Origin of the sequence: Holdemanella porci, from assembly GCF_019052655.1 — a bacterium.
In the GTDB taxonomy this organism is placed as follows: Bacteria; Bacillota_I; Bacilli_A; order Erysipelotrichales; family Erysipelotrichaceae; genus Holdemanella; species Holdemanella hominis.
Map to the genome: position 1 here is coordinate 57,672 of NZ_JAHQVB010000001.1, position 42,725 is coordinate 100,396.

The 42,725-nt window shown below is 35.4% G+C and carries 47 protein-coding genes and 2 other annotated features (1 of these 49 only partly in view); of the genes, 6 read left to right on the plus strand and 41 right to left on the minus strand.

Annotation, left to right across the window (positions count from 1 at the left end; genetic code table 11):
- From KTQ83_RS00300 to hpf, 3 genes are all read right to left on the minus strand, one after another.
- Positions 1–460, minus strand: the 5' portion of a protein-coding gene (locus KTQ83_RS00300; RefSeq protein ID WP_217255770.1) for a YlmH family RNA-binding protein. It extends 281 nt beyond the left edge of the window; the window shows 460 of its 741 coding nt (coding positions 1–460); its start codon is at positions 458–460; its stop codon lies beyond the left edge, outside the window.
- Between the two features lie 12 nt (positions 461–472).
- Entirely contained in the window at positions 473–904 is a 432-nt protein-coding gene (locus KTQ83_RS00305) for a cell division protein SepF (protein WP_117571610.1), read from the minus strand.
- Positions 905–1,020: 116 nt separating this feature from the next.
- Complete coding sequence (hpf, locus tag KTQ83_RS00310) at positions 1,021–1,554, minus strand: ribosome hibernation-promoting factor, HPF/YfiA family (RefSeq protein WP_186998423.1); 534 nt, start codon at positions 1,552–1,554, stop codon at positions 1,021–1,023.
- Between the two features lie 343 nt (positions 1,555–1,897).
- Here hpf and aroF point away from each other — a divergent pair, with 343 nt between their 5' ends.
- Together aroF and mnmL are read left to right on the plus strand one after the other, a co-directional pair.
- Positions 1,898–2,911: a 3-deoxy-7-phosphoheptulonate synthase gene (gene aroF / locus KTQ83_RS00315; RefSeq protein WP_186998424.1), complete on the plus strand. Its 1,014-nt coding sequence runs from the start codon at positions 1,898–1,900 to the stop codon at positions 2,909–2,911.
- 50 nt (positions 2,912–2,961) lie between these two features.
- On the plus strand, positions 2,962–3,891 hold the full coding sequence (gene mnmL, locus KTQ83_RS00320) for a tRNA modification radical SAM protein MnmL/YtqA (protein ID WP_117923851.1): 930 nt from the start codon (positions 2,962–2,964) through the stop codon (positions 3,889–3,891).
- Positions 3,892–3,905: 14 nt separating this feature from the next.
- Here the strand turns inward: mnmL and tyrS are convergent, their stop codons facing one another.
- The 13 genes from tyrS to KTQ83_RS00385 all read right to left on the minus strand — a co-directional run bounded on the left by tyrS (position 3,906) and on the right by KTQ83_RS00385 (position 15,772).
- Positions 3,906–5,138, minus strand: a complete 1,233-nt coding sequence (gene tyrS / locus KTQ83_RS00325; RefSeq protein WP_117923849.1) for a tyrosine--tRNA ligase — start codon at positions 5,136–5,138, stop codon at positions 3,906–3,908.
- 31 nt (positions 5,139–5,169) lie between these two features.
- Positions 5,170–5,366: a binding site (T-box leader), on the minus strand.
- 25 nt (positions 5,367–5,391) lie between these two features.
- On the minus strand, positions 5,392–6,645 hold the full coding sequence (locus KTQ83_RS00330; RefSeq protein WP_217255771.1) for a peptidoglycan bridge formation glycyltransferase FemA/FemB family protein: 1,254 nt from the start codon (positions 6,643–6,645) through the stop codon (positions 5,392–5,394).
- Between the two features lie 12 nt (positions 6,646–6,657).
- Positions 6,658–9,072, minus strand: coding sequence for a leucine--tRNA ligase (leuS, locus tag KTQ83_RS00335; protein ID WP_217255772.1), 2,415 nt, complete (start codon positions 9,070–9,072; stop codon positions 6,658–6,660).
- A gap of 37 nt (positions 9,073–9,109) precedes the next feature.
- Positions 9,110–9,306, minus strand: a binding site (T-box leader).
- Between the two features lie 18 nt (positions 9,307–9,324).
- Positions 9,325–9,687, minus strand: coding sequence for a hypothetical protein (locus KTQ83_RS00340; RefSeq protein ID WP_217255773.1), 363 nt, complete (start codon positions 9,685–9,687; stop codon positions 9,325–9,327).
- Positions 9,674–10,066 carry a prepilin-type N-terminal cleavage/methylation domain-containing protein gene (locus KTQ83_RS00345; RefSeq protein WP_158567575.1) on the minus strand — a complete coding sequence of 131 codons (393 nt, stop codon included), beginning with the start codon at positions 10,064–10,066 and terminating at the stop codon, positions 9,674–9,676. The genes KTQ83_RS00340 and KTQ83_RS00345 overlap by 14 nt, the downstream gene beginning before the upstream one ends.
- Positions 10,029–10,190, minus strand: a complete 162-nt coding sequence (locus tag KTQ83_RS00350; protein ID WP_158567574.1) for a hypothetical protein — start codon at positions 10,188–10,190, stop codon at positions 10,029–10,031. The genes KTQ83_RS00345 and KTQ83_RS00350 overlap by 38 nt, the downstream gene beginning before the upstream one ends.
- The gene (locus tag KTQ83_RS00355; protein ID WP_186998429.1) at positions 10,177–10,569 is read right to left on the minus strand and encodes a prepilin-type N-terminal cleavage/methylation domain-containing protein; all 393 of its coding nucleotides are present in this window, start codon (positions 10,567–10,569) and stop codon (positions 10,177–10,179) included. The genes KTQ83_RS00350 and KTQ83_RS00355 overlap by 14 nt, the downstream gene beginning before the upstream one ends.
- Positions 10,547–10,846 (minus strand): competence type IV pilus major pilin ComGC, encoded by a 300-nt coding sequence (gene comGC, locus KTQ83_RS00360; protein WP_117571621.1) that lies wholly within the window; start codon positions 10,844–10,846, stop codon positions 10,547–10,549. Before comGC ends, KTQ83_RS00355 begins: the two co-directional genes overlap by 23 nt.
- Positions 10,847–10,860: 14 nt before the next feature.
- Positions 10,861–11,808: a type II secretion system F family protein gene (locus KTQ83_RS00365; RefSeq protein WP_217255774.1), complete on the minus strand. Its 948-nt coding sequence runs from the start codon at positions 11,806–11,808 to the stop codon at positions 10,861–10,863.
- Complete coding sequence (locus KTQ83_RS00370; protein ID WP_117923834.1) at positions 11,768–12,760, minus strand: ATPase, T2SS/T4P/T4SS family; 993 nt, start codon at positions 12,758–12,760, stop codon at positions 11,768–11,770. The genes KTQ83_RS00365 and KTQ83_RS00370 overlap by 41 nt, the downstream gene beginning before the upstream one ends.
- Before the next feature lie 44 nt (positions 12,761–12,804).
- On the minus strand, positions 12,805–13,428 hold the full coding sequence (locus KTQ83_RS00375; RefSeq protein WP_217255775.1) for an MBL fold metallo-hydrolase: 624 nt from the start codon (positions 13,426–13,428) through the stop codon (positions 12,805–12,807).
- Positions 13,429–13,467: 39 nt separating this feature from the next.
- Positions 13,468–13,617 (minus strand): 50S ribosomal protein L33, encoded by a 150-nt coding sequence (gene rpmG / locus KTQ83_RS00380; RefSeq protein WP_003864966.1) that lies wholly within the window; start codon positions 13,615–13,617, stop codon positions 13,468–13,470.
- Positions 13,618–13,696: 79 nt separating this feature from the next.
- Complete coding sequence (locus tag KTQ83_RS00385; RefSeq protein WP_244975705.1) at positions 13,697–15,772, minus strand: peptidoglycan D,D-transpeptidase FtsI family protein; 2,076 nt, start codon at positions 15,770–15,772, stop codon at positions 13,697–13,699.
- A 102-nt stretch (positions 15,773–15,874) separates the two neighbouring features.
- Between KTQ83_RS00385 and ispG the strand changes: the two genes are divergently transcribed.
- Positions 15,875–16,924 (plus strand): flavodoxin-dependent (E)-4-hydroxy-3-methylbut-2-enyl-diphosphate synthase, encoded by a 1,050-nt coding sequence (gene ispG / locus KTQ83_RS00390; RefSeq protein ID WP_217255776.1) that lies wholly within the window; start codon positions 15,875–15,877, stop codon positions 16,922–16,924.
- A gap of 6 nt (positions 16,925–16,930) precedes the next feature.
- Here the strand turns inward: ispG and KTQ83_RS00395 are convergent, their stop codons facing one another.
- The gene (locus tag KTQ83_RS00395) at positions 16,931–17,770 is read right to left on the minus strand and encodes a deoxyribonuclease IV (protein ID WP_117923828.1); all 840 of its coding nucleotides are present in this window, start codon (positions 17,768–17,770) and stop codon (positions 16,931–16,933) included.
- Positions 17,767–19,089: a DEAD/DEAH box helicase gene (locus tag KTQ83_RS00400; protein WP_186998433.1), complete on the minus strand. Its 1,323-nt coding sequence runs from the start codon at positions 19,087–19,089 to the stop codon at positions 17,767–17,769. The genes KTQ83_RS00395 and KTQ83_RS00400 overlap by 4 nt, the downstream gene beginning before the upstream one ends.
- Positions 19,090–19,170: 81 nt before the next feature.
- On the opposite strand from KTQ83_RS00400, the gene ispH reads away from it, so the two are divergent.
- Entirely contained in the window at positions 19,171–20,070 is a 900-nt protein-coding gene (ispH, locus tag KTQ83_RS00405; RefSeq protein ID WP_117923824.1) for a 4-hydroxy-3-methylbut-2-enyl diphosphate reductase, read from the plus strand.
- Here the strand turns inward: ispH and KTQ83_RS00410 are convergent.
- The 23 genes from KTQ83_RS00410 to fmt form a co-directional block, all read right to left on the minus strand.
- Positions 20,055–20,708 (minus strand): tRNA (adenine(22)-N(1))-methyltransferase, encoded by a 654-nt coding sequence (locus tag KTQ83_RS00410; RefSeq protein ID WP_186998434.1) that lies wholly within the window; start codon positions 20,706–20,708, stop codon positions 20,055–20,057. The two genes, ispH and KTQ83_RS00410, sit on opposite strands and share 16 nt — an antisense overlap.
- Positions 20,708–21,931 carry an RNA polymerase sigma factor RpoD gene (rpoD, locus tag KTQ83_RS00415; RefSeq protein WP_186998435.1) on the minus strand — a complete coding sequence of 408 codons (1,224 nt, stop codon included), beginning with the start codon at positions 21,929–21,931 and terminating at the stop codon, positions 20,708–20,710. The genes KTQ83_RS00410 and rpoD overlap by 1 nt, the downstream gene beginning before the upstream one ends.
- Positions 21,932–21,935: 4 nt before the next feature.
- Positions 21,936–23,705, minus strand: a complete 1,770-nt coding sequence (dnaG, locus tag KTQ83_RS00420) for a DNA primase (RefSeq protein ID WP_117923818.1) — start codon at positions 23,703–23,705, stop codon at positions 21,936–21,938.
- Positions 23,705–25,084: a glycine--tRNA ligase gene (locus tag KTQ83_RS00425; RefSeq protein WP_118114510.1), complete on the minus strand. Its 1,380-nt coding sequence runs from the start codon at positions 25,082–25,084 to the stop codon at positions 23,705–23,707. The genes dnaG and KTQ83_RS00425 overlap by 1 nt, the downstream gene beginning before the upstream one ends.
- A 191-nt stretch (positions 25,085–25,275) precedes the next feature.
- Positions 25,276–25,692 (minus strand): HD domain-containing protein, encoded by a 417-nt coding sequence (locus KTQ83_RS00430; protein WP_117923816.1) that lies wholly within the window; start codon positions 25,690–25,692, stop codon positions 25,276–25,278.
- The gene (gene recO / locus KTQ83_RS00435; RefSeq protein WP_217255777.1) at positions 25,692–26,414 is read right to left on the minus strand and encodes a DNA repair protein RecO; all 723 of its coding nucleotides are present in this window, start codon (positions 26,412–26,414) and stop codon (positions 25,692–25,694) included. The genes KTQ83_RS00430 and recO overlap by 1 nt, the downstream gene beginning before the upstream one ends.
- The gene (era, locus tag KTQ83_RS00440; RefSeq protein ID WP_186998437.1) at positions 26,404–27,312 is read right to left on the minus strand and encodes a GTPase Era; all 909 of its coding nucleotides are present in this window, start codon (positions 27,310–27,312) and stop codon (positions 26,404–26,406) included. The genes recO and era overlap by 11 nt, the downstream gene beginning before the upstream one ends.
- A gap of 12 nt (positions 27,313–27,324) precedes the next feature.
- Positions 27,325–27,672: a diacylglycerol kinase family protein gene (locus tag KTQ83_RS00445; RefSeq protein ID WP_186998438.1), complete on the minus strand. Its 348-nt coding sequence runs from the start codon at positions 27,670–27,672 to the stop codon at positions 27,325–27,327.
- The gene (gene ybeY, locus KTQ83_RS00450) at positions 27,653–28,108 is read right to left on the minus strand and encodes an rRNA maturation RNase YbeY (protein ID WP_117923899.1); all 456 of its coding nucleotides are present in this window, start codon (positions 28,106–28,108) and stop codon (positions 27,653–27,655) included. Before ybeY ends, KTQ83_RS00445 begins: the two co-directional genes overlap by 20 nt.
- Positions 28,109–28,412: 304 nt before the next feature.
- Entirely contained in the window at positions 28,413–29,420 is a 1,008-nt protein-coding gene (locus tag KTQ83_RS00455) for a LacI family DNA-binding transcriptional regulator (protein ID WP_117923807.1), read from the minus strand.
- A 2-nt stretch (positions 29,421–29,422) separates the two neighbouring features.
- Complete coding sequence (locus KTQ83_RS00460) at positions 29,423–29,956, minus strand: hypothetical protein (RefSeq protein ID WP_217255778.1); 534 nt, start codon at positions 29,954–29,956, stop codon at positions 29,423–29,425.
- Position 29,957: 1 nt separating this feature from the next.
- The gene (locus tag KTQ83_RS00465) at positions 29,958–30,308 is read right to left on the minus strand and encodes a hypothetical protein (protein ID WP_117923803.1); all 351 of its coding nucleotides are present in this window, start codon (positions 30,306–30,308) and stop codon (positions 29,958–29,960) included.
- A gap of 263 nt (positions 30,309–30,571) precedes the next feature.
- Complete coding sequence (locus KTQ83_RS00470; protein WP_217255779.1) at positions 30,572–30,994, minus strand: arsenate reductase ArsC; 423 nt, start codon at positions 30,992–30,994, stop codon at positions 30,572–30,574.
- Between the two features lie 143 nt (positions 30,995–31,137).
- Positions 31,138–32,445: a UDP-N-acetylmuramate--L-alanine ligase gene (locus KTQ83_RS00475; protein WP_217255780.1), complete on the minus strand. Its 1,308-nt coding sequence runs from the start codon at positions 32,443–32,445 to the stop codon at positions 31,138–31,140.
- A gap of 1 nt (position 32,446) precedes the next feature.
- Positions 32,447–33,115, minus strand: a complete 669-nt coding sequence (locus tag KTQ83_RS00480; protein WP_117923797.1) for a hypothetical protein — start codon at positions 33,113–33,115, stop codon at positions 32,447–32,449.
- Positions 33,109–33,447 carry a thioredoxin family protein gene (locus KTQ83_RS00485; RefSeq protein WP_117923795.1) on the minus strand — a complete coding sequence of 113 codons (339 nt, stop codon included), beginning with the start codon at positions 33,445–33,447 and terminating at the stop codon, positions 33,109–33,111. The genes KTQ83_RS00480 and KTQ83_RS00485 overlap by 7 nt, the downstream gene beginning before the upstream one ends.
- Positions 33,440–34,075, minus strand: coding sequence for a tRNA (guanosine(46)-N7)-methyltransferase TrmB (trmB, locus tag KTQ83_RS00490; protein ID WP_286162663.1), 636 nt, complete (start codon positions 34,073–34,075; stop codon positions 33,440–33,442). Before trmB ends, KTQ83_RS00485 begins: the two co-directional genes overlap by 8 nt.
- A 7-nt stretch (positions 34,076–34,082) precedes the next feature.
- The gene (gene pepV / locus KTQ83_RS00495; RefSeq protein ID WP_117923791.1) at positions 34,083–35,471 is read right to left on the minus strand and encodes a dipeptidase PepV; all 1,389 of its coding nucleotides are present in this window, start codon (positions 35,469–35,471) and stop codon (positions 34,083–34,085) included.
- A gap of 74 nt (positions 35,472–35,545) precedes the next feature.
- The gene (gene pnp / locus KTQ83_RS00500; RefSeq protein ID WP_217255781.1) at positions 35,546–37,687 is read right to left on the minus strand and encodes a polyribonucleotide nucleotidyltransferase; all 2,142 of its coding nucleotides are present in this window, start codon (positions 37,685–37,687) and stop codon (positions 35,546–35,548) included.
- 67 nt (positions 37,688–37,754) lie between these two features.
- Positions 37,755–38,021: a 30S ribosomal protein S15 gene (gene rpsO / locus KTQ83_RS00505; RefSeq protein ID WP_117923787.1), complete on the minus strand. Its 267-nt coding sequence runs from the start codon at positions 38,019–38,021 to the stop codon at positions 37,755–37,757.
- An 88-nt stretch (positions 38,022–38,109) separates the two neighbouring features.
- The gene (gene hemW / locus KTQ83_RS00510) at positions 38,110–39,189 is read right to left on the minus strand and encodes a radical SAM family heme chaperone HemW (protein ID WP_217255782.1); all 1,080 of its coding nucleotides are present in this window, start codon (positions 39,187–39,189) and stop codon (positions 38,110–38,112) included.
- A complete protein-coding gene (gene lepA, locus KTQ83_RS00515) occupies positions 39,189–40,991 on the minus strand; it encodes a translation elongation factor 4 (protein WP_217255783.1) in 1,803 nt (600 codons plus the stop codon). The genes hemW and lepA overlap by 1 nt, the downstream gene beginning before the upstream one ends.
- A 10-nt stretch (positions 40,992–41,001) precedes the next feature.
- Positions 41,002–41,931: a methionyl-tRNA formyltransferase gene (gene fmt, locus KTQ83_RS00520; RefSeq protein WP_186998446.1), complete on the minus strand. Its 930-nt coding sequence runs from the start codon at positions 41,929–41,931 to the stop codon at positions 41,002–41,004.
- Positions 41,932–42,041: 110 nt separating this feature from the next.
- On the opposite strand from fmt, the gene rpsT reads away from it, so the two are divergent.
- Both rpsT and KTQ83_RS00530 read left to right on the plus strand, forming a co-directional pair.
- Positions 42,042–42,305: a 30S ribosomal protein S20 gene (gene rpsT / locus KTQ83_RS00525; protein ID WP_003864936.1), complete on the plus strand. Its 264-nt coding sequence runs from the start codon at positions 42,042–42,044 to the stop codon at positions 42,303–42,305.
- 189 nt (positions 42,306–42,494) lie between these two features.
- The coding region (locus KTQ83_RS00530) for a transposase (protein WP_217255786.1) at positions 42,495–42,725 on the plus strand (231 nt) is incomplete at its 3' end.

Genomic DNA, 42,725 nt, shown 5'->3' on the forward strand with positions numbered 1-42,725 from the left:
AGTCTAAACACTCTTCAAAATGCACTGTACACTTACCAATCTGCGTACAATTGTCAATGATATATTTTGAAATCTTTTCTTTACAAAAGATATATAGATTCTCTTTTTGCACAATCAAATCCCCAATAACACTTCTTTCAATGCCAGAGTGCATTAAACATCCTAAAAGATCGGAGTGGGTTAATGTTTTAAATTTTGAATTGTATGTGGCATGTAGACAAACGCAATCACTAAAGCCCTCATACCCTTCAGGTATAAAACATGCGATCTTTCTTTCTGCATTCTCGTACCCACCATCAAAAACAAGACATATATTTTTGGGCACCATGCTTTGAAGAATGTTCTGTTCATAAATCGATAAAAAATAGGTCATGATCGGCCTATTTTGTTTTTGAAAGATACGAATTTGATCTTTCATCTGCGAAATAAACACCTCATGACCTACCATAAATGAGCTCATTAAAAGTAATTATTAGTCTTCATCTTCGAAGTCGTCTGGACTTCCTAATGAAATAGTTCCTTGTACACCAATTTCAGCTGGAGAACATAAAATTACGTTTTGACCGATTTTCTGAATTTTTCCATCAAGCGCATAAACAACACCTGTTAAGAAATCAATTGTACGTTGTGCATAATCACGATCTAGCTTGTGTAAGTTAACTACTACAGCACGACCTTCTTTTAAGCGTTGTCCTACTTCTTCAGCTTCTCCAAAGCTTCTTGGTTCAAACAATACCATTTTTGTATTTGAATTCAAAGAAGTTGCGTTCGTACGAGTTTTTGGTCTCTCATAACGACTTTGAGGTTCTACTTCTTCTACCTTTTCAGCTTGTGGTGCTTCTTGATAATCATCATCTTCTTCGATTGGAGCAACGAAGTCTTTTACTTTATCCATAAATCCCATGGGAAAAACCTCCTTAACAAACATAATTATAGCACAAAGAATAACTTATTCAAACTTATATTCTTTTTTTTCTTTCAGAACAAAAGACATGCCATTTTGACATGTCTTTCACGCGTTTATTCTGTTTCAATCAAGCCATAGCCACCATCATGACGTTTGTAGCAAACGGCAATCTTATTTGTTTCATCATCTGTATAAATGAAGAAATCGTGTCCTAATAATTCCATTTTCATGATGGCTTCATCTAAGCTCATTTCCTTTGGAACGATAGATTTAGTACGAACTACTTCGTCATCATCTACATCTTCATCATTAAATAATTCATGATCTAAGAAAGCTTCCGCAAGTGATTCTTTATTTTTACGTGTTAAACGTGTTTTTGTTCTACGAATTTGATCTTCCAATTTATCTACAGCACGATCAATAGCTGCATATAAATCGTCATCTACAACCTCGGCACGTAGAATCGCATAACGTGTTGGGATTGTAACTTCAATTTTTTGTTTTGTTGGATATGTACGAACCAAGACATTCGCTACATCATCCTCTCTGATAATGAAGTACTTTGTTAAAACATCCAATTTTTTATGGATCTTATCTGAGATTCCCTGAGTTACTGTGATGTTTTTTCCTACAATATTGACTTTCATATTATGTACCTCCTATATGATTTGTATTGCTACTTAGATTATAGCACGTTTATTTTGTTTTACATTTTTCGACAAGAAATGACAAAAATATAACCAGTTTTGCCAAGGAGGTTGACAAGACACAATGTAACTATTTTCAGAAAATAACTTGCATATTTTCGTTGAATGAGCTATAGTATAGCCAGGTGATTAACATGAACATTCAATCTACATATTTTTACTTTAGATAGCCCTAATTAAGCCAATCACAACTGAATGGTATTTTAATTAGGGCTTTTAAGCATTAACAATTTTACTGTTAATGCTTTTTTTGTTACTCACAAATGGAAAGAAGGATATTATTATGATTATTACTTTAAAGAAAAATGCACCCAAACACGATGTCGACAAATTGATTGACAAATTCGAAGGCATGAATCTTCAAGTCACAATGATTCAAGGAGATAACTATAACGTCTTTGGTTTAGTTGGAGATACAAGTATCGTAGATGAAAAAAGCGTTATGGCTAACCCTATCGTCTATAACGTGCAACGTGTTGCTCAACCTTATAAATTGGCCAACCGTATGTTTCATCCAGAAGATACCATTGTAGATGTGAATGGTATTCAAATCGGCGGCAAAAAAATTGCGATGATTGCAGGTCCATGTTCTGTTGAGGGTGAAAACCAAATCTGTCGTATTGCCAAAGAAGTAAAAGCTGCCGGTGCAGATATGTTAAGGGGTGGCGCTTATAAGCCTAGAACAAGTCCATACGCATTCCAAGGTATGGGTACTGCAGGAATCATGTCCATGGTAAAAGCTAGAGAAGAAACAGGACTTCCTATTGTATCTGAACTTATGAGTGCAGAACACTTAGATGAATTCGTAGAAAACGTAGATATCATTCAGATTGGTGCGCGTAATATGCAAAACTTTGATTTATTAAAAGCTGTAGGAAAAACGAAAAAACCAATTTTATTAAAGCGCGGTATGAGTGCTACGATTCAAGAATGGATCATGGCTGCTGAATACATTATGTCAGAAGGAAATCCAAACGTCATTTTCTGTGAACGTGGTATTCGTACATTTGAAACCTATACACGAAATACATTGGATTTAAGTGTTGTACCAATCATTAAAGAAAGAACACACTTACCGATCATCATTGATCCAAGTCATGCCGCTGGTGATTATAAATTAATTGAGTCCTTATCTCTTGCTGCTATTGCAGCTGGTGCTGATGGATTGATCATTGAAGTGCATGACGATCCAGAAAATGCTTGGAGTGATGGTGCTCAAAGCTTAAAACCAAAACGTTATGCCGAACTTATTGAAAAAGGAAAAGCCATCGCAAAAGTTATTGGAAGAGAGTTATAAGAAACTGCACACGCAGTTTCTTTTTATGTTAGAATGTTTTGGGTGATATAATGAACAATCCTTATCCTTATTCAAATGACAATAAAAGATATCAAACCATTAATTATTATTTTCGCAACAAATACCATCAAAAAGTAGCGAAGATTCCATTAAATGCTGGCTTTACCTGTCCAAACCGTGATGGATTTAAAGGAACAGGAGGATGCACTTTCTGTTCGAGTATGGGCTCAGGTGATAGTATTTTATGTTTTGATGATTCTTTACAAAAACAATATAAAGAAGGCTTAAAGCGCATGCAAAATAAGTGGCCTGATTGTATTGGGTTTGCGTATTTTCAAAGTTATTCCAATACATATGCTCCACTACCTATCTTGAAGAAAATATATGATCCTTTCTTTAAAGACCCAAACATTCCTGGCGTTGCGATCGCAACACGTGCCGATTGTATAAATGATGAAATTATAGACTACTTAAATAGTCAAAATAAAGAAGTCTGGCTAGAGTTAGGTCTTCAAAGCGTACATGAAAGCACCATGGAACGCTGTAACCGAAAACATTCAACACAAATCGTGTTTGATTGGTTAGACAAATTAAAGGACACAAACATCAAAACATGTGTACATATTATCAATGGACTTCCTGGTGAAGCCAAACAAGACATGTTAGAAACTGTCAAACAGATTTCTAAACATCCTGTCGATGCGATCAAGATTCATATGCTGCATTTGATTGAAGGGACACAAATGGCTAAAGAATATGAAAAAGAACCATTTCATATTTTAACTTTAGAAGAATATGTCGATATTGTAGTCGATCAATTGGAGTTATTACCCCAAGAAGTCATCATTGAACGTTTAACAGGTGATGGAATTGCGAAAGATCTAATTGTGCCAAAATGGACAATCAAGAAAACGATTGTGACAAATGAAATTGATAAGTTAATGGTAAAAAGAAATACGTGGCAAGGCAAACATGTCTAACCACGTATTTTTATTTATTTCAAATTTAAACAATAATATCTTTTCTTACCACGACGAATGATTACATAGTTAGATACATATGCTTGAGTAGAATCAATAACTAAAGCTTCATCATTGACTTTGACACCGTTTAAGCTAATGGAATTCCCTTTGATCCACTCTCTAGCTTCACGACGACTCGAAGCAATCTTAGCCTCTACTAAAACATCGATTAAAGTCTTTCCAGATTCTTGATCTACTTTATCCATGTTTTTAACCGCATCTAAACGTTGTTGTTCATCCAAATCATTGAGTTGACCTCTGAATAATGCGTTTGTGATTTTTAAAGCCGATTGTAAACCTTCTTCACCATGTAAATCACGTACAACTTCTTCAGCCAATTTCTTTTGTGCCTCACGTCTTCCAGCATCTTCCTTTAAAGATACTTCTAAAGCATCAATTTCTTCTTTTGTTAGGAATGTTAATTTCTTTAAATATTCAATGACCTTTGAATCATCCGTGTTGAATAAGAATTGATATAATTCGTAAGGTGAAGTCTTTTTAGGATCCAACCAAACCGTTCCCGTTTCACTCTTACCAAATTTAGTTCCATCCGCTTTCGTAATTAATGGCATAGTCAAACCATAACATTTCACGTCCGCGCCACATTTTTTACGAATTAACTCTAGACCTGAAGTGATATTTCCCCATTGGTCCTGTCCACCGATCTGCATTGTACAACCTCTGGTCTGGTATAGATTTAAGAAGTCCAAAGATTGAAGGATCATATAAGAAAATTCTGTATAACTGATTCCTGAATCTAAACGTTTTTTAACAGTTTCTTTATTCAACATATAGTTTACGTTGAATAATTTTCCATAGTCACGTAAAAAATCAATAATTGTGATATCTTTTGTCCAATCTAAGTTATTGACCATATCAAAGCCCCATAATTTAGAGATTTGTGCATGTAATGCATCATAATTTGATTTTAATACTTCTGGAGTCAACATACTTCTTTCTCCAGTTGCCTTTGGATCTCCAATAAATCCAGTGGCTCCACCCACCAACATGATTGGGTGATGTCCATGTTTTTCTAAACGTTTTGCCATTAATAAAGATGAATAATGCCCAATGTGCAAGCTATCTGCCGTTGGATCTGTACCAATATAGAATGTAACTTCCCCATTATTGATGACATCTTCTACTTCTTCACTTGTGACGTTGTCAACTAAACCACGCCATTTCAATTCTTCAAATAATTCCATTTTTTCCTCCTGATAATAAAAAAAATCGCCCAATAAGGACGATTGAATCGCGGTACCACCTTACTTCATACAAAATATTTTTTTGTATGCACTTAAACCTTTAACGCAGGTATACGTCAAAATTGAAGCTCCAAGGTGTATTCCACAGGTCTATTTGAAACTTTACACCAGCCAGTTTCTCTCTAAGAAATAGATAATCTGTGTACTCTTTCTTATCATAGCGCATTTATTATATCGAATCTAGAAACTAAACTCAATAAATATGTTTTAAATTGTTGTAAATTTTAAAAATAAATGGTTTACATGGAAGGATGAAGTTACCAATATATTCATGCACTACAGCATTAAAACCTCTTTTAAAATCAAAAACTCCATATCCCTCTTGTTCAGGTTCGAATAAACCACTAATACCATAGAAGTTATAGTACTCATACCCTTCTTCTATAGCTTCTTGAATCATATTCCAATGAATCGCATATGGTCCTCTAAAGACTCTTTGTTCATAATTACTTGATCCAACCAAATAAATAATTTGATTTGAATACTTCAAGAATAAACAACAAGCCAATGGTACTATTTCACCATATTCATTTCTTAAACCTGAAATTTGGTTTAATTTTTTCTTTAAAGAATTATAGTATTCTTCATCCGTCTTTAAACGTTTTTCCTTTTTAACATTACCAGGATTTGATTCTAAGAATGTCTTTGTCTTTTCAATATCTTTTAAAGTCTTATCATATTCTTTCTGTATTTTAGAAGAATATTGATCTAAATCTAAATAAGACAACCACGTTTCTACATGATCATCGCCATAGAACTCATAAAGTTCTTTATAATAGTTTAAATCAAAAGCATGGAAGTTATGACGCTTACTCGTCTCTTGTTCCATAGAATCTAGAATATCTAATTCATTAACATTTAATTTTCTGACATTTACACAATATTTTTGTGCACTACGAACGTCTTGTCTTGTTGTGTAAGAAAACTCTTTAAAAATATCATCGGCCGTTTTATTACGTAGATCTAAACTTGAACACCAACGACACTCTTTATTTAAATCATAGCCTTGAGTCAATGGAAGTTGTACAAAGCCTGATGACTTCAAATTTTCTACTACATCAAAATTATTGAATCCACCTTCAACAATATTTCCATCTTTATCTCTTTCTTGTAAATCAATCTCCGGATCTGTTTCTAGATACACAACATTCTTCTTTTTAAGATATTTTTTCAACTCGGATACAAAACTATTAAGCTTATCCTTTTGTTTATAATCAGCAATAAATCCTCTTGAAATATAACAATATTTAAAGACTTTCATCAAAGGAATATATGCAAGCATACACGTTGCATATACATTACCTTGCTCACTAGCTTGAATAAATTCAACTTGCCAGCCATCATGCATAAACTTTTGTGCCTGAAAATCCGATTGTTGAAAGATAACAGCATCAAGAGTATCTAAATAATTACGATACTCTTGGATACTTATGGTTTTGATTTGCATAAACACACCTTCTTAGTTGGCAACAATGTTTACAACTTTACCCTTAACAACAATCACTTTACGAATTGTCTTACCTTCAAGCTGGCGTTGGACTGTTTCAAGTTCCATCGCTTGTTTTTGAAGTTCTTCATTGCTAGAACCAACAGCCGCTTCAAACTTACCACGCACTTTACCATTGACCTGAACAACACAAGTGATTGTATCTTCTACTAATTTAGCTTCATCATATGTTGGCCAAGGCTCATACGCAATTGTATCTTCGTGACCTAATAATTGCCACATTTCTTCACCAATATGAGGTGTAATACATGAAAGCATCTTCACGATTCCTTCGGCATATGGTTTATAAACGGTGTCAGCCTTATATGCTTCATTCACAAAGATCATCATTTGTGAAATAGCTGTGTTGAAACCTAATGCTTCATAATCTTCGGTAACCTTTTTAACTGTCTGATTATATACTTTATCTAATTTACCATCGTTTGTATCTGTGATTTTGCCAGATTCAATAAATAAACGATAAACACGATCAATCCATCTTCTAGCACCATCACATCCAGCCATTGACCATGGTTTACTTTGTTCCAATGGTCCCATGAACATTTCATATAAACGTAGTGTATCGGCACCATATTTCTTTACGATATCTGAAGGATTGACTACATATTCTGGGAATCGTTTACCCATTTTGATTCCATTTTCACCTAAAATCATACCTTGGTGTACTAATTTCTTGAATGGTTCCTTACATGCGACAATACCCTTATCGTATAAATAGTTATTCCAGATACGTGAATACATCAAGTGTCCTACCGCATGTTCTGGTCCACCAACATATAAGTCAACAGGCATCCAGTGTTTTATTAATTCTGGATCAGCCAATTGTTTATCATTGTGTGGATCAATGTAACGTAAATAATACCATGAAGATCCGGCAGATCCAGGCATAGTACTTGTTTCACGAACACCCTTTACGCCATTTTTGTTGTATTGTTTCCATTCTGTCGCATTTTCAAGTGGTGCCTTACCATTGTGTCCTTTGTAGTCTTCAAGTTCAGGTAAAATCAATGGCAACTCTTCATCTGGAAGAACATAGTCTGTTCCATCTTCTAAGTGTACGATTGGTACTGGTTCTCCCCAATAACGCTGACGAGCAAAAATCCATTCACGGAAACGATAGTTAACTGTTTCTTTGGCAATCCCCATATCCACTAATTTTTTCGTAATCGCTACTTTTGCCTCTTCTACAGTAAGACCTGTAAATTCTTCGGAGTTGATTAGCTTGCAGCCTTTTCCTAAATAGTCCTGTTTTTCAAAGGCATGTTCACTTACGTCTTGTCCTTCGATAACTTGAATCCTGTCAATATTGTGGGCAATCGCATATTCAAAGTCACGTTGATCATGACTTGGTACAGCCATGACAGCTCCTGTTCCATAGTTTGCTAAAACGAAATCTCCAATAAAGACTTCGACTTCCCTTCCATTGACTGGGTTAATTGCCTTAATACCTTCTAGACGACATCCTGTTTTTCCTTTATTCAATTCTGTACGGTCCATTTCAGATTTTGAAACCGTTTCTTGAATATAAGCTTTTACTTCTTCTTGATTTTGAATTCTTGGCATTAATTCTTGTACTAAATCTCCATCTGGTGCAAGCACCATGAATGTAATACCATAAATTGTTTCAATACATGTTGTAAAGATAGAGAATTTTCCACCACCAACAATATCAAATTGAACTTCAACACCTGTTGAACGACCAATCCAGTTTCTTTGCATTTCCTTTGTCGATTCTGGCCAATCAATTTCATTTAAACCTTCTAGTAATCGTTCCGCAAAAGCAGCCTGGTCGATACATAGTTGTTTCATATTTTTACGAATAACTGGATATCCACCACGTTCACTCTTACCATCGATAACTTCATCATTCGATAATACTGTACCCAATTCTTCACACCAGTTTACTGGCATGTCTACATATTTGGCATAGCCATCTTTGTACAATTGTTTAAAGATCCATTGTGTCCAATGATAGAAATCTGGATCAGATGTTGCGATCATTTTTGACCAGTCATAGTCAAACCCTAATTCCTGCAACTGTTTTGTGAAAGTCTTGATATTTGTTTGTGTGAAGCCATTTGGGTTATTTCCTGTTTGAACAGCATATTGTTCAGCTGGAAGTCCAAATGAATCATATCCCATTGGGTGAAGCACATTATATCCCTGCATACGTTTCATACGCGAAACAATATCTGTAGCTGTATATCCTTCTGGGTGTCCAGCATGCAATCCGACACCGCTTGGGTATGGGAACATGTCTAGTGCATAAAATTTAGGTTTTGAAAAATCCCAAACATCCGTTTTGAATGTTTCATGATCTGCCCAATATTTCTGCCATTTTTTTTCTACTTCTAAATGATCGTACATATTAGCCTCCTATTAAAAATAAAAAACGTCCTTGAAATCTAAGGACGTTTGTACGCGGTACCACCTTAGTTCACAATTCTCATTGTGCCCTCAAACTCTTTATCGCAGAGTATACGGATAACATTACTCATCAGCTCCTTAGCAAGTTCAAAGGCTGTACAATGCTAAATTTCACCAACTTTAGCTCTCTAAAAATTGTCATTTCCTTCTACTACTCTAATTCATCGCTATGCATCAATTTTATCGTTTTTTTCATTGTTCGTCAATATCAACCGAAACGATTGCCTTATCATCATAATAGATTTTCATTGAAACATCTAAATATGTACATTCAATAAAAGTCTCATGATCTTCAAAATGCACATCTATATTCTGTATCCTTTCATCTTTGTCCTTTATTATTTTTTCACTCGTATGACACAACTTAATGCGATTATTATGATGGATCATATGCTTGGCATGATCTACAATGGATAGTTCAAGAATATTTTGTTGATTCGCTTTTAATAAATACACATTTTGAAGGGTACTCAACGATAAAAAGGATACAATCTGAAGCACAAGAAATAAACACACTAAACTTACTTCACTCGCATACCCATTAATAGAGTTCAAAGTCATAGGTTTTATTCTTCTTTTTGAACCAAACATAATATCCATCTTCTTTCTTATAAAATATAGCCTCATCAATTTGTTCCATATAGATTTCATAGCCAGGACTCTTCACAATGCGATGCTTATCAAAATACAAGACTTTCTTTTCATGATTTAGAATATAACTTAGACAATCCGATTCTATTTTCAAATCATTTGATTGTGCAAGTTCTCTTCTTAATTGTAAAACCGCAAATTGATTCTGCGTATCCACATCCATATGGGCAAATTGTAAAGCACAACGCATAAGCATACAGCCTAATAAGCTGACTAAACTTGTGATAAACAACGCCAACAAAGCTTCAATCAGAGTAAAACCATTTCTTTTCAATTTTTTCATCAATCTTAAGATTCCTTTGGAAATATAAAGTATAAATGCCATTCAATATAAGACTTGCACAAACCAAAATCACAAAGAACGCAAACAAGGCATCTTCGAGTAAAAAGCCATTATTCTTTTTCAAGACGAACCCTCCCAGCTCCAACCTGGAAAACAAGTTTCATTTGACTCGATGCATTTTGACAATGGAGTGACATAGCCTTAGACATGTTGCCCTTGGAATTGTAGTAAAAAGATACATGATCACACGCAATACCATGTGGTATCTTATATTCGACATCATCCATATAGATCGAATCACCAATTTCAACATATACTTTTCGATGTTTTACATACGCTTTTTCCTGAGCCGTAACACATAGAGTCTGCAGATTTTTCATAAACACATATAAAGAAGAGTGCATCTTTGTAGAAAGTCCAAATCCAAGCATAGAAACAATAAGCAGCACCACTAACATTTCAACAAGGGTAAATCCATTCTTATTGGGATACGGCTTGCCCATCTACGATCACCACTTTACTATGATCCGGACATGTATCCTGTCCCTTTTTTAAATAACCAAAATCAATCAATTCCTGCACACTTGTTGGCGTTTCTAATTGATCGATTTCATATAACATGATTTGCGAGTTGACAATTTCAAGTAAAGCTTCACACCCCTTATTGCGAATAATTTTTTCTTTTTGTTGAATATTTGGAAGTGTGATCAATAAAAGTAGCGCAACAATCAACATCACAATCATCATTTCAAGTATTGTAAAACCATTTTTCTTTTCCATTTTTCTTTCTCCTTTTAGAATTGATTTAACATATTGAGTGGCATCATCATAATTTGATAGACAATCAAAACTAAGATTCCAATACTGATATACGAAAACAATTGAATACCCGTCGATATCTTCTTGACAGACTTGTCTAAATCCAAACTGCATTTCTTCATGTACAAGTCAAAAAAGACATGCATTTGGTTGCTCGTTAAGGCATAGACCAACATCTTTTTAAAATCCGAATCAAACACGTCGATTTCTAGAAAACTTTCTTCTAGACTCTTTCCATTTTTTAAACATGAAAGAATTTCATTTGAAACCTTTCCAACAACACTAAAATCTATACACGCTAATGTTTCTAAAATTTCCTGTGTCGAAGTATAAGACTTGTCTAAAGCTTGATACATACATACAAATTGGAGCGATATCATTTTTTTCATTAACCGAAATGGACATTTCATTTTCGAATTGTATTTATAAAACAATACATAATAAAGAAACAAATAGAAGATCATGGATAGAATCACAAATCCAAACCCCCACTTTAATAGATGGATAAACACAAATACCATCCCATTTGAAATGTAGTCTTTCATTTGAACAAGGACATAGTCTGAAAAGAATAGAATCATAAAGAACGCAAAGATCAATAAAAAGAACGGATAGCTAATCTTCTTTAAAAGTGTTTCAAAAAAAGTATTCGAACTTTTCTCAATTTTATTTACGCAATCCAACGCATCTCTTAAATTTAATTTTTCAGATAGAATTCGCAAATATTTAAAATACAATTTCTTTTGATTTAGAGTAAATATTTCTTGAAGATTCATCCCTTCTTTTAAATACGTTATGATTTCTTCATCCTTTTTAAATGTTAAACGAATCAACGTATCTAATGGCAAGCCTTGATTCATCAACATCGCAAATTGTTCAATTTCATCCCGATAAACTAAGACTATCGTACTTTGCTTGGGCATCCACGATATATCCTTTTTTAATGCCTTCTGTAATCTTTTTAGATAAAGTTTTAAATTCTTTTGGATACCTTCCGTGTTCCAAGACATACTGCAACGTTTTTTGATCCATAATTTCATAAACACATACCTTAGAGTCACCTTTAGAATATAGGCGTTGCGAAATAATGGCCGTACAAACACTAGCCAGATCTTTCTTAGATACACCTAGATCTTCAAGACGACGAATACACTCCTTCCCATCTTTGGCATGAATACTCGTAAAAACAAAGTGACCGGTTAAACTCGCTCTCAAGACCATCTTTGCGGTATAACTGTTTCTTGTTTCACCAATACAAATAATGTCAGGATCATGCCGCAACAATTGTTCAATTCCGACATCATAGGTAAATCCCATACTTTCATTGATCTGCAGCTGCAAGTAAGAATCATCCTCAATCTCAATGGGATCTTCAAGACTGACTACTTTATGCTTTTTAGTTTTGGCAATCTCATGAAGTAAGGCATGTAGAGTCGTGGTCTTTCCACTATTGGTCGGACCTACACTGATGACAAGGCCTTGTCTTAATGGCACAAGTGAATTGAAAAAATTCGTGTCTTCTTTCCATAAAGATAAAGCTTTTAGTTCAATCGCATGCATCGTATTCAACATTCGAATAACACCCGTTTGCACGTTATGATTATTCAGCATACTGAAACGACAAAAGATTTCGTGATTATGAAGTAAAATTTTGAATTGGCCACTCTGTGGAACATATGGACTGGTAAGATCCATTCTAGAAATGAACTTGAGATACTCAAAGAATGCAGGCTGCCAAATATCTTGGTAAACATCTAACATATCATTTTGCGTTCGAAGTTTGATTTGAAGTTTTTGATTCTGCATAACAAAATGAATATCACTTGCCTTTTTTTCAATCGCATACGCAATGAGATCTTGCAATAAGTCATCCATTTTTTATCACCCCCTTCTCATATACGAAAAAAAAAGCAGAAATTTTAATAAATTTCTGCATATTTTAAACTTTCGTTCCATTTTTTCTCTTGCGATAAAGAAGTGGATGGGCCATGACCTGGATATACTTTATAATCCTTGTCTAATTGAACCAATTTTTTTAAGGATTGTTTCATACTAGATACAGAGCCTGTTGCCAAATCCATTCTTCCAATAGATCCTTGAAATAAAACGTCTCCAGTAAATAAACAATCTTCAATTTTTAATACAGTTGAACCGATGGAATGTCCTGGACAATACATGGCTTCTATATCAAATCCTGCAATGGTGTTCTTTCCTTCTAAAATGGGTTTACATTTTGCGACACATGTAACATCCATATAGAAGGCAGAAGATGAATTTAAATCGGAATCTTGAAGAAAATCAAATTCATTGGGATTTAAATACACATCGCAATGGAATACATCCACAATCTTATCTACGCCAGAAATATGATCAAAGTGAGCATGTGTTAAAACAATGGCTTCTAGAGTGCATTCATTTTCTTTTAAGATGAATTCAAGGTTTGGATACATATCTGCAGGATCAATCAAGATGGCATGATGATTTTCCATCACCAAATAACAATTAGCCTGTACGGGTCCTAAGGGTTGTTGAAGTACTTTCATAGTCTAATACATAAAAAAGACCGAATAAAACGGTCTTTCTTACTTTTTCTCCTTATGTTCAGTCTGCTGATTGCATTTTGGACAATATTTTTTAACAGTCATACGTTCAGGATGTTTTTTCTTATTTCTTGTACCAATATAGTTTTCTTCACCGCAAACAGAGCACTTAAATGTAATACGATCTCTCATGTTCAGTCCTCCTCACATTAGTAATTACTAGTTGATTCTAGCATAACTTACAAGTCAATTTCAAGTCATTTTCAAAATTTTAACTAGCTGGATACAATTCAAAATATGTTTTTACCACTTCTGGCATAACAGCCGTTGTACAAATGTTTGGTGCAACGTTCTTAGTATTCATTGAAGAAGTCGGTGCCGAGCACGCAAAAGACATCGCTGGAGACGAACTTGGTGCATACCCAACTAGGTTTGCGGTTGTATAGTCGCCAACTTCAGCTGTACCTGTTTTAGCCGATACTTCCACGCCAATATCCTTTAGCCCATCCCCACAATAGCCAGAAGATACACAGGCTTTAAATCCTTGTTGCACACGCTCTAAATATTGTGCATTCTTTTCAGGCAATGTAGATTTAATTTTTTTGCCATTACTCACAATTACTTCACTCGAATTGACTTCTGTCGCATAGGCCATAAAGTGTGGTTCATATAAATTACCACCTGAGGCAATGGTTGTACCATATGTAGCCAATTGAAGTGGTGTATACATATCAAACTGACCAATCGAATAGTTTAGTAACATACCTGGTTCAGAACCATAACCCATATAAGAGCTCGATTCATTTGGCACGTCCACACCCGTCTTATTGCCTAGGCCAAACATCGAATAATAAGAACGCATTAAATTTAGCGTACCTTGAAGGTCTGACATAGCTAATGGTTCTTTTTCTACATAGCTTGAACCGGCTAAACGGATGGCTACATTAAACATATAAACGTTACTACTTACTTGTAGTGCAGATACATCATCAACAGGTCCATGTTCTTCATACGAACTAAATTCCTGACCACCAATATTCATAACTTTATCGACAATCACTTCACCTGGACTTACGACATGTTCACTCTCACCCATATAGACAGTAGCCCCTTTGATACAAGATCCGGGGTTCACTAAAGACATATAGTTACCAGAGGCAAAGTAAGTCATTTCTTTAGTGTCTAAATCCATTTGGTAGCCGGACATCGCAAGTACCGAACCATCTTTTGAATTTAAAACAGTCGTAAATAAAGATTGGAAGTTTTCACGATTTTTCGTACCCCCATTCTCACTCAAAGTATTCTTTAATACATTATCTAATGTAGATTGAAGATCTATATCAATTGACAAGTGAATGTCATATCCTTTTTTAGCTTCCTGAATCACTTCTTTTTGCGCTAGCCCCTTTGAATCATAGGTGATCTTGGCAATTTCTGGAGTTCCTGCTAGTAAATCATTATATTGATATTCTAGGCCCGATTTCCCAACACTTGCATTATATTGATAACCTTTAGATAGATAATAACTGGAAAGCTCACTTGGTAATCCTTGGGTACTTGTAGTAACACTACCTAAAACGTCGGATAAAGATTCGCCATATGGATATTCGCGTTTCCAGCCTCCAAAATCAACGTCAAAACCAGGAAAATCCGTTTTATGTTCCACCAAATACGCGACATCATCATCACTGATATCTTCTAATACAACATTTTCTTGACCTGTACTTTGTTTGGCCACCATTCTTTGGTAGATGACACACATCTTTAGATTAGTCTGGGACATTTCTCCGATTTGTTTCTTACCAATACGATTCATTAAAATTTGATATCTTTTACTTTCAGCATCACCACCCCATGCCCCATTTTTATATTGTTTAAATTCTTTAGCAGTCAATAAATGATTGGCGGCATATTCACTATCACTTGGTGATAAGAATGATTTGTAAGTGATATACGCTTGTTTTTTATCTTCATCCGTAAAATCTTTAGCACTGACACTGAAGACTTTTACAATACGCTTGGCATAAAGTTCATAATCATCTTCATCAAAATTATTGGGTGAAGTAAAAACGATATTGTGACTGACTACTGTTTTAGCTAAGATTCTTCCCTTACAATCATAAATCTGTCCTCGTGGTGCCGATGTATATTGTTTGATGGACGTATAGTCTTCACGCTTTGCGGTATAGTCATTATATGAAATGATCTGCAGATAAAACAATCGTAAAAAGATGACCAAGAAGCACACGACTATTGTGAGTGTAAGTATCAATATACGATTGGAAATGACTTGATCAACAGATACATTTTGATTTGCCCTTTTCAATGTTTTTCTACTCTTTTTCAATTGGATCCCCCTTTGTACGAAACAATATATATTATACACGTTTCCAAGATGAAATGGAAAAAAAAGAAGGAATGGCGTATACTTTAGTCATGGAGGTTGTCTATGAAAAGAACAGAAACTCGTCAAGTAAAAGTAGGAAATCTTGAAATTGGACATAATAATCACGTCATTATTCAGTCTATGTGTAACATAGAGACTAAAAAGGCCGATGAAGTTGCCAAACAAATTTTAAGCCTAGAAAAAATGGGATGCGAATTGATTCGTGTCAGCTGTATGGATATGGAGGATGCCAAAGCCATTAAAGATATTAAGAAACAAATTCATATTCCATTAGTAGCCGATATTCATTTTGATTATCGTTTAGCCTTGGCATGTATTGAGGCAGGCGCAGATAAGATACGTTTAAATCCAGGTAATATTGGGGCTAGAGAAAATGTAGAAAAGGTTGTGAAGGCGTGTAAAGAAAAACACATTCCTATTCGTATTGGAATCAATGGTGGTTCTTTAGAAAAGGATATTCACGAAAAATATGGTAAACCAACAGCCCAAGGTATGATTGAAAGTGCTAAAAGACATGTACAAATTCTAGAAGATCTAGATTTCTATGATACTGTATTATCTTTTAAATCAAGTGATCCATTACTTTGTATTGAAGCCTATCGTTTGGCTGCCCAAACCTTTGATTATCCATTACACTTAGGTGTAACCGAAGCTGGTACCACAATGACAAGTGCCATTAAGTCCAGCTTAGCTTTAGGTACATTATTAAATGAAGGTATTGGAAATACAATTCGTATTAGTGTGAATGGGGCTCCTGAAAAAGAGATTCCAATTGTCAAAGAATTATTAAAAGATTGTAAATTGATTCAAAACGTACCGAATCTAATCGCATGTCCAACTTGTGGACGTACACAATGGGATATGGAGCCGGCCGTAAATGAGGTAGAAAGCTATCTTCAAACCGTCAATAAAGATGTCACAGTAGCCATCATGGGATGTGCTGTCAATGGTCCGGGAGAAGCAAAACATGCCGACATTGCAATTGCAGGCGGCAAAAAAGAGGGGTTATTAATCAAGAAGGGTGAAATCATTGAAAAGATTCCTCAAGACAAGATTGTGGCTCGTTTAAAGGAAGAAATTGAAAAGTTTTAAAAAATCTCAGCGCAAAGCTGAGATTTCTTCTTTATAAGGCGCCTTTCCATCAATAAAAGGTGTCTCTAATATTTTTGTGACATGTTCTAATTTAGGATGATGCACAATTGAGTGCAATACATCAAATCCTATATAACCTTTGCCTAAATTTTCGTGCCGATCCTTATGTGCACCAAGTGGATTCTTAGAATCATTGATATGCATACATAAAAGATTCTCTAAACCTAAAATAGAATCAAATTTATCTAAAACTTCATCAAAATGCGTAATATCATACCCGGCATCCCAAATATGACATGTATCCATACAATAGCCAACACGCGATTTTTTATGGATTCCTTCATAGATTTTGGCTAACTGTTCAAAGGTAAAGCCACACTCATTGCCTTTTCCAGCCATCGTTTCTAGGGCAATCTTAACTTCTGTATCATCATGATCTAACACTTCATTTAAACCATTGATAATCCATTCAATACCCACATCCATACCCGCTCCTACATGACTTCCTGGATGCAGTACAAGTGTTTTTGCACCAATTTGAGAAACACGCTCTAATTCCGTCTTTAAAAAGTCTTGACCAAACTGGGCTGTTTCTGGTTTTAGAGCATTAGCCAAGTTAATGATATACGGTGCATGTACAATCACGCGATCGATAGAAAAATTGTGTTCAGCCATATAGTCTTTGGCTTCTTCTATCTTTAATTTAGATACGTCCACACGACGCGTATTACTTGGAGGACCCGTATAGATCATACAGGCATTCGCTCCATAGGATAGTGCTTCTTCAATAGCGCCTTTAAAGTAATTTGGAGCTTTAAAAGATACGTGACTACCTAAATAGATCATACGTCCATTCCTTTTTGACGTTGTCTTTCTTTAGCACGCTCTTTTTGTTGGCGCTTAATATCCGACTTAATCATTTCACGACGCTTCCTACGTTTCATACGATCAATTTCCTGGCGTTGTCTTTTCTTATAGTTTGGTTTTACTTTCTTTTTCTTGTGAACGATTTTTTCCACTTCTTCATGAAATTCATCCTTTTTCATAGGACGCTTGTTCACATATGGTTTTAAATCTACAAATTGTTTATTCTTTACATCCTGATGTTCAAATTCAATGCCTTGTTTGATTAATGACTGAATTGATTTCGCATCACTTTCTTTATATAAAGCGATACATTGTCCATCACGACTCGCTCTTCCAGTACGACCTGCACGGTGGATATAGAATTTTAAATCTTTTGGGAATCCACAACTAATAACGTGCGTAATTCCTTCTAAGTCAATTCCACGACTGGCAATATCGCTGGCTACAATGTAGCTTTTCTTCTGGCTTTGAATCATTTTAATGGCCTGCATACGCGCACGTGATTCAAGCCCTGAGTGAAGTTCGACTAGATCATATCCATTTTCACGCATGGTTTTCGCAATACTTTGAGCTTCTAGTGTAGTATTCGCAAAAATCAAACATACATAAGGTTGAATACATGGAAGTACGTCTAAGATCTTTTGTTCGTAGCTCTTATGCTTACAAGGAACTAAAATGTGTTTTACATCGCTTTGGAAAGCTTCTTCCTTTTTGATTTCAATAAATTCTGGATCATATAAATATTTCTTTAAGAATGGTTGTAAAGATTCTGGAATAGTTGCTGAGAAAACCATCATTTGAACCTTCTTATCCATCTTTGATAGAATTTCATCAATATCTTCTAAGAAACCAAATTCTAATGTCATATCCGCTTCATCGATTACGACAATTTTAGCCGTATCCAAACGCAAGACATTATCTTTAATAAACATGTCTTTCATTCTTCCAGGCGTACCAATGACGATTTGTGGCTGCTTTTCCATTTGTGTCACTTTTTCCATACCACCTGTGACTAATTTCACGCGTACATTGAAGTGTTTGGCAATCTTACGACAACGATCATACAATTGATATGCAAGTTCTCTAGTTGGAGCTGAAATAACAGCTTGTACACAGTCTTGATCAAAGTCTAGCATTTCAAAGATAGGCATAAAGAAAGCATGTGACTTTCCTGATCCTGTACTTGATACACCAATGATATCTCTATTTTTATTTTTACGATTTAACACCTGTTCTTGAATCGGTGTTAAAGTTTTAAAATGTTCTAAATCCATTATTTCTTGAATACGATTATTCATTATTTTCACATCCTTTACTTTAGTATTATCCCAAAATTCTTCCCATTTTACAAATACAAAAAATTAGGGCATAATGTATACATGAAAACACAAAATATCATTATAGTCAAGCCTCAGGGCTATTGCGGTGGGGTTTTAAAAGCCATTGAAACCGCCAAAAAAACAAGAATTCAATATCCAGATCAAAAGATTACCATATTGGGTAATCTAGTGCATAATCAATATGTCAAAAAAGCGCTTCAATATTATTCAATTGATACCATTGAAGATAAGACAAAGACACGCGTGGAATTATTAGATGAAATCCATGAAGGCATTGTGATCTTTACAGCGCATGGCGTCAGTCCTAAAGTCTATGAAAAGGCCAAAGAAAAAGGATTGATTTTGGTGGATGCGAGTTGTCCATTTGTACTTCAAACACAAAAGATTGTGAAGCAATATTTAGATGAAGAGTATACCATTCTCTATATTGGTAAAAATAAACATCCCGAAGCCGAATCTATTTATACAATGAGTGAGCATGTGCATTTGATTGAACCACATAAAGAGATTCCTAAAGTGAATACTTCAAAGATCTTTGTGACAAACCAGACTACTATGTCGATCTATGAATTGAAGGATACGTTTGAAAAAATTAGACGCTTATACCCGAATGCCCTCTTCCACGATGAGATTTGTAACGCTACGCGTGTTCGGCAACAAGCTATTTTAGATTTAAAAAACGTCGATTGTTTGATTGTCGTGGGAGATCCAACTAGTAACAATTCGCAAAAACTTGTTGATATTGGAAAACAGGCTGGCATTGAACATGTCTTCTCGATTCAAACGGCCGAAGATATTGATAAGAAAGATTTTGAAAAATATACCACAATTGCGATTACAAGTGGTGCAAGTACGCCTACGTATTTAACGAATCAAGTCAAAGATTATTTATCTTTCGATATGAAAAAACCAAAAATCCGTATTCAGGAAATTCTGTGAGTACGGATTTCTTTTATATATTCAATTTTTTCAATAAATTCAGGTTTATTGACTTTGGAAAGAATATTTTTATACTTATTCTCTTCAAAATCTAAATACGCTGCATATATTTCATCAATAAGCATGTTTACACCAAAGTAAAGTTGGGATGTAGAAACCTCTTGTTCCTTATCTTCGCAAACACAATCAAGAATAGGATAGTAGTGTCCATGATCATAAATCATTTTTTCTCTTACAATATGAATATGATGATCGTGTAAATATTCTCTTAAGGCAAAATCATCTTTATGACAAGATAATAAAAGACGTAAACCACGATACAAATTTCCCTTTGATAGGATATCGATAATAAGTTTTCCTCCCATGCCACAAATAATGATTTGGTCTACATCGCTTTCTAAGCCCTGAATGCCATCTAATAATCGACAAGATACCAAATCGGATAAGTGATTCTCTTCAATCGTTTTCTTGGCATTATCTAATGGGCCTTGTGCCACATCACAGGCATAGCCTTTTTTAGATTGATGATTCAGAATGGCGTTGCAGACAACATAGGCATGATCACAGCCAATGTCCGCAATGCACTCTCCATTCACCCATTCTAATATTTCTTGAATTCGATTCGAACAAGGTATCATTATTTTACGAAATCTCTTAAACGCTTGCAACGATTTGGATTTTTCAATTTACGTAATGCCTTGGCTTCAATCTGACGAATACGCTCACGTGTTACGTTAAATTCTTTGCCAACTTCTTCAAGTGTACGAGTTCTTCCATCTAACAAGCCAAAACGCAAACGCAATACTTTTTCTTCACGTTCTGTAAGACCTTGTAGAACGGCATTGATTTCGTCTTTTAATAATTGGTTGTTTGTGTAATCATCTGGAGATAATGTATCCTTATCTTCAATGAAGTCACCTAAGTGCGAGTCGTCTTCTTCACCGATTGGTGTTTCTAGGCTGACTGGATCCAGGGCAATCTTTTGGATTTCACGAACCTTTTCCGCTGAAATATTCTCCATCTTTTCGGCAATTTCTTCTGGTAATGGATCACGACCTAAATCTTGCACCAATTGACGTTGAATACGCGTTAGTTTATTGATCGTTTCAACCATGTGTACGGGAATACGAATTGTACGTGCCTGGTCTGCGATTGCACGTGTAATAGATTGACGAATCCACCATGTCGCATATGTAGAGAATTTGAAACCTTTTGTGTAGTCAAATTTTTCAACAGCTTTAATTAGACCACAGTTTCCTTCTTGAATCAAATCTAAGAACAACATGCCACGTCCTACATATTTTTTAGCGATAGATACAACTAAACGAAGATTTGAAGAAATCAACATTTGTTTGGCTTGTTCACCGTCCGCAATGACTTTTGCGAGTTTCTTTTTCTCTTCATCACTTAAATCAGGTTTTTTCATCGCTTCTTTGGCTTCTTCCCCTTCTTGGATCTGACGAGCAATGATGGGCTCTTCTTTTGGATCCAACAATGGAATTTGACCAATTTCTTTTAGATACATCTTAACGGGGTCATTAATCTTGGCATGAGATGCATTAGCGAATGTCTTTTCCAATTGCGAAATTTCTTCCGCAATTGAATCTTCTTCGTCCAAATCCTCGTCGCTTAGATCATCGTCTAAGACTTCATCATCATCTAATTCGTCCCCATCGATAAATTCGATTAAGTTTTCGTCGATCCAGTTATATAGATCATCCATTGTATCATCATCTAAATTTAAAGCACTTACCGCATCTAAGAATTGTTTTTGGGAAACATCGGCATTTTCTTCTTTACTCTTCAGCAAGAATTCTTTTGCCTCTTCTAAGCTTGTAAACTTTAATTTTTCATTTGCCATTCTTTCATCCTTCCTTTCGATGTAAGATTTCATTTCTTTGAATAATTAATTCCTGTTTTTTACTAGCCAAGGAAATCTTTAACATCGGATCTTGCACACTCTTGATCTGATCATTGAGATTGTCAATTTGGGCTTGTAAAGTACATTCTTTGATCTTCATTAAACTATCGTTAAAGAAGTCTTCATTATATCCATCAACATGAAACGCGTTTTCCATCAGGCTTACCAACAAATTACGGACGTCTTCTTTTTCAATGTAGCTCATCAGTACATCAAAATCAATGTGGTCCATATTTCGATACATGTCGTAACAATATAATGACAATTCTTCACAGACTGGATCTTGGAAAAAACCAATCTGATCTTTGAATTGATCGGCCGCAAGTTTACTGTTTAGAATCATCCATAAAACACCGTGTTCGGCAAGTGTTCTTCCATTTTTTAATGGCTCTATATTTCGAACCACAGCCGCATTATTTCTGGATTCTTTTTTGGGTGCCGGAATATTTGCAGATTGATGTGATAAATCAAATCCTGTCAAATCTCGGATACGAGAATAATAATCGGCCTTTTCAAAATCGGTACATGTCCTTTCAATGAATGACTGCATTTCCGATGTGAATTTTTTCTTATCCTCGTAATTGTCTAAATCATATTGGTTCGGTAAATAATCAAATAAGAATTCTACAAATGATACAGTTTTATGAACAGATAAATAGAGTTCATCTTTTCCTAGTTCATTAAAGATTTCATCTGGGTCTTTACCGGTTGTATTTTTTACTATGGAAAAATTCAGTCCGTAATCAACGGCTAATTTTCCAAACTTATAGGTAGCGGCTTTACCAGCTCGATCCCCATCGTAACAGACAACCAAAGGAACGTTTAAGCGTTTTAATAGCGTTATTTGTTCTTTTGTACAAGCTGTTCCTAAACAAGCAATACTTTCATGAATATCTGCCTTTTCAAAGGCAATGACATCCATAGCTCCTTCAACTAATATGCATCGCTTGTTCTTTTTCGCAAATGCTTTGGCTCTATGATAATTAAAAATCAAATTGCCCTTATGATAGATCTTTGTTTCAGAAGTGTTGATATATTTGGCTACATCCTTATCCTCATTTAAGCGCCTGGCCGTAAATCCAACGGGATTTCCATTTTCATCATGAATTGGAATCATCAATCGATTGTCGAATACGGCATAGGTATCTAGATCGTGAGTACGAATTAAACCTGTATCTGTGAGTATTTGTTCGTTAAAACCTTTTGCCTTGAGATACTTCACACTACGACTCGATTCAGGTGCATACCCAATCTCAAATCTTTTTATAATATCTTCATTTATTTTTCTTTGACTTAAATACCTTTTCACGCTTTCGCCATTCTCACTCTGCAACTCATATGTTAAAAAGCGAATGTACGATTGAACGCAGTCATATAAAGGCTGATTTTGATCAACCTTGAGTTGAAACTGACTTTTATCCATGTGTAAAGGATAATGAATCAGTTCTGCAACCTTACAAACGGCTTCTAGAAATGAAATGTTTTCAATCTTTTGTACAAATGTGAAGACGTTTCCTCCAGTACCGCATACGAAACATTTAAATATTTGTTTATCAGTTGAGATTGATAAACTAGGATCGTGATCATCATGAAATGGACAAATTGCTTTATAGTCTTTGCCTTTTTTTTCTAATGTAATATAACGGGACATCACATCAACAATATCAGCCTGCTGACGAATGGCCTTTATATCATCTTCTGATATCCAGCTCATTAAAATTCAATTCTTTTTTCAATATATGAAACAAGGTCATCTAAAGCGATACGTTCTTGTTGCATAGTATCACGATCACGAACCGTAACACATCCATCGTTTGCGGTTTCGAAATCTACCGTAACACAGAATGGTGTACCAATCGCATCTTGACGACGGTAACGTTTACCAATGCTTTGTGCATCATCGTACGTTACACTAAAGTGTTTAGCTAATTTAGCGAACACTTCATCCCCTTGATCAGATAATTTTTTAGAAAGTGGAAGTACAGCTACTTTATATGGAGCTAATGCCGGGTGTAATTTTAAGACAACACGAGAATCATTTTCTAATTGTTCTTCTTGGTAAGCTTCACACATTACGGCCAACATCAAACGTTCAACACCTACACTTGGTTCGATAACGTATGGAATGTATTTTTCGTTTGCTTCTTGATCAAAATATTCTAAGTTTTGTTTAGAAGTTGTCTGGTGTGCTTTTAAGTCAAAGTCCGTACGGTCTGCGATACCCCATAATTCACCCCATCCGATGGGTTCAGAGAAGTGGTATTCGATATCACTTGTACCATTTGAGTAGTGTGCTAATTCTTCTGGATCATGAGCACGTAAACGAATGTTTTCTTCGTTGATACCCAAATCCTTTAAGAATTGAACACAGTTTTTACAATAGTATTCAAACCAATCTAAATCCGTTCCTGGTTTACAGAAGAATTCAAGTTCCATCTGTTCAAATTCACGTGTACGGAAAATGAAGTTTCCTGGTGTAATTTCGTTACGGAAACTCTTACCAATCTGTCCAATACCGAATGGTAACTTTTTACGCATTGTTCTTTGTACGTTTTTGAAGTTGACAAAGATTCCCTGTGCAGTTTCTGGACGCAAATAGATTGTACTCTTCGCATCTTCTAATACACCTTGGAATGTTTTGAACATCAAATTAAATTGACGAATGTTTGTAAAGTTTTTAGCTCCACATTTTGGACATGTAATTTCATGTTCAGCGATATAGTTTTCCATATCTTCATTTGACATACCACCACAGTTTACTGTGTGATTGCTGGCTTCTTCAATCAATTGATCCGCTCTAAAACGGCTCTTACATTCTTTACAATCCATTAATGGATCACTAAATCCGCCAACGTGACCACTGGCAACCCATACATTAGGGTTCATTAAGATTGCACTCTGCAATCCTACATTGTGTTCACTTTCCTGGATGAAACGTTTCCACCATGCATTTTTAATATTGTTCTTTAATTCAATGCCTAAAGGACCAAAATCCCAAGTATTTGCCAAACCACCATAAATTTCTGAACCTTGGTAAACAAATCCAGAGGTTTTCATGTGATTTACTACATCATTGAATGTCTTTTCGTTCATGTTATTTACCTCATTTCTTTCATGTATACAGACAAAAGGATACACTTTCATATTATATCTCATTTATCAACAAATTTCTAGACTAAATCCAAAGACACACGCAAAGAAAAAGCCATGATTTCTCATGACCTGTTTTTAATCAACCACTTAAAAATAGGTTCTCTTATTTTCATATGTTTTGTACCACAAAACTAGTGCGTCGCAAGATATAGAATCGCTTTCTTGTACTTCTCTAGCCTTTGATAATCTTGTTTTGTGGGTTCTTTGATTCTTGTGATATCCAAGTTATGTAAAAGGTCTGCAACCTTTATCTTTTTAGCTAACTTTGATGTAGATACTCTAGATATATATTCAAAATAAGATTCATCTTTTCTATGCGTTAATGTAATTACACCATCTACGATTTCATTTGGGAACATATTTCTCAATTCATCTTCTGTGACATTTGTATCTTCTAATACATCATGCAAATACGCAACTGCCTTTTCTGTATCCGTATCCATATAAGAAGCCACTTTCATCGGATGCAAGATATAATCTTTCCCTGCTTTATCCACTTGTTTAGAATGTGCCTTTTTTGCGATTTGAAATGCTAATTCATGAAACATTACTTAAAACCTCGTATACTTTCTAAAAAGCGAATGCTTGGATAATTCTTATGAGTATGATACTCCATCCATTTGGCTAGATAGATTAAGTCATCAAGATTGAAATTGAAATGATCTTTAACATACTCTAAGTTTTCTTCTTTGCACCTAAATAGAGCGCGATATTTCTTTAATTGTTCTACACTCCATTTTAGATATTGATTGTGATTACACTTTTCGCATAAGAATCCACCATCTTTTACAGAAAGAGTTTCGACTCTTGTGCTTTCACAATGTACACACCCTTGGATAAACGGTTGGATCCCTTCTTGTTCAATACAATATTTTAGAATGATGCAGGCCCAGAAATAAAAATCATCTAAGTCTTTGTCGGCTGCGTTCCAACAATCCAATACTATATTGAATAAATTCTCTTCTTTTTTAGTTTTAGAAATCAAGTCGTGCAATACAAAACAACAACTCGATTTAAACAGATCTTCTTGAATGTGATAGTAATAATGAATAGTTTGTCCTTGTAGTAATAAGGGCATTTTCGTCTTATCTTCGATCATGAATTCATTATAAGAAAAGGGCTGTACAAGCCGCAAATTCTTAGAATTGGGTTTGAACAGTCCTCTAGCGTATAAAGTTAAAATGGAATCTGTCGTCAATACTTTGACTAAGCCATCCTTATCTTTGTATTCACCAACACTTAATACAAGTGCCTGAATCTTAGTCTTCATCGATTTGTTCTAATTCGTCTAAACCGAATTCTTTGATCTTGTTTTCGTGATTACGCCAATTCTTTTCGACACGCACAAAGAGTTCCAAATCCACACTGCATCCGAGCATATCTTTTAATTCCTTTTGTGCATCTAAACGAATCGAACGAATCATACTCGCTTGTTTACCAATCAAGATTCCCTTCTGTGATTCACGATCGACTACCACCATCATTAGAAGATACATGCGGTTGCCACGTTTTTCTTTACGCTCTAAAATAACCGCTACACTATGAGGGATTTCCTCATGTGTTTTAAATAAGATCTTTTCACGAACAATTTCACACATTCTAAAATTAATATCATGATCCGATTTCATTTCTTCAGGAAACATTGGCTCGCCTTCTGGCAAATACCCTTTGAACACCTTCAATAACTCTTCGAGATTGTCTTTATCCAAAGCACTGATTGGAACAATATCATTAAAGTCATATTGTTTCTGCCAATACATCAAACGCTTTAATAATTGTTCCTTACCAAGCTTATCAATCTTATTCATGATCAATACAACCGGTTTATGTAATGTTTCAATACGTTTTAAGATGAATGAATCTCCAGTTCCAAAGGCTTGAGAGCCATCTACGATCCATCCGATCACGTCACAATCTTCCATTGCTGAATAGGCATTCTTATTTAAGACGCGTCCAAGTTGTTGTTGCGGCTTATGAATACCCGGTGTATCTACAAACACATATTGACAATCTTCATTTGTCAAAATACCCGAAATATTGTTTCTTGTCGTATTCGGTTTGTCCGACATGATTGCGATTTTTTCTTTTAACAATGCATTCAACAATGTTGATTTTCCTGCATTGGGTCTTCCTACGATCGCAATAAATCCTGATTTATAATTACTCATTTTACCTCCGTTTTAAAATAGTTTGGGCAAAAATACATAAAGCCCAATACATGCGGCAAGCATGCTGATAATAAAGACAGCTCCTGCGGCCATATCCTTAATATGTTTGGCTTGTTCTGTATGTTCAAGAGAAATATAATCAACGCATCTTTCAATACACGAATTGATGATTTCACTAAACCATACTAAACCAATGGCGAAAATCAACATCATCCACTCATTTAGTGAACAATGAAAGAGAATGCCGCACAATATGACAATCAATCCAAAGATGCCTTGAAGACGAATACTGCGATCACAAGTGAAAGCGTAAAACAGGCCTTGAAAAGCATATTTAAATCTACCTTTGAACCAATTCATCTAAGATCTCATCCTGTAAAGCAAACATCACCTTTTCATCCTCTTCCTTCATGTGATCATATCCCATTAAATGAAGTAATCCATGGCAGAATAAGAAACATGCTTCACGACGAATCGAATGACCATAGGCTTTAGCTTGATCACGAATCGCTTGCACATTGATGAAAATATCACCAAGTTCATATTGGTCTTCTTCAATCCACATATCACTCATATCATCTTGAATCGCAAAGCTAATGACATCTGTAGGACGGTCAACATTACGATAGTCACGATTAATTTCGTGAATCTGTTCAGGTGTTACATAAATTACCGATAAACTCCAGTCTCCCTTTCTGTCTAACACCTTGCAGGCACGTTCTAATATCATTTCAAAATCTTTTTTGTATCGATAGACACTTCTATCTTTTGCGTTATTTGTAAAAATTATTTCCATGCCTTGATTATACACTAAACCAAGAAAAAAAACTTTTTTTTCGAAAAAATCACACATCTAAATAACGTGCCGGTTTGTTTCAAGTCGTCCGGTAACATTTCGATATCCACTCCATCTTTCTGAATCATTCGATATTCCGATTCATTCATTCTTTATTGATGAAGTTTTTATTATATGCATTTTTATAAATACTTCAGAATTTCATCCATGATCTATGTATCTATCATCCAGTAAGATATCATAAACTTCTGATCCTGTTCTGATACCAAAATCTTAATATAAAAAAAGAGTTCAAAACGAACTCTTACTTTGTAGTTTCTCTAAATAATTTTGAGAATGAAATTTCAATATCTTTGTTCTGTTTAACCGTCTCATCTTCCACTAACATCTTAGTTAGTAAACGCATCGCAACAGCTCCTAAATCATATTCAGGAATGTTGTAAGTTGAAATTGTTGGACGCATCATTGTCAAATATTTTGAGTTCAAGATACATACAAGTTCTGTGTCATCTGGAATTGAATATCCGCATTCTTTACATGCGTTCATTAAAGCGATGGCCTGAGAATCACGGAATGTGATGACCATACGACTTGGCTTGTGGTTCTTGTAGTAGTCTGATAAGAATGTGTAGCTTGATTTGTAGCTATCATCGTATGTAACATACTTATCAAATACCAATCCTTTTTCTGCATAAGCACGATCTACACCCGCTTTTAATTGTTCCATCATAGAAAGATTCAATTTATCTTCTACCATAGAGATATCATCAATGCCCTTTTCGAAGCATTCATTCACAAATTCATAAGCCATACGTTCGAAGTTGATATATACATTTCCAACGTTACCAATCTTTTGGCCTTTTAATTTACTTCCAACTACAACCATTGGAATTTGGTATTCATGTAAAACTTCCATTTCATCTTCTGAGAAGTTGTCGTTAAACAAGATAACACCATCGACACGTGATTTAATAATAGATTCAATCACATCCTGCATTTTTGAAATTCCCTTGCTTGTTGTATGGAACATGATGTTGTAGTTATAGATTTTTGCGACATCCATCAAACCATTCAAGATTTTTGCGTTGTACGCAAACAATTTCTCGCTCATTACGATTGAAATTGTCGTAGTTTTAGACAATGCTAAACCTTGCGCAATCGCATTTGGTTTATAACCCAATTTTTCAATCGCTTGTTGAACACGCATACGTGTATCTTCACGCACTACATTACTATCATTAATAACACGTGATACAGTTGCCAATGAGACATCGGCTTCTTTGGCAACATCATAAATGGTAATTCGTTTCATTCCTATTCGTCCCCCTTATTAAAAATCTTCTTTAATCCACTAAACAATGCTTCGGTAGCTTTACCCGTTACTTCTTCTGCTTTATCAACGGCACGAATAACAGAATCATTCGTACGAATTTCATCGACTTTTTCATCCGCCTTATCAATCACCTTGCGCAAAGAATCATTTTTTCTTAGTGTTTCTTTTCCATATTTAAAGCCATCAACAACCAATCCAGCTGTACCCTGTAAGAATTCTTTTCCAGCTGTCATTGTCTGTTTAAATTGTTCACTTTCACTTACTTCAACCACTTTATCCTTTGTCGAAGAAAGAATATCTTTCACATCATCTTTTGCCTGCGATAATGCTTCCTTAACCTTTTCAGGATCTGAAGCATCCTTTAATAAGTCACGCACATCATCGAATAATTTTTCGATTTTGCTCTTGGCATCCTCAATAATTCTTTCATTATCTGTATTTTCGGATTCATGCATTACTTCAAGCTCTAGCATCGATTCTTTTTCTAAATCATCAATTAATTGTTTTTCATCCATGTCATTCATCCTCCTTTGTTTCTATGCTTTCTTTTCCAGTTTTTTTACTTTGAAACCAGTCTTTGGCATTTTGTACATTTTCACTGAACGCACCAACCACATTTATAAACGCTTCTTTTGCGGTTTGATTTATCTCATCCACCGTATTTGAAATATTTTCTGCCGTTTTTAATGGCGCATCTAGTTTTTTCAATTGATCATTGGCCGTATCCAATGTTTTTGAAACTTGTTTTAAAGTTTCAATCAATTGTTTCAAAAAAAGAATCATATAAATTAATGCGATGACACCAACGATGGGTAACACATATGAAAATGCACGAGCTAATGTACTCATAAAGATATCTAAACTCACAATACCACCTCAGAAAGATTATAACATGAACTTTCTAACTTATCTATTTATTTTGAAACTTTTTTCACAAGTGTGTAAACGCTACAAATAATAAAGGAAGTGTCGAATTACTCAAACACTTCCATAAAATACATTCTAGACGCAAAATTTAGGGAAATGATGAACATGTTCACCATAAACGCAGGCTTTCATTTAACACTCACATATCTCTATACTCTTCAAAACAGGATATGCTTAAATCGATGTATGACCATGTTGTTTTTTCATATTTTCTTTGAAATCAGCTCATCCTTTATTATTTTCTCTGTTAATTCAAGTATTTTCGTATGAATGGAGTGAATGGCTTTTGAAAACTCCACATCATTTTTTCCGGTAGGATCACTCAATCCCCAATCTTCTCTATATTTGCATGGAATTGCAGGACAATTTACATTACATCCCATTGTGATCACAATATCTACTTGCGGTATTTCTGACAACAGTTTGGAATATTGTGTTTTTTCCATGTCTATTTGATACATGTCTTTCATTAAACGTACGGCATCTTGATTGATTTGTGGTTTTGTTTCTGTTCCAGCGGAATAGCTTTCAAATACACTTGAAGAAAGATGTTTTGACAATGCTTCCGCAATTTGACTACGACACGAATTATGTACGCAGATAAAAGCCACCTTTGGTTTTTTCATAAATACATACCCACCTTTCCTAGTTTTTAGCTTCGTCTTAGGTCAATGTTTTTCCATAGGATATGATTTCACTTCTTCTGTCTTAACAGAACAAAAAGCCTATATCCTAATGAAAAGGTATAGACTTTTATCCTTAGATACTCTTATAAGATTTTTTCTAATTTATCTCTCAATAAGTAGATGTCCTTACTAGACATAAAGACGAAGGCTGCTGGAGCTAATTCTTTTAACTTTTCAGCTGAAGCATCATCTACATCTAATAAAATCGCATTAGGACAACGATCCATTAAATCTTGAATTGTGACTGTGATTGTTTCATCTTCTCTTACGGCATTTTTAGGGAAATCCAGTAAACATACTTGATCCGCTGTATTTAAACTCTTCGCAAAGTCATCCAAGAAATATTGTAGACGTGAATAACGATCTGGTTTATATAACGCTACGATTTTCTTTTTTGGATATTTTTTACGAACTGCATCAATCATTAGACGAATCGCTGTTGGATGGTGTGCATAGTCATCGACTAATACACTATCCTTGACTTCATCAATCACAAATCGACGAGCGATTCCTTTGTAGTCTTGTAAGCCTTGTACAATGATATCGGCTGGCATACCTAACATATGGGCTAGCGCAAAACATCCTAAGGCATCCTGCATAAAGGCATCTCCCACTTCATTTAATTCAACGTGAGCTAGAATTTCACCATTATGCTTACAATCAAAATGCATACCAAATGGGCCTTGTTCTATATGAATGGCTTGATAATCATTGCCATCCTTTAAACCATATGTAGTTACTGGCACATTGTAGTGTAGATTTTTAAGGTGTTCATCATCCCCAAAGATGACAATGCTTTTTTTGACTTGGTTTGCAAAACTTTGGAATGCCGATACATAATCATCCATATCTTTATAGTAGTCAATGTGATCCAATTCAATATTCGTGATGATCGCATAATCTGGATGATATGCCAAGAAATGTCTTTGAAATTCACAAGATTCTAATACAAAATGGTTGGCATGTTCTGGCATATAGCCATGGCCATCTCCAATTAAGTATGCACATTCATCTTGTAAAGAAAGAACTTGGCCTAAAATACCTGTTGTTGTGGACTTACCATGCGTTCCCGCAACACAGATGGAACTGTATGACTCTAATAAAATACCTAAGTATTCATTATAATAATATGTTTTTACAGTTGGATTGTCCATCGCTGCTTTCACTTCCGGATGCGTTTGATCAAAAGATAAACCAATGATCACTGTGTCATTGTCCTTGATGTTAGCAGAACTGAACGAATAGATTGGAATATGACGTGCTCTTAATCCATCTTCTGTAAAGATATATTTATCGATATCACTACCTGTGACCTCTTTATGTTCATCATGTAAGATACATGCCAAGGCAGCCATACCTGTTCCTTTAATACCAATAAAATGATAAGCCATTTTATTCACCTTCTTTGTCAAATAACGATTCTTGTTTGTTGGTTTCCTTTTTTGGCTTCTCTAACATTTCAGAAAGATTCATATTTTTCTTTGATCCTTCAACCTTGTATTCAGGAATGGAATCCGCAGGCTGCATACTTGGTAAGTATGTTCCATACATTGGAGATAAGATCTTTGAGAAATCTTCATCTTCTGGTTTGTTTAACGTAATCGCATCGTGCACTTTATCAAATTCTTTTTTAGAATCTTCCACATTTCCAAAGATTGGAGAAATGACTGGTTGATAATCTAAATCTTCGGCAACACGACGTACTTTTACGGATTTATGACGATCATATTTATACACTTTTTGTTTCGGTTTTGCCTCTTCTTGCGCAATCGAATCGACATCTAAGCCTTGGAAAATTGTTGTTTTCTTAGGCTTAGGTTGAATAATCGCCTTTTCAAAAATAGGAGAATTCATAAAGTTTTCAGGATCCGTTTCAATAGAGCTTTCTGCTTCCTTTAAAATTGGCTCTGGCTTTACAACTTCTTCTTCTTGAACTTGTGGCTCTGCAACAACAGGTTCAGGTGTTACTTCTTCTTGTTTCGCAGGTTCTTCTACGACTTCTTCTTCATCGTCTTCTTCAACATCTTCATTGAAGATCGCATGCATTAAATCCTTTAACATATTTCCTTCTCACTTTCTATTGTCTGATTCAGAAATGCTTCTATTTCTTCTTTTGTCTTGCGAAGTGTAGAAACAAATCTTGATATTTCTTTTCCATCCTTGAAACATATAAAGCTAGGAATACCCATCACTTCATATTCAATCGCAATATCCATACAATGATCACGATTTAAAGAATAGAACTGTAAATCACTAAATTGCTCTTCAATTTCAGGCAAGAAAGGTTTGATGTACATACAGTCTGGACACCAAAATGCCGTAAACATCATCACTTGAATGCCTGAATTTGTTAATGCGTTTAAAAATTCATCTTTATTACGAAGTTCAGTCATGTGCATATCTCCAAACACAACGATAAATTGGTTGACCTAAAGAAATGAATTTTTGTTCATATTCTGTAATCGCATCTTCATCATGTTTTTCACGACGATAATCTACACTGATTTCAACCATCTTAAAACCAGCATTTTGAAATTCAATCAAGCTATACTCAAATAAAGCACTGTTATCGGTTTTCATTTGGATTTCACCATTGAAAGATAAAATACGCTTGTATTGATCTAAAAAAGTAGCGCTGGATAAACGTCTTTTCGCATAGCGCTTTTTAGGCCATGGATCCGAGAAATTCAAATGGATCACATCCACTTCACGCGGACCAAACCATTCTCCAATGGAACTCGCATCTTCTTGAATCAGTTTCAAACGTTTCTTTTCTGTATCCTCATCGTATTTTTTTGCGGCAATACCTGCAGCACTCTCATTCTTTTCAATCGCAATAAATCCAGTATCTGGATACATCTTAGCCATATCTAAAGAATAGTTTCCTTTACCACATCCAATTTCGATATGTAAAGTATCTGTATCCAATAGCTTTTTCCAGTTTCCTGCTTGTTTAGATGGTTCTTTTACTAAACAACTCGCAGTAGGCAAATAGTCTGTTGCCCACTTTACTTTACGCATTCTCATATTAGCTGCACAATGCCACGATCGCATCGGCATAAATACAGATAGCTTGTAATAAGTTATCTAATTTAATACCTTCATCGCGTTGGTGACATCCTCCTACAAAAGCATCGGTTTCTATCACTTCATTTGGAAGTTCTGGTCCATAAGATACAAAATTTTCAAATTTACGAGCATACGTTCCACCACCAATTGTGATTGGACAAGAGAAAGTATCTCCTGTGTATTTTTGGTAGACACTCATTAAATCTTTCACTAAACGAGAATCTGGGTCTACGAATAATGGTGTTGAATCTCCACGATTTTCTGCTTTGATATTTGAAGTCAAGTTTGCACAAGTTGCATCAAATTTTGACATGATTTCATCGGCATTTGTATCATTTGGATAACGAATATCAATTAAGATGTCTGTTTCATTGTTTTCCATATTGACAATACCCGTATTCATTGTCAAGAAAGACATATATAAACCATCTTTTTCAATACCTACTGGTTTACCCATCCAGTCTTTTAGTAAGAAATATAAATCTTTTGAAAGTTGATCATTATAGGCTTCACCAATAAAGTTCAACAATAAGACGGCGGCATTTACACCATTATATGGCATAGCTGCATGCGCAAATGCACCATCAATATGTAAAGTTACACCATCTTCACTTCTTTTGATGGAACCCTTAACGCCTTGCGTAGCACAATAAAATTTAAATAAATCTTCTTGTTGATAACTCATGACATCCACTGTGACATCAGCTTTACCAATCACGATATTTGGACGGCTTCCCGCATGAAGTTTCTTGATGACAGTTGCATCACTACTTACTAAGCCAACATGTAAGCCACCTTTTTCACCATAAATAACTGGGAAATTGGCATCTGGTACAAATCCCATTTGTGGAACTTCGGCATGATCAACATAGTAGTTCATACATTCCATACCTGATTCTTCATCGCATCCCGTAATCAACATGACTCTTTTTTTCAAAGGAATGTTTAAGTCACGAATCATCTTTAATGCATAGTATCCAGCTAATGCAGGACCTTTATCATCCATAACACCACGTCCAAAGATGTAGCCATTTTCTAATGTTACTTTTAAAGGATCTTTTGTCCATCCTTCGCCTAGTGGCACAATGTCCAAGTGTCCTAAAACACCAAATGTTTCTTCTCCTTGACCATATTCAACAACGCCTGCATATCCATCAATGTCTTTGGTTTCAAAGCCATCACGCTTAGCCATATCTAACATGGCATCCAATACGTCACGACAGTTTTTTCCAAAAGGAGCATTTTCAGCTTTCGTTGATTCATCACGAACACTTTCATATGATACAAGTGTATTTAAGTCTTTTAAGAAATCGTCTTTATATTTAAGTACTTCTGTATTAAAATCCATAATTTTCACCTCTACCCAACTATTTTACCACATAGTCAAGAAAAAAGAACTCGTTTTTAACGAGTTCCTAACTTTTACGCTTCTGTTTTTTCTTCTTCTGTTTTAGGTTTTGGAAGTAAAGCTTTTGCACTTACATTGATACGACCCTTATTGTCGATTTCTGTAACCTTAACATCGATGATATCGCCAAGTTTTAACACGTCTTCTACTTTATCTACACGGTGGTGAGAAATCTTAGAAATGTGTAATAAACCATCTGTATTACCAAACAAGTTCACGAAAGCACCGAATTTTTCAAGACGAACAACTTTAGCTGCATATACATCTCCAACTTTGGCAACACGTACGATGTCACTAATCATTTGTTTCGCCTTTTCGATTGTATCGTAATCATTGTGGTAGATGACTACTTTTCCATCATCATCAATATCAATTTTTACATTGTCACATTGTGCAATGATTTCGTTGATCATTTTTCCACCAGGTCCGATTACATCTTTAATCTTATCTGGATCAATGTTCATCATCGCAATCTTAGGTGCATATGGACTCAATTGTTCTCTTGGACTTGAGATACATGCCAACATGTTATCTAAGATTTCTAAACGTGCCTTGTGAGCTTGTGCCAATGCTTCTTCGAAGATATTTTTAGTAATACCTGTTACTTTGATATCCATCTGTAAAGCTGTGATACCATTTTTCGTTCCGGCAACCTTAAAGTCCATATCTCCAAAGTGGTCTTCCATACCTTGGATATCTGTTAAAACAGTATATTTACCTGAATTATCATCCATGATCAATCCCATCGCAATTCCCGCAACAGGTGCTTTGATTGGAACACCAGCAGCCATTAAAGACATTGTTCCTGCACAAATACTTGCCTGAGAACTAGATCCGTTACTTTCCATAACATCCGCTACTGTACGAATTGTATATGGGAATTCATCTACACTTGGTAACACTTGAGCTAAAGCTCTTTCACCTAAGGCACCATGGCCAATTTCACGACGTCCTGGATTTCCCATACGTCCAGTTTCACCAACACAATATGGTGGGAAGTTATAGTGGTGCATGAAACGTTTTGAATCGACAACAGTTAAGTCATCGATAATCTGGTTGTCATTTAATGCACCCAATGTAGTTGTAGATAATACCTGTGTTTCTCCACGAGTAAATAAAGCCGAACCATGAACACGAGGAAGTAAATCCACTTGTGAGTTCAATGGACGGATTTCATCGATTTGACGGCCATCTGGACGTACTTTGTCTTCAATGATCAAACGACGTACTTCGTCTGCTTCAATACCACGACAGATTTCACGAGCTTGTTTCACCGCATTGTTTTGATCTTTTTCAGATTCATATTCTTTGTTTGCGATCATTTGGGCTGCTTCATCTGTTAAATCATCAATTTTTCCGTAACGCTCTAATTTTTCTTTAATCGATACAGCTGCACGAATTTGTGCTTCAAAGTTTGCACGAACTTCACTATTGATTGTTTCATCTACAGCATACAATTCAATTTCACGTTTTTCTTTACCACAAGCGGCTACGATTTCTTCTTGGAATGCACATAATTTTTTGATTTGTTCATGTCCAAACATCAATGCCGCAAGCATATCTTCTTCGCTAACTTCTTTAGCACCAGCTTCAACCATGTTTAAAGCTTGTGCAGTACCCGCAACAGTTAAATCGATATCACTTTCTTCCATTTGAGCCACTGTAGGGTTGGCAACCAATTCTCCATTGATACGTCCAACTTTAACACCTGCGATTGGTCCATTGAATGGAATATCTGAAATACATAATGCCAATGAAGCACCAAACATAGCTGCCATTTCAGGACTTGCATCTTGATCTACACTTAATACCGTGTTGACAACCTGTACTTCATTACGGAATCCTTCCGCAAATAAAGGGCGGATTGGACGGTCGATCATACGCGCTGTTAATGTCGCATGTTCGCTTGGTCTTCCTTCACGACGTAAAAATCCTCCTGGAATTTTTCCAACAGAATATAATTTTTCTTCAAAACTTACTGTCAAAGGGAAAAAGTCAATCCCTTCTTTTGCCTGGTTTGATGCACATGCAGTTGATAAAGTCACCGTATCTCCATAACGGATAATAACGGCTCCATCAGCCTGTTTTGCGATTTCACCAGTTTCTACTGTGATCCCCCGACCACAAAAATCTAAATGAAACTCTTGTTTCGCCATTTTTTCACCTCAATCATACTTTTATATTCTATCAAATAAATGCATAAAAAAAAAGTAATCTTTTCGATTACTTTCTTAAACCTAATTTAGCGATCAATGCTTTGTAACGGTCTAAATCTTTACCCTTCAAGTAAGCTAACAATTTTTTACGACGACCAACTTTTTTCATCAATCCACGTTGTGAGTGGTAATCGTGTTTGTGTTCTTTGAAGTGTTCAGTTAAACGGTTGATTTCTTCAGTCAATACAGCGATTTGAACTTCAGGAGAACCTGTGTCACCTTCGTGTACTGCATACTCTTGCATAATTGCTTGTTTTTCAGATTTTAATAACATTTTTCTTCCTCCATGTATATTAGTCCTTTTCTACCGAGCGAAAGGTTGGAAGTTTCCAGACTCTCAGTACAAAAGCTATTAAATGATATCATTCTATCATCATAAAATCAACTAGAATCGTATTTAATATTTCAAGTCCAGCATCATTTAAATAGATACATTCCCCTTCAAAACAAAAATACTCATGATACGTATCTAATACAGTGGCATAATGATTTTTAAAATCATTCTGATATTTCAAATTCCATTCTCTTATATTCAATCCAAACTTTGTACGCAATGCCATCATGATCGCATCCATACCTCGTTCAGATAGTGGTTCAGGAATATATGTAGAACAAGGACCCTCCAAACAATACTGCTTTAAACTTGTCGTATTATCATAACGAATGCCATCAATTCTTCCACTTGCGCCACAGCCAAAGCCATAGAAGTCTTTATCTTGCCAATAGGCTAAATTGTGTTTGGAATAATAGCCTGGCTTACAAAAGCTAGAAATCTCATAATGAATATACCCAGCTGCTTCAAGTGTTTTCGTAATGTATTCAAACATATCCGCTTCAAGATCTGGATCACAAGGCTCTACACCTGTCTTTCCAAATATTGAATTTTCTTCGATCTGTAAAGAATAGATGGATAAGTGTGGTATATCTAAACTTAAAAATGTAAAAATATCTCTTTTCACATCTTCCATTGTTTGATTGGGAAGTCCAAAAATTAAATCAATGGAGAAATTATGAATACCACTTTCTTGAATCCATCGAATCACATTCTTAGCCTGATTGGATGTATGTCTTCTTCGACAGACTTTCAATAGATCATCATTAAAGCTTTGTACACCCAAACTAATACGGTTGACTCCCAAAGAAACATAAGATGCTAGTTTTTCTTCATCTAAGGATTCGGGATTGCATTCTACAGTAAATTCATCAATACTTGATGGAAAGCCATTTCTTATCGATGCAAAATCATCCAAACTCAATACACTTGGTGTGCCTCCACCAAAATAAAGAGTATGAAGATTTGAAATCTTATACTCTTGAATTTCTTGCATTAACTTTTCTTTCCAACTTGAAAAGAATTGTTCATTTTTTTGAATACGGACAAAATCACAATACGCACATATCGAATCACAGAACGGAATATGTACATAGGCTGATGGTACCATTAGTCGTCATCCATACTTAAAACGGCCATGAAGGCTTCTTGAGGAATCTCTACCGATCCAACCATCTTCATACGTTTCTTTCCTTCTTTTTGTTTCTCTAACAATTTCTTTTTACGCGAGATATCTCCACCATAACATTTTGCCAATACGTTTTTACGCAATGCCTTAATGTTTGTACGTGCAATGATCTTTCCACCAATGGCTGCCTGCACAGGAATTTCAAATTGCTGCTTAGGAATCAAGTCTTTTAATTTTACGGCCATCGCATTACCGCGGTTGTACGCAAAATCTCTAAAGACAATCGTAGATAGGGCATCGACGATCTGTCCATTTAATAAAATATCCATCTTTACTAGACTGCTTGTACGGTATCCACTAAATTCATAGTCAAAACTAGCATATCCTTTTGTACAAGATTTCATCTTATCAAAGAAATCATAAATAATTTCACTTAATGGCATTTGGTAAACCATCATCATACGAACATCATCTAAAACTTGAAGGTCTACATATTCACCACGTTTTTTCTGACAAAGATCCATCATCGGACCCACAAATTCTTTTGGCACCATGATGTCACACTTCACATATGGTTCCTCAATATGATCCACTTTTTGAGGTTCTGGTAAAGCCGATGGGTTATCAATTTCTTCCATAGTACCATCTGTTTTATAGACATGATAAATTACGGAAGGACTTGTTGCGATCAAACTAAGATTGTATTCACGCTCTAAACGCTCTTCAACTACGTCCATATGTAATAAGCCTAAGAATCCGCATCGGAATCCAAACCCTAAAGCTTGTGATGTTTCCGGTTCATAGTGTAGAGCCGCATCGTTTAATTTTAATTTGGACAATGCTTCTTTTAAGTCGTCATAACGCGCATTGTCTACAGGATACAAACCACAATATACCATTGGATGCATTTCACGATATCCAGATAGTGGCTCACTTGCAGGATTGGATGCAACTGTAATCGTATCACCGACACGAACATCTTCAATGTTTTTAATGGCTGCACTGACCCATCCTACATCTCCACAGTTCAACTGGTCTTCCACAACTTCTTTTGGTGTACGAACACCCACTTCTGTGACTTCATATTCAGCGCCGGTTGCCATAAAGCGAATCTTATCTTTTGGTTTGATTGTTCCATTCTTTACCGATACAAACGCAATGATTCCACGATAGGAATCATAGAAAGAGTCAAAGACTAAAGCTTGTGTTGATGCTTCTTTATCCCCTTTTGGACTTGGTAATTTATGCACGATTTCTTCTAGCACTTTATCCACATTCAATCCCGATTTAGCACTGATTTCAACCGCTTCACTACAATCTAATCCAATCAAGTCTTCAATTTCTTTTTTTACAACTTCCGGTTGGGCACTAGGAAGATCCACCTTATTTAATACAGGCAAGATTTCCAAGTCGTTTTCTAATGCCAAATATACATTAGCTAAAGTCTGTGCTTGTACGCCTTGAGCTGCATCGACAACTAAGATAGCCCCATCACAAGCCGCTAAAGAGCGAGACACTTCATATGTAAAGTCGACATGGCCTGGTGTATCAATAAGATGGAACAAATAGTCTTGTCCATTTTTGGCATGATATACAAGCTGTACGGCATTTAATTTAATGGTGATACCACGCTCTCTTTCTAGATCCATTGAATCTAGAATCTGATCTTTCATTTCACGCTTTTCTACCGTATCTGTAAGTTCTAAGATACGATCGGCTAACGTACTTTTTCCGTGGTCAATATGTGCAATGATGCAAAAATTTCGAACATTCTTTTGATCCATAGATTCCCCCCTACTCTACAATATTTCCGACTAAGTTACGACCCTGTCCATTAAAGAAGCTTGCACAATCCATGACTGGCTTTCCTTCCATTTGACAAGTTTCAATCACAAGTGTACCTGTATGAAGTCCAATACCTAGCTTGTTTTTACCAATCTTGACTAAAGAGGCAAACGAATTCTCTTCATTTAAATAACTTGCCTTTAAGATTTTAAATTTCTTTCCTTTTAATAATACATAAGCACCTGGTGCATCTGAAAAAGCACGAATTTGATTCAAGATATGTTCATCATCCTGATTTAAATCAATATGCTCTTCTTCTTTGGATAAGACAGGAGAGAATACAACTTGACTCTCATCTTGTTCGACATAGACCGCCTTACCTGAACAAATCTCTTCAAAATGAGAAAGCAATAATTCTCCAGCACAAATGGCCATTTTATCAAATAAAGATGTAGAATTGTCTTCAGGCAATATTTCAATTTCCTTTTGAGCTAAAACAGGTCCCGCATCCATTTTAGGTGCCATTTTCATCAATGACATTCCACTTACTTTATCACCATTCCAAATAGCTCTTTGGATAGGGGCTCCCCCTCTATATTTAGGAAGCAAAGAACCGTGAAGGTTCACACAACCATACTTTGGAAGATCTAAGACTTCCTTAGGAACAATTTGTCCATAAGCACATGTCACAATTAAATCAGGGGCAAAATCAAGAATCGTTTGATAGTCTGACTTAATTTTAACAGGCTGAAATACAGGAATGTCATATTCTAAAGCCACTTCTTTGACTTCTGAATAGATTAGCTGTTGTTTTCTACCCTTTTTCTTATCCGGCTGTGTTACCACCAAGCCTACATGTATATCGTTTTCTAACATTGTTTTTAATACGACACTAGCAATTTTGGGTGTTCCCATAAAAATAATGCGTCTATTTTCCATAATATCACTCCAATACTAGAGTATTATAGCGTATTTTTTTGAAGTTGTGTTGCAATAAATCAGAAATTTTGCTATAATCCATTTGCAATTTATGTCAGGAGGTGCACTTCATGCCACAGATTAAATCTCAAAAGAAACGTGTTAAAACAAATAACAAGGCTCACAAATTAGTCGTATCTAAAAAATCAGCATTGAAATCAAGTATTAAAGCTGTATTAGCAGCTGTTGATGCTAAAGATAAAGAAGCTGCTGTAGCAGCTTACAACGACTGTAGTTCAAAATTGGACAAAGCCGTAGCTAAAGGTATTCACCACAAAAACTACGCTAGCCGTCAAAAAGCACGTTTAGCAAAAGCTATTAACGAAATCGCGTAATGAAGGATTAAGAAGTCATATGACTTCTCAGACTGTTGACAAAGTGACTGTCGACAGTCTTTTTAAAATCTGATAGAATATCTGTGGCAGAAACGTACTTCATAAACCCAAAATAGTCGACGTTTCTGCCATTTATTATGCCAAAAATGATATAATTATAGAGGGTTTATGGAGGATATCACAATGGCTATGACTAACAGAAACAATGCAAAATTAGATTGCATGATTTACTATACATTAGATGAATTAGTACCACAGGATCATTTGGTTCGTAAGATGGAGGAAGCTCTTGATTTTCGGTTTATTTATCCGAAAGTTCAGCATCTTTACAGTCGTCACGGCAGACCGAGTATCGATCCTGTGGTTCTTTTTAAAATGCTTATCATAAATATCGTGTTTGGAATCAATTCTATGCGCAAG

Coding starts and splice junctions, on each gene's coding strand:
- mnmL (WP_117923851.1), top strand. CDS start 2,962: ATGAACAATCCTTATCCTTATTCAAATGACAATAAAAGATATCAAACC.
- KTQ83_RS00395 (WP_117923828.1), bottom strand. CDS start 17,770: ATGATCTATTTAGGTAGTCACGTATCTTTTAAAGCTCCAAATTACTTT.
- rpsT (WP_003864936.1), top strand. CDS start 42,042: ATGCCACAGATTAAATCTCAAAAGAAACGTGTTAAAACAAATAACAAG.
- KTQ83_RS00410 (WP_186998434.1), bottom strand. CDS start 20,708: ATGATACCTTGTTCGAATCGAATTCAAGAAATATTAGAATGGGTGAAT.
- KTQ83_RS00355 (WP_186998429.1), bottom strand. CDS start 10,569: ATGGGCAAGCCGTATCCCAATAAGAATGGATTTACCCTTGTTGAAATG.
- KTQ83_RS00480 (WP_117923797.1), bottom strand. CDS start 33,115: ATGTTAAAGGATTTAATGCATGCGATCTTCAATGAAGATGTTGAAGAA.
- era (WP_186998437.1), bottom strand. CDS start 27,312: ATGAGTAATTATAAATCAGGATTTATTGCGATCGTAGGAAGACCCAAT.
- KTQ83_RS00425 (WP_118114510.1), bottom strand. CDS start 25,084: ATGAACGAAAAGACATTCAATGATGTAGTAAATCACATGAAAACCTCT.
- hpf (WP_186998423.1), bottom strand. CDS start 1,554: ATGAAAGTCAATATTGTAGGAAAAAACATCACAGTAACTCAGGGAATC.
- leuS (WP_217255772.1), bottom strand. CDS start 9,072: ATGTACGATCATTTAGAAGTAGAAAAAAAATGGCAGAAATATTGGGCA.
- rpsO (WP_117923787.1), bottom strand. CDS start 38,021: ATGTTATTAAAATCTGAAAAACAAGCAATTATGCAAGAGTATGCAGTA.
- trmB (WP_286162663.1), bottom strand. CDS start 34,075: ATGCGTAAAGTAAAGTGGGCAACAGACTATTTGCCTACTGCGAGTTGT.
- KTQ83_RS00375 (WP_217255775.1), bottom strand. CDS start 13,428: ATGAAAGTACTTCAACAACCCTTAGGACCCGTACAGGCTAATTGTTAT.
- KTQ83_RS00470 (WP_217255779.1), bottom strand. CDS start 30,994: ATGAAAAAACCAAAGGTGGCTTTTATCTGCGTACATAATTCGTGTCGT.
- recO (WP_217255777.1), bottom strand. CDS start 26,414: ATGAAGACTAAGATTCAGGCACTTGTATTAAGTGTTGGTGAATACAAA.
- aroF (WP_186998424.1), top strand. CDS start 1,898: ATGATTATTACTTTAAAGAAAAATGCACCCAAACACGATGTCGACAAA.
- KTQ83_RS00455 (WP_117923807.1), bottom strand. CDS start 29,420: ATGAAACGAATTACCATTTATGATGTTGCCAAAGAAGCCGATGTCTCA.
- rpoD (WP_186998435.1), bottom strand. CDS start 21,931: ATGGCAAATGAAAAATTAAAGTTTACAAGCTTAGAAGAGGCAAAAGAA.
- KTQ83_RS00400 (WP_186998433.1), bottom strand. CDS start 19,089: ATGAATAATCGTATTCAAGAAATAATGGATTTAGAACATTTTAAAACT.
- comGC (WP_117571621.1), bottom strand. CDS start 10,846: ATGGAAAAGAAAAATGGTTTTACAATACTTGAAATGATGATTGTGATG.
- tyrS (WP_117923849.1), bottom strand. CDS start 5,138: ATGGAATTATTTGAAGAATTGAAATGGCGTGGTTTAGTTGACAACGTC.
- ispH (WP_117923824.1), top strand. CDS start 19,171: ATGAAAACACAAAATATCATTATAGTCAAGCCTCAGGGCTATTGCGGT.
- KTQ83_RS00460 (WP_217255778.1), bottom strand. CDS start 29,956: ATGGATGAAAAACAATTAATTGATGATTTAGAAAAAGAATCGATGCTA.
- rpmG (WP_003864966.1), bottom strand. CDS start 13,617: ATGAGAGATCGTATTACATTTAAGTGCTCTGTTTGCGGTGAAGAAAAC.
- ispG (WP_217255776.1), top strand. CDS start 15,875: ATGAAAAGAACAGAAACTCGTCAAGTAAAAGTAGGAAATCTTGAAATT.
- KTQ83_RS00475 (WP_217255780.1), bottom strand. CDS start 32,445: ATGGCTTATCATTTTATTGGTATTAAAGGAACAGGTATGGCTGCCTTG.
- dnaG (WP_117923818.1), bottom strand. CDS start 23,705: ATGAGCTGGATATCAGAAGATGATATAAAGGCCATTCGTCAGCAGGCT.
- hemW (WP_217255782.1), bottom strand. CDS start 39,189: ATGGTACCATCAGCCTATGTACATATTCCGTTCTGTGATTCGATATGT.
- KTQ83_RS00330 (WP_217255771.1), bottom strand. CDS start 6,645: ATGCAAATCAAAACCATAAGTATCCAAGAGTATCGTAATTATTTAGAT.
- KTQ83_RS00485 (WP_117923795.1), bottom strand. CDS start 33,447: ATGACTGAACTTCGTAATAAAGATGAATTTTTAAACGCATTAACAAAT.
- KTQ83_RS00305 (WP_117571610.1), bottom strand. CDS start 904: ATGGGATTTATGGATAAAGTAAAAGACTTCGTTGCTCCAATCGAAGAA.
- KTQ83_RS00345 (WP_158567575.1), bottom strand. CDS start 10,066: ATGAAAAAATTGAAAAGAAATGGTTTTACTCTGATTGAAGCTTTGTTG.
- KTQ83_RS00445 (WP_186998438.1), bottom strand. CDS start 27,672: ATGAATTGGTTCAAAGGTAGATTTAAATATGCTTTTCAAGGCCTGTTT.
- KTQ83_RS00370 (WP_117923834.1), bottom strand. CDS start 12,760: ATGGATGACTTATTGCAAGATCTCATTGCGTATGCGATTGAAAAAAAG.
- pepV (WP_117923791.1), bottom strand. CDS start 35,471: ATGGATTTTAATACAGAAGTACTTAAATATAAAGACGATTTCTTAAAA.
- KTQ83_RS00365 (WP_217255774.1), bottom strand. CDS start 11,808: ATGCCCAAGCAAAGTACGATAGTCTTAGTTTATCGGGATGAAATTGAA.
- fmt (WP_186998446.1), bottom strand. CDS start 41,931: ATGGAAAATAGACGCATTATTTTTATGGGAACACCCAAAATTGCTAGT.
- lepA (WP_217255783.1), bottom strand. CDS start 40,991: ATGGATCAAAAGAATGTTCGAAATTTTTGCATCATTGCACATATTGAC.
- KTQ83_RS00430 (WP_117923816.1), bottom strand. CDS start 25,692: ATGTTTCATGAATTAGCATTTCAAATCGCAAAAAAGGCACATTCTAAA.
- pnp (WP_217255781.1), bottom strand. CDS start 37,687: ATGGCGAAACAAGAGTTTCATTTAGATTTTTGTGGTCGGGGGATCACA.
- ybeY (WP_117923899.1), bottom strand. CDS start 28,108: ATGGAAATAATTTTTACAAATAACGCAAAAGATAGAAGTGTCTATCGA.